Annotated in this window: 52 protein-coding genes and 7 pseudogenes; 35 read left to right on the top strand and 24 right to left on the bottom strand. The window is 60.8% G+C overall.

Annotation, left to right across the window (positions count from 1 at the left end):
* Window positions 1–225: 225 nt before the first annotated feature.
* From ACIO0C_RS24995 to edd, 4 genes are all read right to left on the bottom strand, one after another.
* Window positions 226–1,695 carry an ATP-binding protein gene (locus tag ACIO0C_RS24995; RefSeq protein WP_401316008.1) on the bottom strand — a complete coding sequence of 490 codons (1,470 nt, stop codon included), beginning with the start codon at window positions 1,693–1,695 and terminating at the stop codon, window positions 226–228.
* A complete protein-coding gene (locus ACIO0C_RS24990; protein WP_008056763.1) occupies window positions 1,685–2,416 on the bottom strand; it encodes a response regulator in 732 nt (243 codons plus the stop codon). The genes ACIO0C_RS24995 and ACIO0C_RS24990 overlap by 11 nt, the downstream gene beginning before the upstream one ends.
* A 174-nt stretch (window positions 2,417–2,590) precedes the next feature.
* Window positions 2,591–3,541 carry a glucokinase gene (locus tag ACIO0C_RS24985; protein ID WP_401316005.1) on the bottom strand — a complete coding sequence of 317 codons (951 nt, stop codon included), beginning with the start codon at window positions 3,539–3,541 and terminating at the stop codon, window positions 2,591–2,593.
* The gene (gene edd / locus ACIO0C_RS24980; protein ID WP_401316003.1) at window positions 3,538–5,364 is read right to left on the bottom strand and encodes a phosphogluconate dehydratase; all 1,827 of its coding nucleotides are present in this window, start codon (window positions 5,362–5,364) and stop codon (window positions 3,538–3,540) included. Before edd ends, ACIO0C_RS24985 begins: the two co-directional genes overlap by 4 nt.
* Window positions 5,365–5,584: 220 nt before the next feature.
* Between edd and gap the strand changes: the two genes are divergently transcribed.
* The 12 genes and pseudogenes from gap to ACIO0C_RS24920 all read left to right on the top strand — a co-directional run bounded on the left by gap (window position 5,585) and on the right by ACIO0C_RS24920 (window position 17,998).
* Complete coding sequence (gene gap, locus ACIO0C_RS24975; protein WP_401316000.1) at window positions 5,585–6,586, top strand: type I glyceraldehyde-3-phosphate dehydrogenase; 1,002 nt, start codon at window positions 5,585–5,587, stop codon at window positions 6,584–6,586.
* Window positions 6,587–6,752: 166 nt separating this feature from the next.
* Window positions 6,753–7,217 carry a methylglyoxal synthase gene (locus ACIO0C_RS24970; RefSeq protein ID WP_401315997.1) on the top strand — a complete coding sequence of 155 codons (465 nt, stop codon included), beginning with the start codon at window positions 6,753–6,755 and terminating at the stop codon, window positions 7,215–7,217.
* Between the two features lie 77 nt (window positions 7,218–7,294).
* A complete protein-coding gene (locus ACIO0C_RS24965) occupies window positions 7,295–7,813 on the top strand; it encodes an RNA polymerase sigma factor (RefSeq protein ID WP_401315994.1) in 519 nt (172 codons plus the stop codon).
* Between the two features lie 103 nt (window positions 7,814–7,916).
* Window positions 7,917–8,882 carry a FecR family protein gene (locus tag ACIO0C_RS24960; protein ID WP_401315992.1) on the top strand — a complete coding sequence of 322 codons (966 nt, stop codon included), beginning with the start codon at window positions 7,917–7,919 and terminating at the stop codon, window positions 8,880–8,882.
* A gap of 122 nt (window positions 8,883–9,004) precedes the next feature.
* Window positions 9,005–11,568 (top strand): annotated as a pseudogene (locus tag ACIO0C_RS24955) (TonB-dependent receptor).
* A 116-nt stretch (window positions 11,569–11,684) separates the two neighbouring features.
* Window positions 11,685–12,293, top strand: a complete 609-nt coding sequence (locus ACIO0C_RS24950) for a biliverdin-producing heme oxygenase (RefSeq protein WP_401315989.1) — start codon at window positions 11,685–11,687, stop codon at window positions 12,291–12,293.
* A 146-nt stretch (window positions 12,294–12,439) separates the two neighbouring features.
* The gene (locus tag ACIO0C_RS24945; protein ID WP_401315988.1) at window positions 12,440–12,823 is read left to right on the top strand and encodes a YbaN family protein; all 384 of its coding nucleotides are present in this window, start codon (window positions 12,440–12,442) and stop codon (window positions 12,821–12,823) included.
* A 130-nt stretch (window positions 12,824–12,953) separates the two neighbouring features.
* A pseudogene (locus ACIO0C_RS24940) lies at window positions 12,954–14,261 on the top strand (chemotaxis protein); the annotation flags it as partial.
* 150 nt (window positions 14,262–14,411) lie between these two features.
* Complete coding sequence (locus ACIO0C_RS24935; RefSeq protein WP_401316044.1) at window positions 14,412–15,167, top strand: methyl-accepting chemotaxis protein; 756 nt, start codon at window positions 14,412–14,414, stop codon at window positions 15,165–15,167.
* A 46-nt stretch (window positions 15,168–15,213) separates the two neighbouring features.
* Window positions 15,214–16,560, top strand: coding sequence for a CoA transferase (locus ACIO0C_RS24930; RefSeq protein WP_401315985.1), 1,347 nt, complete (start codon window positions 15,214–15,216; stop codon window positions 16,558–16,560).
* 4 nt (window positions 16,561–16,564) lie between these two features.
* Window positions 16,565–17,536 carry a hypothetical protein gene (locus ACIO0C_RS24925; RefSeq protein ID WP_401315982.1) on the top strand — a complete coding sequence of 324 codons (972 nt, stop codon included), beginning with the start codon at window positions 16,565–16,567 and terminating at the stop codon, window positions 17,534–17,536.
* 144 nt (window positions 17,537–17,680) lie between these two features.
* On the top strand, window positions 17,681–17,998 hold the full coding sequence (locus ACIO0C_RS24920) for a helix-turn-helix domain-containing protein (protein ID WP_401315980.1): 318 nt from the start codon (window positions 17,681–17,683) through the stop codon (window positions 17,996–17,998).
* 51 nt (window positions 17,999–18,049) lie between these two features.
* Here the strand turns inward: ACIO0C_RS24920 and ACIO0C_RS24915 are convergent, their stop codons facing one another.
* Entirely contained in the window at window positions 18,050–19,552 is a 1,503-nt protein-coding gene (locus tag ACIO0C_RS24915) for an amidase family protein (RefSeq protein ID WP_401315977.1), read from the bottom strand.
* 129 nt (window positions 19,553–19,681) lie between these two features.
* Entirely contained in the window at window positions 19,682–20,740 is a 1,059-nt protein-coding gene (locus ACIO0C_RS24910; protein ID WP_401315974.1) for an MBL fold metallo-hydrolase, read from the bottom strand.
* Window positions 20,741–20,954: 214 nt separating this feature from the next.
* On the opposite strand from ACIO0C_RS24910, the gene ACIO0C_RS24905 reads away from it, so the two are divergent.
* Window positions 20,955–21,566 carry a TetR/AcrR family transcriptional regulator gene (locus ACIO0C_RS24905; protein WP_401315971.1) on the top strand — a complete coding sequence of 204 codons (612 nt, stop codon included), beginning with the start codon at window positions 20,955–20,957 and terminating at the stop codon, window positions 21,564–21,566.
* Between the two features lie 103 nt (window positions 21,567–21,669).
* On the top strand, window positions 21,670–22,203 hold the full coding sequence (locus ACIO0C_RS24900) for a DUF1003 domain-containing protein (RefSeq protein WP_401315969.1): 534 nt from the start codon (window positions 21,670–21,672) through the stop codon (window positions 22,201–22,203).
* Window positions 22,204–22,209: 6 nt separating this feature from the next.
* Here the strand turns inward: ACIO0C_RS24900 and ACIO0C_RS24895 are convergent, their stop codons facing one another.
* Window positions 22,210–23,151 (bottom strand): LysR family transcriptional regulator, encoded by a 942-nt coding sequence (locus ACIO0C_RS24895; RefSeq protein WP_401315967.1) that lies wholly within the window; start codon window positions 23,149–23,151, stop codon window positions 22,210–22,212.
* 15 nt (window positions 23,152–23,166) lie between these two features.
* Between ACIO0C_RS24895 and ACIO0C_RS24890 the strand changes: the two genes are divergently transcribed.
* Entirely contained in the window at window positions 23,167–23,874 is a 708-nt protein-coding gene (locus tag ACIO0C_RS24890; protein ID WP_401315964.1) for a CTP synthase, read from the top strand.
* The gene (locus ACIO0C_RS24885) at window positions 23,871–24,200 is read left to right on the top strand and encodes an antibiotic biosynthesis monooxygenase family protein (RefSeq protein WP_401315960.1); all 330 of its coding nucleotides are present in this window, start codon (window positions 23,871–23,873) and stop codon (window positions 24,198–24,200) included. The genes ACIO0C_RS24890 and ACIO0C_RS24885 overlap by 4 nt, the downstream gene beginning before the upstream one ends.
* A 164-nt stretch (window positions 24,201–24,364) precedes the next feature.
* Here ACIO0C_RS24885 and ACIO0C_RS24880 read toward each other — a convergent pair whose 3' ends face one another.
* Complete coding sequence (locus ACIO0C_RS24880) at window positions 24,365–24,691, bottom strand: DUF2025 family protein (protein ID WP_401315958.1); 327 nt, start codon at window positions 24,689–24,691, stop codon at window positions 24,365–24,367.
* Between the two features lie 221 nt (window positions 24,692–24,912).
* Between ACIO0C_RS24880 and ACIO0C_RS24875 the strand changes: the two genes are divergently transcribed.
* The 4 genes and pseudogenes from ACIO0C_RS24875 to ACIO0C_RS24860 form a co-directional block, all read left to right on the top strand.
* A complete protein-coding gene (locus ACIO0C_RS24875) occupies window positions 24,913–26,037 on the top strand; it encodes a glycerophosphodiester phosphodiesterase (RefSeq protein ID WP_401315956.1) in 1,125 nt (374 codons plus the stop codon).
* An 88-nt stretch (window positions 26,038–26,125) separates the two neighbouring features.
* Window positions 26,126–26,434 carry a PepSY domain-containing protein gene (locus ACIO0C_RS24870; RefSeq protein WP_401315953.1) on the top strand — a complete coding sequence of 103 codons (309 nt, stop codon included), beginning with the start codon at window positions 26,126–26,128 and terminating at the stop codon, window positions 26,432–26,434.
* A 159-nt stretch (window positions 26,435–26,593) separates the two neighbouring features.
* Window positions 26,594–26,785, top strand: a pseudogene (locus ACIO0C_RS24865) (magnesium transporter CorA); the annotation flags it as partial.
* 201 nt (window positions 26,786–26,986) lie between these two features.
* Window positions 26,987–27,082, top strand: a pseudogene (locus tag ACIO0C_RS24860) (hypothetical protein); the annotation flags it as partial.
* A 110-nt stretch (window positions 27,083–27,192) separates the two neighbouring features.
* Here the strand turns inward: ACIO0C_RS24860 and ACIO0C_RS24855 are convergent.
* Window positions 27,193–27,630 carry a multidrug/biocide efflux PACE transporter gene (locus ACIO0C_RS24855; protein WP_401315951.1) on the bottom strand — a complete coding sequence of 146 codons (438 nt, stop codon included), beginning with the start codon at window positions 27,628–27,630 and terminating at the stop codon, window positions 27,193–27,195.
* 89 nt (window positions 27,631–27,719) lie between these two features.
* Between ACIO0C_RS24855 and ACIO0C_RS24850 the strand changes: the two genes are divergently transcribed.
* Window positions 27,720–28,574, top strand: coding sequence for a LysR family transcriptional regulator (locus ACIO0C_RS24850; protein ID WP_401315948.1), 855 nt, complete (start codon window positions 27,720–27,722; stop codon window positions 28,572–28,574).
* Window positions 28,575–28,702: 128 nt separating this feature from the next.
* Here ACIO0C_RS24850 and ACIO0C_RS24845 read toward each other — a convergent pair whose 3' ends face one another.
* The 3 genes from ACIO0C_RS24845 to ACIO0C_RS24835 form a co-directional block, all read right to left on the bottom strand.
* On the bottom strand, window positions 28,703–29,938 hold the full coding sequence (locus ACIO0C_RS24845) for an RNA polymerase sigma factor (protein ID WP_401315946.1): 1,236 nt from the start codon (window positions 29,936–29,938) through the stop codon (window positions 28,703–28,705).
* Between the two features lies 1 nt (window position 29,939).
* Entirely contained in the window at window positions 29,940–30,284 is a 345-nt protein-coding gene (locus tag ACIO0C_RS24840) for a YciI family protein (RefSeq protein ID WP_008060756.1), read from the bottom strand.
* Window positions 30,285–30,351: 67 nt separating this feature from the next.
* Complete coding sequence (locus ACIO0C_RS24835) at window positions 30,352–30,777, bottom strand: YybH family protein (protein ID WP_401315945.1); 426 nt, start codon at window positions 30,775–30,777, stop codon at window positions 30,352–30,354.
* Between the two features lie 140 nt (window positions 30,778–30,917).
* Here ACIO0C_RS24835 and ACIO0C_RS24830 point away from each other — a divergent pair, with 140 nt between their 5' ends.
* Window positions 30,918–31,403 carry a GNAT family N-acetyltransferase gene (locus ACIO0C_RS24830; RefSeq protein WP_401315942.1) on the top strand — a complete coding sequence of 162 codons (486 nt, stop codon included), beginning with the start codon at window positions 30,918–30,920 and terminating at the stop codon, window positions 31,401–31,403.
* Between the two features lie 63 nt (window positions 31,404–31,466).
* On the opposite strand, the gene ACIO0C_RS24825 is transcribed toward ACIO0C_RS24830, so the two are convergent.
* The 3 genes from ACIO0C_RS24825 to ACIO0C_RS24815 form a co-directional block, all read right to left on the bottom strand.
* Window positions 31,467–31,955, bottom strand: coding sequence for a GNAT family N-acetyltransferase (locus ACIO0C_RS24825; RefSeq protein WP_401315940.1), 489 nt, complete (start codon window positions 31,953–31,955; stop codon window positions 31,467–31,469).
* A gap of 98 nt (window positions 31,956–32,053) precedes the next feature.
* Complete coding sequence (locus ACIO0C_RS24820; RefSeq protein WP_401315938.1) at window positions 32,054–32,539, bottom strand: GyrI-like domain-containing protein; 486 nt, start codon at window positions 32,537–32,539, stop codon at window positions 32,054–32,056.
* A 67-nt stretch (window positions 32,540–32,606) separates the two neighbouring features.
* On the bottom strand, window positions 32,607–33,269 hold the full coding sequence (locus ACIO0C_RS24815; RefSeq protein WP_401315936.1) for a LysE family translocator: 663 nt from the start codon (window positions 33,267–33,269) through the stop codon (window positions 32,607–32,609).
* Window positions 33,270–33,408: 139 nt separating this feature from the next.
* Here ACIO0C_RS24815 and alaC point away from each other — a divergent pair, with 139 nt between their 5' ends.
* The gene (alaC, locus tag ACIO0C_RS24810; protein ID WP_401315933.1) at window positions 33,409–34,626 is read left to right on the top strand and encodes an alanine transaminase; all 1,218 of its coding nucleotides are present in this window, start codon (window positions 33,409–33,411) and stop codon (window positions 34,624–34,626) included.
* Between the two features lie 75 nt (window positions 34,627–34,701).
* On the opposite strand, the gene ACIO0C_RS24805 is transcribed toward alaC, so the two are convergent.
* Together ACIO0C_RS24805 and ACIO0C_RS24800 are read right to left on the bottom strand one after the other, a co-directional pair.
* A complete protein-coding gene (locus ACIO0C_RS24805; RefSeq protein ID WP_401315931.1) occupies window positions 34,702–36,054 on the bottom strand; it encodes a GntP family permease in 1,353 nt (450 codons plus the stop codon).
* Window positions 36,055–36,135: 81 nt separating this feature from the next.
* On the bottom strand, window positions 36,136–36,669 hold the full coding sequence (locus ACIO0C_RS24800; protein WP_401315930.1) for a gluconokinase: 534 nt from the start codon (window positions 36,667–36,669) through the stop codon (window positions 36,136–36,138).
* 215 nt (window positions 36,670–36,884) lie between these two features.
* Here ACIO0C_RS24800 and ACIO0C_RS24795 point away from each other — a divergent pair, with 215 nt between their 5' ends.
* Entirely contained in the window at window positions 36,885–37,916 is a 1,032-nt protein-coding gene (locus ACIO0C_RS24795; protein WP_401315927.1) for a LacI family DNA-binding transcriptional regulator, read from the top strand.
* An 80-nt stretch (window positions 37,917–37,996) separates the two neighbouring features.
* On the top strand, window positions 37,997–38,635 hold the full coding sequence (locus tag ACIO0C_RS24790) for a glutathione S-transferase family protein (protein WP_180203207.1): 639 nt from the start codon (window positions 37,997–37,999) through the stop codon (window positions 38,633–38,635).
* A gap of 339 nt (window positions 38,636–38,974) precedes the next feature.
* On the opposite strand, the pseudogene ACIO0C_RS24785 reads toward ACIO0C_RS24790, so the two are convergent.
* The 3 genes and pseudogenes from ACIO0C_RS24785 to ACIO0C_RS24775 all read right to left on the bottom strand — a co-directional run.
* Window positions 38,975–39,391: pseudogene (locus tag ACIO0C_RS24785) on the bottom strand (methyl-accepting chemotaxis protein); the annotation flags it as partial.
* A gap of 129 nt (window positions 39,392–39,520) precedes the next feature.
* Window positions 39,521–40,189 (bottom strand): annotated as a pseudogene (locus ACIO0C_RS24780) (PAS domain-containing protein); the annotation flags it as partial.
* A gap of 536 nt (window positions 40,190–40,725) precedes the next feature.
* Window positions 40,726–41,385 (bottom strand): peptidase inhibitor family I36 protein, encoded by a 660-nt coding sequence (locus tag ACIO0C_RS24775; protein WP_401315922.1) that lies wholly within the window; start codon window positions 41,383–41,385, stop codon window positions 40,726–40,728.
* Between the two features lie 228 nt (window positions 41,386–41,613).
* On the opposite strand from ACIO0C_RS24775, the gene ACIO0C_RS24770 reads away from it, so the two are divergent.
* From ACIO0C_RS24770 to ACIO0C_RS24735, 8 genes are all read left to right on the top strand, one after another.
* Window positions 41,614–44,064 carry a penicillin acylase family protein gene (locus tag ACIO0C_RS24770; protein WP_401315919.1) on the top strand — a complete coding sequence of 817 codons (2,451 nt, stop codon included), beginning with the start codon at window positions 41,614–41,616 and terminating at the stop codon, window positions 44,062–44,064.
* Between the two features lie 193 nt (window positions 44,065–44,257).
* Entirely contained in the window at window positions 44,258–45,289 is a 1,032-nt protein-coding gene (locus tag ACIO0C_RS24765) for a ligase-associated DNA damage response exonuclease (protein WP_401315918.1), read from the top strand.
* The gene (locus ACIO0C_RS24760; protein WP_401315917.1) at window positions 45,286–46,971 is read left to right on the top strand and encodes an ATP-dependent DNA ligase; all 1,686 of its coding nucleotides are present in this window, start codon (window positions 45,286–45,288) and stop codon (window positions 46,969–46,971) included. The genes ACIO0C_RS24765 and ACIO0C_RS24760 overlap by 4 nt, the downstream gene beginning before the upstream one ends.
* 217 nt (window positions 46,972–47,188) lie before the next feature.
* Entirely contained in the window at window positions 47,189–47,971 is a 783-nt protein-coding gene (locus tag ACIO0C_RS24755) for a transporter substrate-binding domain-containing protein (RefSeq protein ID WP_401315916.1), read from the top strand.
* A 56-nt stretch (window positions 47,972–48,027) separates the two neighbouring features.
* A complete protein-coding gene (locus tag ACIO0C_RS24750) occupies window positions 48,028–48,756 on the top strand; it encodes an ABC transporter permease (RefSeq protein ID WP_401315914.1) in 729 nt (242 codons plus the stop codon).
* Window positions 48,753–49,463 (top strand): ABC transporter permease, encoded by a 711-nt coding sequence (locus ACIO0C_RS24745; protein ID WP_401315912.1) that lies wholly within the window; start codon window positions 48,753–48,755, stop codon window positions 49,461–49,463. The genes ACIO0C_RS24750 and ACIO0C_RS24745 overlap by 4 nt, the downstream gene beginning before the upstream one ends.
* Window positions 49,464–49,487: 24 nt before the next feature.
* Window positions 49,488–50,606, top strand: a complete 1,119-nt coding sequence (locus ACIO0C_RS24740; RefSeq protein WP_401315910.1) for a succinylglutamate desuccinylase/aspartoacylase family protein — start codon at window positions 49,488–49,490, stop codon at window positions 50,604–50,606.
* A 13-nt stretch (window positions 50,607–50,619) separates the two neighbouring features.
* Entirely contained in the window at window positions 50,620–51,384 is a 765-nt protein-coding gene (locus ACIO0C_RS24735) for an ABC transporter ATP-binding protein (protein ID WP_401315909.1), read from the top strand.
* A 41-nt stretch (window positions 51,385–51,425) separates the two neighbouring features.
* Here ACIO0C_RS24735 and ACIO0C_RS24730 read toward each other — a convergent pair whose 3' ends face one another.
* The gene (locus tag ACIO0C_RS24730; protein WP_401315907.1) at window positions 51,426–51,929 is read right to left on the bottom strand and encodes a hypothetical protein; all 504 of its coding nucleotides are present in this window, start codon (window positions 51,927–51,929) and stop codon (window positions 51,426–51,428) included.
* A gap of 129 nt (window positions 51,930–52,058) precedes the next feature.
* Here ACIO0C_RS24730 and ACIO0C_RS24725 point away from each other — a divergent pair, with 129 nt between their 5' ends.
* Window positions 52,059–54,545 carry a ligase-associated DNA damage response DEXH box helicase gene (locus ACIO0C_RS24725; protein ID WP_401315905.1) on the top strand — a complete coding sequence of 829 codons (2,487 nt, stop codon included), beginning with the start codon at window positions 52,059–52,061 and terminating at the stop codon, window positions 54,543–54,545.
* On the top strand, window positions 54,545–55,198 hold the full coding sequence (pdeM, locus tag ACIO0C_RS24720) for a ligase-associated DNA damage response endonuclease PdeM (RefSeq protein ID WP_401315902.1): 654 nt from the start codon (window positions 54,545–54,547) through the stop codon (window positions 55,196–55,198). Before ACIO0C_RS24725 ends, pdeM begins: the two co-directional genes overlap by 1 nt.
* Before the next feature lie 107 nt (window positions 55,199–55,305).
* Here the strand turns inward: pdeM and ACIO0C_RS24715 are convergent, their stop codons facing one another.
* The 3 genes and pseudogenes from ACIO0C_RS24715 to ACIO0C_RS24705 form a co-directional block, all read right to left on the bottom strand.
* Complete coding sequence (locus ACIO0C_RS24715) at window positions 55,306–55,515, bottom strand: hypothetical protein (protein WP_008060697.1); 210 nt, start codon at window positions 55,513–55,515, stop codon at window positions 55,306–55,308.
* Between the two features lie 107 nt (window positions 55,516–55,622).
* Entirely contained in the window at window positions 55,623–56,189 is a 567-nt protein-coding gene (gene dcd, locus ACIO0C_RS24710) for a dCTP deaminase (protein ID WP_007940589.1), read from the bottom strand.
* Window positions 56,190–56,492: 303 nt separating this feature from the next.
* Window positions 56,493–56,584 (bottom strand): annotated as a pseudogene (locus ACIO0C_RS24705) (FAD-linked oxidase C-terminal domain-containing protein); the annotation flags it as partial.

Below are 56,584 nucleotides of genomic sequence, written 5' to 3'. Positions count from 1 at the left end.
TGTTATGACTGAGGGGCAGTCTAAACAACGGGCCGTGGCGGGCTTGTAACGAAGGGGGCGAGTTATGTCACCAAACTGTGACATTTATCTTTTGGAATTGTGTTGCATGGCCTGACGCCATCGCTGGCAAGCCAGCTCCCACAGGGTTTGGTGTTGATCGCAATATTGCGACCGGCTCAAAACCTGTGGGAGCTGGCTTGCCAGCGATGAACGATAACGCGGTCTCTAATCAACACTACGCGGCAACTGCAGGGTCACCCGCAACCCGCCCTCACGCAAATTCTGCAGGCTCACTTCACCGCCATGACTATGGGCAATGTTGCGCGCAATCCCCAACCCCAACCCATACCCCTGCTGCTGCCCGGCCAAACGAAAGTGCGGCTCGAACACCTGCTCCAGCCGCTGCTCGGGAACCCCCGGCCCTTCATCATCGACATGCAGGACAAACGCGCTGTCGTCATCATCGATGTGCAGGTGGGCGTACTGGCCGTACTTCAGGGCGTTGTCGATCAGGTTGCCGATGCAACGCTTGAGCGCCAGCGGTTTGCCCGGATAGGCCGCCAGGGCACGGCCTTGCTGGGTCACGCGACCGTTACCGGTGGGTGACAGGTACGGTTCCACCAGACACTCGAGCACATGATTGAGGTCCACCGGCTCGATGTTCTCGTGGATGTCGGTGTCTTTCACACATTGCAGCGCGCCCTTGACCAGCAGCTCCAACTCATCCAGATCGCGACCGAACTTGGCTTGCAGCTTCTCGTCTTCGAGCAACTCGACGCGCAGGCGCAAGCGGGTGATGGGTGTGCGCAGGTCGTGGGAAATCGCGCTGAACAACTGGCTGCGTTCTGTCAGGTAACGGCTGATGCGCTCGCGCATGGTGTTGAAGGCGCGGCCGACTTCGACCACTTCACTGCCGCCGCCTTCGGCCACCGGCTCGACGTCGGCGCCCAGTGACAGGTCCCGCGCCGCCCGCGCCAGGCGCTTGAGCGGCCGGCTTTGCCAGTGCACCAGCAGGCCGATGAACAGCAACAAAAAGCCGCTGGTGAGCACGATGAACCACACTTGCTGCGCCGGCAGGCCTTGCTCTTCAAGGCTGGTGTAGGGTTCGGGCAACAGCGAGGCGATGTACAGCCATTCGCCCGGCGCCATCTGGATCTGCGTAACCAGCACCGGCGGGTTCACCGGTTCCAGGGTCAACGCATAGTGCGCCCAGGAGCGCGGCAGTTCGTCGAGCTTGAGACCGCCATTGAAGATCCGCAGGTCTTCGGGGCTGACAAAGGTCACCGAGATGTCGGTGTCCTGCCCCAGGGACTGGCGCAGCACTTCGTCCACCGCCTTGATCACCGCCTCCTTGCGCGGCGTGATAGGCAGCACTTCCATGCCCAGGGGTTTGTCATTGAGCGTCACCACGAACCGCGTGCCGCCCATGCTGCGCAACTGATCGAGCACCAACGGGCGGTAGGCCACCGGCAACGAGCGCAGGTAACTGACACTGGCGTTCATCGAGTGCGCGAGGCTGCGCGCGCTGGTGACCAGGCCTTCGAGCTGGGTCGCCCGCAGTTGGGAGACCCAGATCACGCTCGACAATGCCTGGGCGAACAACACCGCGAGTAACGTCAGCAACAACATGCGCCCGAGCAGCGAGCGTGGCACCGGCACGCGGCCGGCCAGCTTGCGCACGAAATCAGTGACCATTGGCGGCAACCACACTGGCTGCCAACTGATAGCCGCTGCCCCGTACGGTGCGAATCAGTCGCGGCGGTTTTTCCGTATCACGCAGTCGCTGGCGCAAACGACTGACCGCCATGTCGACGATGCGATCGAGGGGCATCAAGTCGCGGCCACGGGTGGCGTTGCCGATCGTGTCGCGGTCGAGGATTTCCTGCGGGTGATCGAGAAACAGCTTCAACAGGGCGAAGTCGGCACCGGACAGAATCACCTCTTCGCCGTCGATGTGAAACAGGCGATGACTGACCATGTCCAGGCGCCAGTCATCGAAGGCCAGCACTTCGCTCCCGGAGCGCTCCTGACCGAATTGCGCCCGGCGCAGTAAGGCTTTGATGCGCGCCTGCAATTCCCGGGGGCTGAAGGGTTTGCCCAGGTAGTCGTCGGCGCCCAGTTCCAGGCCGATGACCCGGTCGGCCTCGTCGGAGCTGGCGGTGAGCATGATGATCGGCACCTGCGACTGGCGCGGATGCTGGCGAATCCAGCGACACAGGCTGAAACCGTCTTCGTCCGGCAGCATCACGTCAAGGATCACCAGGTCGCTGGGGGCCTCGTTGAGGGCCTGGCGAAAGCCTGCGCCATCGGGTGTGGTACGCACCTGGAACCCGGCGCGGGTCAGGTAGGTGTCCAGCAACTCGCGTATCTCTTGATCGTCATCGACCAACAAAATCGACTTGTTGACTGAGCTCACGGGCGGCGTCCTTGTTGTTTGAATTGGGCGGATTATGCCTGATGCACCATGAATATTTGTTGCCTGTTCTGGCCCCATCGCGGGCAAGCCCGCTCCCACAGGGTCATGTACACATTCTGAAAATGTCGGTAAACCTGTGGGAGCTGGCTTGCCAGCGATGAAGTCGAAGCGGTCTCAAGCCTGCTCCAGCGCCACTCCTGCGCCAACCAACCCCGAATACGGCGCCGTCACCAGCCACACCGGGATCCCCTTGAAGTAATCGCTCATGCACCCCTTGTCGGCAAAGCACCTGGCGAATCCACTTTCGAGGAAGAAATCGGCAAAGCGCGGAATCACCCCGCCAACGATGTACACACCACCGCGCGCACCGGTGGTCAGCACGTTGTTGCCCGCCACGCGACCGAGCCAGCAGCAGAATTGTTCGAGCACTTCCAGGGCAATCGGATCACCCGCCAGGCCCGCAGCGGTGATCGCTTCCGGCGTGTCGAGTACCGGCTCGTGGCCGTCCACCGCGCAGATCGCCCGATAGACTCGAGGCAAGCCACCGCCGCTCAACGCCGTTTCGGCGCTGACATGCCCGATCTCGTTGAAGATGTGCTGCCACAGTTGAGTCTCGCGCGGGCTGCTCAGCGGCAGATCGACGTGACCGCCCTCCCCCGGCAACGCGGCAAAACGCCCTTCACCGAGATCAAGCAACGTGCCGACACCCAAACCCGTGCCCGGACCGATCACCACCGCCGGGCGCAACGGCTCCGGCGTGCCTTCGCAGACCACGCGAAATTCGCCTGGCTGCAAACGCGTCATGCCCAGGGCCATGGCGGAAAAATCGTTGACCAGCAATAGCTGATCCACCTGCAAGGCCTGGCAGAAACCCCGGCGGCTCAGGCGCCAGTGATTGTTGGTGAACTTGAATTCATCGCCGCTCACGGGGCCTGCCACCGACAGGCACACCGAACCGATCGAGCCCGGCGCCAGGCCAAGCCCGCTCAGGTAGAGGCTGATCGCCTCTTCCGGGCTGGCATGGTCGGCCGTTGCCAGCACCTGGACCGATTCCAGCTGCTGGTTTTTCCACAACGCGAAACGTGCGTTGGTACCACCGATGTCACCGACCAAAGCCAGTTTCAATTAAGCGTCTCCAGGGCAGAAGTGAAGGCGCTGGCCCCCTGCTCTGCCGAGCTGAAGGCCATGCGCATGAAACCAAACAGTTCGCGACCGGTGCCGATGTTGTTGCCCAACAGGCCCTTGGCTGGCGTGCGCGCTGCGAATTCTTCGGCGTCCACCTTAAGCTCCAAGGTGCCTTTGACGCCATCGACGCGGATGATATCGCCCTCTTGCACCCGCGCCAAAGCGCCGCCCACGTACGCTTCGGGGCTGACGTGGATGGCCGCCGGGATTTTCCCCGACGCGCCGGACATGCGCCCGTCGGTGACCAGCGCCACCTTGAAGCCGCGATCCTGCAACACGCCGAGAAACGGCGTCATCTTGTGCAGTTCCGGCATACCGTTGGAACGCGGCCCCTGGAAGCGCATCACCGCGACGAAATCCTTCTCCAGCAAACCGGCCTTGAACGCATCGGCCAGGTCCTGCTGGTCCTGGAACACCATGGCCGGTGCTTCGACGATCTGGTTTTCCAGTGCCACGGCCGAAACCTTCATCACGCCGCGCCCCAGGTTGCCTTCCATCACACGCAGGCCGCCCTCCGGCGAGAACGCCCGGGCGACTGGGCGCAAGATACTTTCATCGAGGCTTTCGGTGATGCCTTCGCGCCAGACCAGCTCGCCGTTATCGAGGAACGGCTCCAGGGTGTAGCGGCGCAGCCCGTGGCCCAGCACGGTGTTGACGTTTTCGTGGAGCAACCCCGCATCCAGCAGTTCGCGGATCAGGAACGACATGCCGCCCGCAGCCTGGAAGTGGTTGATGTCGGCCTTGCCGTTCGGGTAGACGTGGCTCAGGGTCGGCACCACCTCGGAGAGGTCGGCCATGTCCTGCCAGGTCAACTGGATACCCGCCGCCATGGCGATCGCCGGCATGTGCAGGGTGTGGTTGGTCGAGCCGCCGGTGGCGTGCAGGGCGACGATGGAGTTGACCAGCGAACGCTCGTCGACGATTTCGCCGATCGGCAGGTAGTCGCCGTTCTGTTTGGTAATACGCGTCACCTGGTGCGCCGCTTCGCGGGTCAGGGCGTCGCGCAATGGCGTGTTCGGGTTGACGAAGGAAGCGCCCGGCAAATGCAGGCCCATGACTTCCATCAGTAACTGGTTGGTGTTGGCGGTGCCGTAGAAGGTGCAGGTGCCGGGGCTGTGGTAGGAGTTCATTTCCGACTCCAGCAGCTCCTCGCGGCTGGCCTTGCCTTCAGCGTAGCGCTGGCGCACGTCGGCTTTCTGCTTGTTGGAAATACCCGACACCATCGGCCCGCCCGGCACGAAGATCATCGGCAGATGGCCGAAGCGCAGCGCGCCCATCATCAGGCCCGGGACGATCTTGTCGCAGATGCCGAGCATCAGCGCGCCATCGAACATGTTGTGGGAAAGCGCCACGGCGGTGGACAGCGCGATCACTTCACGGCTCGGCAGGCTCAGTTCCATGCCTGGCTCGCCCTGGGTCACGCCATCGCACATGGCCGGGGTGCCGCCGGCGAACTGGCCGACGGAGCCGATTTCACGCAAGGCCTTCTTGATCAGCTCAGGAAAGACTTCATACGGCTGGTGCGCCGAGAGCATGTCGTTATATGACGAAACAATCGCGATGTTGGCGGAGTTCATCATCCGCAGGCTGTTCTTGTCGTCGCTGCCGCAACCGGCCACGCCGTGGGCGAAGTTGGCGCATTGCAGCTTGCCGCGCATCGGACCGTCGCTGGCGGCATCGCGGATCAGTGCAAGGTAAGCCTCACGCGTGGCGCGGCTGCGGGCGATAAGCCGTTCGGTGACCTCAAGGACGCGGGGATGCATGTGTAGAACTCCAGGCTAACGGATGTGGCGACCTGATTGTCTATGCTGATCAAACACCGGTGTCGATGGGATGACAGACGGTTTTCTTGACCACTCGGACCAGTTGATTCAGGTCACTCGTTGTAGATTGAACAAAATATTGCCATTAAAAAGGCTTGTTTTCTATTTTTTTGCGAATAATCTTGTAATTCCAACAACAAAACGACGGCGGCGCTGAAAAATGACTCTACGAATCGCAATCAATGGTTTTGGCCGAATCGGTCGTAACGTCCTCCGGGCACTCTATACCCAAGGCTATCGCCAGGATTTGCAGATCGTCGCCATCAACGACCTGGGTGACAGCGCGATCAATGCGCACTTGCTCAAGTACGACACGGTTCACGGCACGTTCGACGCCGATGTCCAGCATGACAAGGAAAGCCTGACCGTCAACGGCGACCGTATCGCGGTCAGCGCCATTCGCAATCCGGCCGACCTGCCCTGGGCCGCGGAAAAGATCGACGTGGTGTTCGAATGCACCGGTCTGTTCACCGACCGTGCCAAAGCCGCTGCGCATATTACGGCCGGTGCCCGCAAAGTGATTATCTCGGCCCCGGCCGCAGGTGCCGACGCCACCGTGGTATATGGGGTCAACCACGACATTCTGCGCCAGTCGCACCAGATTATTTCAAACGCTTCGTGCACCACCAACTGCCTGGCCCCGGTGGCCCAGGTGCTGCACCGCGAACTGGGCATCGAAAGCGGCCTGATGACCACCATCCACGCCTACACCAACGACCAGAACCTGACCGACGTCTACCACACCGACCCGTACCGCGCCCGCTCGGCCACCCAGAACATGATCCCGAGCAAGACCGGTGCAGCTGAAGCGGTCGGCCTGGTGCTGCCGGAACTGGCGGGCAAACTGACGGGCATGGCGGTACGCGTGCCGGTGATCAACGTATCCCTGGTCGACCTGACCGTTCAGCTGAAAAAAGAAGCCAGCGCACAAGAGGTGAACGAACTGCTCAGGCAAGCCGCCCAGCACTCGAAAATCCTCGGCTATAACACTCTGCCGCTGGTCTCCAGCGACTTCAACCACAACCCGCTGTCGTCGATCTTCGACGCCAACCACACCAAGTCCAGCGGCAAGCTGCTCAAGGTGCTGGCCTGGTACGACAACGAATGGGGCTTCTCCAACCGCATGCTCGATAACTGCCTGGCGCTGTGCAACGCCGAGTAATTGTGCACCTGTCGCACCACCATCATCCGTAGGAGCCAGGCTGCCGGCGAAGAACGATATCGCGGTATTACAGACGCACCGCAGCGTCTGGTTCGCCGGCAAGTCGGATCGCCGCACCGCAGGCTCCTACAGAGTAGTGGCGTCATCGAAATCGTTTGGAGCCCCCATGATCGGTATCACCTTTACCCAAAAGACCTTGGCAGCGCGCAAGCGTATCGCCCTGGTCGCCCATGACCATTGCAAAGTGTTTTTGCTGGACTGGGCCGAACGGCAGAAAGACCGGCTCGCGCAACATGAACTGGTCGCCACCGGCACCACGGGGTTGTTATTGCAACAACGCCTCGACCTGCCGGTGGAGAGCATGATCAGCGGCCCATTGGGTGGAGACCAACAGCTCGGCGCGCGAATCGCCGAACAACGGGTCGACATGCTGGTGTTCTTCTGGGACCCGTTCGAACCACAACCACACGACCCCGACATCAAGGCATTGCTACGGGTCGCGGCGGTCTGGAACATTGCGGTGGCGTGCAACGAATGCAGCGCCGACTACCTGCTCAGCAGCCCGCTGATGGATCAGGCACACGGGCATCGGATTCCAGATTACGCCACCTATTTGCAGGCTCGGGCGTAAACCTTCATAAATCAACACTTGACCACTCTAGCGGATGATAAGCATTATCATTCGCTCGAAATGGATCAGGTCCTCCCGTGAGTCAATCGCGCTTCAACGACGTCTTCATCAACCAGCGAATCTCTCTGCTGCGCACGCTGGAGCGGATGGTCAACAATCACAGCACCGCCGAAGACCTCTTGCAGGAGACCTACCTGCGCGTGAGCCGTGCACTCAGCGAGCGGGCCATCGATCACCTGGAACCCTTCGTTTTCCAGACCGCCCGCAACCTGGCACTGGACCATTTGCGCGCGCGGCGCATCCACTCGCGCACCATGCTCGACGACGTGCCACTGGACGTAGTGGAAAGCGTCGCCGCCCCCGCCAGCAGTGCCGAGGACGCCGCCCATGCCGAACAATTACTCGAGCGTTTGAACGTGCGCCTCAGCCAACTCAGCGCCCGCCAGCAGCAAATCTTCATCCTCAGCCGCCTGCACGGCCACAGCTATCTGGAGATCGCCGAGAAACTCGGCGTCTCACTCAGTACCGTGCAGAAGGAGCTGAAACTGATCATGACGATATGTATGGGCGTCGCGGGACGCAGCTCGAAGCTTTGAGCTGCAAGCCGCAAGTTAAAAACGGCAAGTCAATCGCCTAACCGAACTTGCAGCTCGCAGCCTGAAGCTTGAGACTGCTTTGCAAAAGCCTCGAGGAAACACCGTGACGGACACCCACCGCGCCCCTTCGCCTTCCCCGGCGCAGGCCACAGCCGAAGCGATGGACCAGGCCCTGGACTGGCTGATCGTGCTGGACAGCCCGAGCCAAGAGCAGACCCGACAGTTCCACCAATGGCTCGCAGCCGACCCGGCCCATGCCGAGGCGTTCGCCAAGGCCCAGGCGATCTGGAACGGTGCGCCAGTCACGCAATGCGCGCAAAACCTGGCGTCACGACCCGCCAAAGTCAGCGTGCTGTCGCGCCTGCGCCCGCACTGGAAACCCTTGGCCACTGCCGCCGTGCTGATCCTCGGTTTGTTCAGCTTCAGCAATCTGCCAATGCGCCTGCAAGCCGACCACCTGACCGTGGTCGGTGAACGCCAGCGCCTGCAACTGGAGGACGGCTCGAAAGTCCTGCTCAATACCAACTCGGCGTTTTCCAGCACCATCAACGACCAGAAGCGCGTGGCCCGGCTGTATCAGGGCGAGGCGTTTTTCGACGTGCAGCCGCATCTCGGCCTGCCGCTGGAAATCGACGCGGGTCGGGTCACGGCGAGTGTCCGTGATACGGCATTTGCCGTGCGTTACCTCGATGGCGTGACGCAGGTTCGGGTGCAGCGCGGGGATGTCGACTTGCGTGCTACCGGCGACGACGCCCGGGTTCGGCTGACGGCCGGGGAAAGCATCCGCATCGGCCCCAATGGTTTCGACCGCCCGGCCAAACTCGATGCCGCCACCGACCTGGCTTGGGTCCAGGGTCGCCTGGTGTTTGAAAACTGCCCGCTGAATCAGGTGCTGGCGGAGTTGCGTCGCTACTATCCGGGCTGGATCATCAACAACAACGAGCAATTGGCGAATGTTGCCGTGACCGGAAATTATCGCCTCGACCAACCGCTGGACGTGGTCCGCTCGCTGGCTCACATCACCTCGGCACAGCTCAAGGAATACCCTGCGCTGGTGATCTTGAACTAAATGAGAATTATTTTTACTCGATAGCCAAACCTCGTACGTCTCGTTATAGCCAATGCAATTGATTCGCATCTCTAAATGCCAATCAGCACCTATAAAGATTCGTGCGACACGGAGCGCTATCGATGTCCTCTCGCCTTACCCGCCCAGCCACTTCACCTTCGCGCGTACTGTCGCTGCTGACCGCCGCCATCCTGATGGCCGGTACTGCGCCGCTCATGGCCGCCACGCCTGCTGACGCACCGAGCCGCAACATGGGTGATTACTCGTTCGCCATTCCCCAGCAGTCACTGGTGTCGGCGCTCAATGCGTTCACTGCCGTGACCGGCTGGCAGGTTGGTTTCTCGGCCGAACTGGCGCAAGGCATCGACTCACCGGGCGTGCGCGGATCGCTGCCGCCGGAAAAAGCCCTGGAGCGCCTGTTGGCGGGGACCAACCTGAGCTATCGCAAACTCGGCAACCACAACATCGTGCTGGAGCGGCGCGCCGTCGCCGGGGCCCTCAACCTGGAACAGGTGACCATCAGCGCCACTCGCCAGGAACAAGACATCAACAGTGTGCCCAGCACCGTCACTGTCCAGACTCGCGAAGATCTCGACCGCAACAACGTCAACAACATCAAGGATCTGGTTCGCTATGAGCCGGGGGTTTCTGTGGGCGGCACTGGCACCCGCGCAGGTCTTTCCGGCTACAACATCCGCGGTATCGATGGTGACCGCGTATTGACCCAGGTCGACGGCGTGCAAGTACCCGACGGTTTCTTCAACGGCCCGTATGCCCAGACCAACCGCAACTATGTCGACCCGGAAATCGTCGGCGCGTGGAAATCCTGCGCGGCCCGGCTTCGGTGCTGTACGGCAGCAACGCCATTGGTGGCGCGGTCAGCTACTACACGCTGGACCCGGACGACATCATCAAGCCAGGCCAGGACGTCGGTGCTCGCCTGAAGACCGGCTACAGTTCGGCCGATGACAGCTGGCTCACCTCCGGCACCGTGGCCGGGCGCACCGGCGACTTCGACGGCTTGCTGCACCTGAGCCAGCGCAATGGCCATGAAACCGAGTCCTACGGCGAAACCGGTGGAACCGGCCTGGACCGCACCGAAGCCAACCCCGAGGACGTGCGCACCACCAACGTGCTGGCCAAACTGGGTTGGAACTACGCCGACGATGCGCGCTTCGGCTTGACGTACGAGCACTACAAGGACGATCGCGACACCAATCAGCTGAGCGCCGTGGGTGGCCCGTTCAACGCAGGACGCGGCTTCGGTTTCTACCAGTCGCGCACCGGCAACGACACCATCACCCGCGAGCGCTTCGGCCTGGATCACCGCTTCGCCGTGGACAGCCTCCTGGCGGACAACATCAAGTGGACGTTGAATTACCAGATCGCCAAGACAGACCAGAGCACCGAAGAAATCTACGCGCCGTCGCGCACGGTGCTGCGTAACCGCGATACCACCTACAAGGACCGCCAATGGGTCTTCGATGCCCAGGCTGACAAGGCGTTTGCCATCGCCGACACCGACCATGTCGTCACTTATGGCACCACCATCAAGCAGGACAAGGTCACTGGCCTGCGCACCGGTAGCGGCACCTGCCTGACCGTGGCCGGTGCGTGCCGTGTCATCGGCGCTGCCAGCGCTGCCGACACCCTGACCCCGGCCAGCGACTTTCCGGACCCGACCATCAACACCTACAGCCTGTTCGCCCAGGACCAGATCGCCTGGAACAATTGGACCTTCATGCCCGGCCTGCGCTACGACTACACCCAGCTCAAGCCGCACCTGACCGATGAGTTCCTGGCCACGGCCGATCAAAGCGGTAATGGCGAGGTCAACGAGGACAACAAGACCTGGCATCGCCTGTCGCCGAAATTCGGCACCACCTACCGCTTCAACGACAACTACACCTGGTATGGCCAGTACGCCGAAGGCTTCCGCACGCCGACTGCCAAAGCCCTTTATGGACGCTTCGAAAACGTGGCGGGCGGTTATCAGGTCGCACCCAATCCAGACCTCGAACCGGAAAAGAGCAAGAGCTATGAAACCGGCCTGCGCGGGCAGTTCGACGCCGGCACTTTCGATGTTGCGGTGTTCTACAACAAGTATCGCGACTTCATCGACGAGAACGCCATTACCCCCGGCTACACCGAGACCACTTTCCAGAGCAACAACATCCAGCACGCCACCATCAAGGGCCTGGAGCTCAAGGGGCGCTTGAACCTGGACGCCTTCGGTGCGCCAAACGGCCTCTACACCCAGGGCTCGGTGGCCTATTTGTATGGTCGCAACGATGACAGCGGCGAGCCACTCAACAGCATCAACCCGCTGACCGGCGTATTCGGCCTGGGTTACGACCAGGACCAGTACGGCGCATTGCTGAGCTGGACCCTGGTCAAACGCAAGACCCGGGTCGACAGCACCAGCTTCAACACCCCGGACGGCACCAGCACCCAATTCAAGACACCGGGTTACGGCGTGCTCGACCTGGCGGGCTTCTACAAGGTGACCGACGACCTGACCGTCAATGCCGGCCTGTACAACCTGACCGACAAGAAGTACTGGCAGTGGGATGACGTACGCGGCTACGACAGCGTCGGCGAAGCCTCGGTGACCCAGCCCGCCAACCTCGATCGCCTGACCCAGCCTGGCCGCAACTTCGCGATCAATCTGGTTTGGGACATCTGACCCCGTGCACCTCACCGCGCGCCGCTGGTAACAGCCGCCCGGTGAGGATTTTTTACTGTCATGCACCTGCTCATTCGTCTCGTTACCAAGCGCCTCTTCTTTCCCAAGGATTTGCCATGACCACCCAGGACACCGCTCAACGCCCCACCCTGCGTTCGCAACGCTTGAACCAGGTTACCAACGAGCCGCACAGCAAGCTCGATGCACTGGTCAAAACCCATGCCCCCTTTGAAACCCAGGCCAATTTCGCCCGCTTCGTGGTGGCGCAATACCTGTTCCAGTCGGAACTGGTGGATCTGTACAACGATGCCGAACTGACGGCCATCGTCCCGGACCTGCCAGCCCGTTGCCGTGCCGATGCGGCCAAGGCGGACCTGGCAGACCTCGACACCGAGGTGCCGGCGCTGGTCGCAGGCGCACTGCAAAACCCGACCAAGGCCCAGGCCCTGGGCTGGCTCTTCGTCTCCGAAGGCTCGAAGCTGGGCGCCGCGTTTCTGATCAAGCGTGCCGTGGGCCTTGGCCTGAGCGAAACCTTCGGTGCCCGCCACCTTGGCGAACCGGCCGGTGGCCGCACTGAAGGCTGGAAAAGCTTCGTCAAGACCCTGGACGGACTCGAGCTCAGTGCGCAGGAAGAAGCCGAGCTGGACAGAGGCGCCATCGATGCCTTCAACCGCTTCACGGTGTTGCTGGAACAGGCCTACGCCAGCACCCCCGAAATCGCCTGACACACCACCTCCCTTGTAGGAGCGAGCTTGCTCGCGAAGGCGTCGTGTCAGTGATATCAATGTCGCCTGACACACCGCTTTCGCGAGCAAGCTCGCTCCTGCAGGGGCCGAGTACGCCGCAAGATCGCCAGCTTTCCTTTGAGCTTATGCCTGCCTCCTCCAAACTCGCCCGCCTCCTCTTCGGCCTGCTGGCCTATGTCAGCCTCGCAATCGGCCTGGTCGCCATCGTCATACCCGGCCTGCCGACCACCGAATTCATTCTGCTGGCCGCCTGGGCTGCCACCCGAAGCTCGCCGCGCTTGAGTGCCTGGCTGGAAAATCATCGGCTGTTCGGCCCCATTCTCCGTAACTGGCGCAATGGCAAGATCATCGCGCGCCGGGCCAAGGTCAGCGCCACCGCCAGCATGCTGCTATGCGCCACATTGATGCTGGTGATGCTCGACCACGGCTGGCCGATCTACCTGGCGATTGTCGGCATGGGCCTGGGCAATCTGTGGATCTGGTCGCGACCGGAATCACTGGACCGATAACCTTCGACCCCCCGCGACTTTCCCCGTTTTTTAGCCACTTTTCAGCACATTTTTCCGCGCAAACGTTCAACCATGACCGTTCGTCGGCAGCCTTCTCATGCAATCTGTGCCCCAGGCCGATGTGCATTGAATGGCGCTAAATGGATTTGGCGTGTCGAGCCGCAATGGCTCACAGCCGCCCCTCATCCATTCGCGAGTTCGCCCTATGTTCGACTCTCTGTCCATCCGCCTGAAAATCGTCCTGTTGTCCGGTCTGTGCCTGCTTGGCGTGGTCGCCTCGATAGTGGGCATGAACCTCTATCAGACCAATCAGAACGATGAACTGGTCAGCACTTCCAGCAGCAAACTGCTTACCGACAGTGTGCAGAACCTGCTCCAGGCCAAAGCCGCCGAGCAAGGGGTGCGGGTGCAGAAGACGTTCGGTGAAACCCTGACGGTGGTGACCGCCCTGGCGGACCAGATCAAGGACCTGCGCAACATGGCCGCCAAGCGCTCGCTTGAGCCCGGCGCCCTGCGTGAAGAGTTGAACCAGAGCCTGAAAACCGCCTTCGAACGCAACGGCAAAGTGCTGGGCATCTGGCTGGCGTTCGAACCCAACGGCCTGGATGGCAAGGACAGCGAGTTCGTCAGTGACGCCGCCCGCCAATCCAACGAAATCGGCCGCTTCGCGACCTATTGGAGCCGTGCCGGGGGTGAAGCGTTGAACACGATCATGGTCGAAGAGGACATGACCAAAACCACCCTGAACCTCAGCGGCACGCCCTACAACGTCTGGTACACCTGCCCTCGGGACAGCAAGCGCACCTGCCTGCTCGACCCATACGCCGATACTGTCGGCGGCAAGGAAGTGTTGATGACCACCATTTCCGTGCCGCTGCTGGTGGATGGCAAGTCCATCGGCGTGGTGGGTATCGACATCGCCCTCGACGCGCTGCAAGCGGCGGCGGTCGACTCCCAGCGTGAGTTGTTCAACAACGCCGGCCACATGCTGATCGTTTCCGGCACCGGTGTGATGGCGGCGTACAGCGTCGACCCGACGAAGGTGGGCAAGAGCATCGGTGACACCCTGGGTGCGGACGGCAAGGACATCCTGCAATTGCTCGCCAGCGGTGCGCCGAAGATTCTCCAACAGGGCGACCTGATTCGGGCGGTGTACCCGGTCAGTCCGATTGCCGACGCCAAGGCGTGGGCCGTGGTGATCGACCTGCCCAAGCAAGTGTTGCTGGCCGACTCGGTGAAGCTGCAAACGGTACTCGATGACGCCCAGCAAAGCGGCACGATCAAAGCGGTGGGCGTGGCGATCATTGCCGGCATGATCGGCCTGCTGCTGATGTGGCTGACCGCGTCTGGCGTGACTCGGCCGATCAACAGCGTGGCCCAGATGCTCAAGGCGATTGCCAGCGGTGACGGCGACCTGACCCAGCGCCTGCACTACGGCAAGCGCGATGAACTGGGCGAACTGGTCAGCTGGTTCAATGGTTTCCTCGACAAGCTGCAGCCGACCATCGCGCAGATCAAGCAGAGCATTACCGATGCGCGCGGTACCGCCGACCAGTCTTCGGAAATCGCCCGCCAGACCAGCGAAGGCATGCAGGTGCAATTTCGCGAAATCGACCAGGTCGCCACCGCGTCCAATGAAATGAGCGCCACCGCCCATGACGTCGCCAACAGCGCGTCGAACGCCGCCAGCGCGGCCAAGGGTGCCGATCAGTCGGCCCGCGATGGCATGCAGATCATCGAGCGCAGCACCCGCGACATCAATCAACTGGCCGACGAAGTCAGCAAGGCCGTGACTGAAGTCGAGGCATTGGCGGTCAACAGCGAGCAGATCGGTTCGGTATTGGAAGTCATCCGCAGCATCGCCGAACAGACCAACCTGCTGGCGCTCAACGCGGCGATTGAGGCCGCCCGTGCCGGCGAGAGCGGTCGCGGTTTTGCGGTGGTCGCCGACGAAGTGCGCAACCTGGCCAAACGCACCCAGGACTCGGTGGAAGAAATTCGCCAAGTGATCGAACGCATCCAGAGCGGCACCCGCGGCGTGGTCGCCACCATGCACTCGAGCCAGACCCAGGCCCACAGCAACGCCGGGCAGATCCAGCAAGCGGTCCAGGCCTTGGGCAAAATCAGCGACGCGGTCACCGTGATCAGCGACATGAACCTGCAGATCGCCAGCGCCGCCGAACAGCAAAGCGCCGTGGCCGAAGAGGTCAACCGCAACGTTTCGGCCATCCGTACCGTCACCGAAACCCTCACCGGACAAGCCACCGAATCAGCGCAGATCAGCAGCCAGCTCAATGCCCTGACCACCCAGCAGATGAAACTGATGGATCAGTTCCGGGTGTGACCGGTTTTTGATTTATGCTCGGGCTCTCGCTCCGGAGGGCCCTTCGATGACTGATTTACTCACGTCCATTCAAGCCGAACTCGGCATGCCGCACACCCCAATCGCGTTCACCTCCAGCGGCGCCCTGCCCTCGGTGTTCGCCGTCACCGACCTGGCGTGCGCCAGCATCGCCGCCGCCGGCCAGGCTGTCAGCCAATTGCTGCACCAGCAAACCGGGCGTTTGCCCGGCCTCGAAGTCGACCGGCGCCTGGCCTCCTTCTGGTTTTCCGGTTCGATCCGCCCGCTAGGCTGGAGCGTACCGCCGCTGTGGGACCCGATCGCCGGTGACTACGCTGCCAAGGATGGCTGGATCCGCCTGCACACCAATGCGCCCCATCACCGCGCCGCCGTTGAATCCGTGCTGGGCGCTTGCGTCGACCGTAAGGCGGTGGCAAGCAAAGTGGCGCAATGGGCCAAGGGCGATCTGGAGCAGGCCGTGGTCGATGCCGGTGGCTGCGCCGCCGAAATGCGCAGCCGGGAACAGTGGCTGGTCCATCCGCAAGGGCTTGCGGTCAACGCCGAACCGCTGATTCAGTTCACCGCCGGCAACAACCGCCACAGCACGCCCTGGCAAGGTTCGGTGGCGCAACCACTGGCCGGGATCAAGGTACTGGACTTGACCCGCGTGCTCGCCGGTCCCGTCGCCAGCCGCTTTCTCGCGGGCCTGGGCGCTGATGTACTGCGCATCGACCCACCCACCTGGAACGAGCCGGGCGTGGTGCCGGAGATGACGCTGGGCAAGCGTTGTGCACGCCTGGACCTGCACGATAAAACCGATCGAGCGGTATTCGAAAACCTGCTCAAGGACGCTGACATCGTGCTCCATGGTTACCGCGCCGATGCCCTGGAGCGCCTAGGCTATGGTGCCGCCGAACGCCAGCAACGGATCCCTGGCCTGATCGACGTTTGCCTCAACGCCTACGGCTGGAGTGGCCCGTGGCAGAACCGTCGCGGCTTCGACAGCCTGGTGCAGATGAGCAGCGGCATCGCTGACGCGGGTATGCACCTCATGCATGCGGACAAACCGACGCCCTTGCCACTGCAAGCGCTCGATCACGCCACCGGGTACTTGATGGCGGCCAGTGCGATCAGGTTGTTGGCAGCACGCTTGAACAACGGACAAGGTGGCTCGGCGCGGTTGTCGTTGGCGCGTACGGCAAAGCTGTTGATCGACAACGGTCCCGGCAGCGACCAGCCGTTGCGGGCCGAAGATGAACACGATCAGGGGATGCTGGTCGAGCAAACCCCATGGGGCCCGGCGCATCGCTTGCACGTACCGCTAAAGATCACCGGGACGCCGCTGCAGTGGACGCTTGCGGCGTCTGAATTGGGTTCACATCGCGCACAGTGGTAACACAATGAAATTCGACCTCGCCTATTGCCTCGGCCTCGATGAAAAACTGTCAATCTACGACGTGCGCGACCTGAATTTCGACGAGACGATGGCGTTCGATTCCGCGAAGGAACATTTCCAGTGCCCCAACGATGCCTGTCGCCTGGCGTTCGATGGGACGAACGCGTTGGGCACGTTCAACGCCAAGAACGTGAACTACGTGCGCACGCCGCACTTCAAGAATCTGCCCAGCACGCGGCATGTCGCGGGCTGTCCTTATTTAAGCCTGAAGACCCCTGATTCGGCTGTGGAGGCGGACGGCGAGGAAACGGACGACAGTCGCGAAGAACATTTCCCCTCGGAACTGCTGCTGAATCGGCGTGAGTATGGGCGCAAGCCGTCACACCCGGCCGGGGCTGCCGATCTGCAAAGAGATACGCCAGCAGCGGCTTCGACGGTCAGCAGCGTCGAGCAGCCCAGCCGCGAGTCGACGCCGGACAAGACCCGTGTCTTCGCCCATCCGGTGGAATGCTTCGTGTCGAACTTCGAGGACAAGGCGCTGCTCAAGCGCATGCCGCTGAAGATTGGCGAGCACACGGCTACCTATGCCGCGTTTTTCAAGAAGATCGAGTACCTGCAAGACAACCAGGGGCTGATTTACTGGGGCAAGATCAAGCAGATCAAGGATTACACGCAGAGCTTTCGCATCGATTTCGAGAAGAAAGTCTGGTTCGAGAAGAAGCCGTACCCGGTCAACGTTTACCTGAGCAAGAAGCTGATCGACAGCTATCGCAAACGCAAGGCGTTCCTGCAGGAGATCAAGCACGCCATCGAGGGCGGGCGGCCATTGTATTGCTTCTTTTATGGCGTCCAGCCTACGTTGCAGCAGGTGCCCAGCAAGAAAAAACCCGAGCAGACGTTCGGGGTGTTCAGCGCCAACATTGAGAATCTGGATCATTTTATCGTGCGGGAGGCGCCGGGGTTGGAGGACGAGTAATACCCTGCACGCAGGCAGTGACCTTCCGTCTGGCCAAGGGGTAGGAAATAGCAAAAATCGAAAAATGCGTTTGATCCGGACCGAAAACAACTGTACAAAAACACAGTACATTTGAATTCAACACTCTCGAGCCCGGAGAACCCCATGGCCTCTCAAGCGATGAAAATCACCCTGGAACGTATCGCCCTCTTCCAGTTTACCCCGGCCCACTGCGCCCAGGCCCGAGCAATGTTGGGCTGGAGCGTGGAAGCGTTATCCCGCGAAGCCGGGGTTTCGGTGCAGGCCATTGAGCGTTTCGAGGCACGGCAGGAGGTGCTGGATGTCACTCGCCTGGCATTGGCGTATCGGCTTGAATCGGAGGGGCTGGTGTTCTTCCCGGGGTTTGCACCGGGTAGAGGGATGAACGTGCAAGGCGCTACGCCGAACCCGGTGGGGCGGGCGGATTTTGCGATGGTTGAGTGAAGTCGCAACTTCACTACTTGAGCTACGACCCCGACTTGCACTGATGAGAAACTACGGCCTGAATGCTGGCGTGGGCCGCGCATGGGAGGCTTGTTCATAGCCATAAGCCAATGCCAGGAGACTGGCTTCGCTCCAGCGTGCACCGAAGAACAATGCAGAGGTGGGCAACCCTTCTTCGTCCGCTCCAGTGGGCACCATGAGGCTGGGATAGCCAGCCAGTGGAACGACGTTCAACCCCGGGGAGCCGACATCCAGCACCACGGCATCCAGTTGATGCCGCGCCAGGACGTCATCGATGACAGCAGCGTTTTCACGCTGGATTGTCTGCCACAGTTCCTCGTAGGCGCGCTCGTCAAACGCCACATTGTTGGCCGCGATCAAGGCGCTTTGCCCATGGCCTTCGCCGCCTGGGGTTTGTTGGTTGAAACTCACCAGTTCTTCCAGGCTCTGGATGGCCAGGCCGGTCCGTTTCGCGAGGTATTCAGGCAGGTGTCGCTTGATTCCCATCGACAGGGCTTCGTCCACTTGGGCTGACTGCGGGTCCTTGAGTTCGATGGGAATCAACGTTGCGCCGGCGGCCTGCATGACTTCCAATGCGCGGGAAAACTGTGGATCGCTCTGCGCTGCCTCACCACTCAAATCGAACTTGAGGGGATAACCGAGGCGCCGCCCCACCAAAGAACCAGGATTCAACAAGGCCGTGTAGTCCACGCCATCGAGCGCGCTCGGTTTGCTGACCGGATCGGCAGCGTCATGAGCCGTCATGGCATTGAGCAGTATTGCCGCGTCGCGAACGGTGCGAGCCATCGGCCCCGGGGTGTCGAGTTTGTGCGTCACCGGAACAATGCCACTGCGACTCAGCAAACCTACTGTGGGCTTGAGCCCCACCACGCCGTTGAGCGATGCCGGACAGGCAATTGAGCCGACGGTTTCCGTCCCCACGCTCAAGGGTGCAAAACCTGCGGCCACTGCCGCGCCGGAACCTGAACTCGAACCGCAGGGCGTCTGGCTTAACAGATGCGGATTCCTGGTTTGCCCGCCTCGGCCACTCCAGCCGTCGGGAAGCGCGGAGTCACGGAAATTTGCCCACTCGCTGAGGTTGGTCTTGCCCAGAATGATCGCGCCAGCCGCCCTTAGCCGTTGCACGATAAAGGCATCACTGGCGGCGGGCTGCCCGATCATGGCCAATGATCCCGCGCTGGTCTGCATCTGGTCAGAGGTATCGATGTTGTCTTTCAACAACACGGCAATACCGTGCAGGGGGCCGCGAACATGCCCGCCTTCGCGCTCCCGATCCAGCGACCTGGCAATCTCCAGTGCATCGGGGTTCAGTTCAATGATCGCATTGATCGTTGGTCCGTTTTTATCGAGACTTTCAATGCGTTGTTGCAGGTGTTGCACCAGCGCTTCGGCACTCAGTTCGCCGCGCTGCATTTGCTTGGTGATTTCATCGACACTCAAGTATTCCAAGGGTTGCGCATTGGCGTAGCTTGCGATCGAAAGCAGAACAATCTGGGCCAGCCGCGTCATGCAGCCTTTCATCTTTACATCCATGTGAATGACATCCTTATGGTAGCGAGTGAATGAGTTCACTCGCTACCCAGCCTACAGATTCGGCCGGACAAGTCCGTCATCCCTTGCCCCCGGATCACATAGGAAAACTCCCCTCGTGCTGTAGTCGCTTTACCCGAGGCTTTGTTGATTCTCGTAGACCTGCTCTTCGACTTCATACCACCACGCAGTGCCACGCTGCGCAGCGATTACGTTGAATGCCTCGCCCATCCGTGGCGTGGTGATCGAGACATTGCGCTCCCAAGCCAGGGCCAGGATGCGGTCGAAGGGTTCGTACCAGGCATGCGTCGACAAATCGAAGGTGCCGTTGTGAATCGGTAGCAGCCAGCGCCCCTTGAGGTCGAGGTGAGCTTGCAGGGTTTGCTCAGGCTGCATGTGCACATGGGGCCAGTCGACGTTGTAGGCGCCGGTTTCCATGAGGGTCAGGTCGAAAGGGCCGTATTGTTCGCCGATGCGTTTGAAGCCGTCGAAGTAGCCGCTGTCGCCACTGAAGAAGATCCGCGTATCGCCATCGATCATCACCCACGAGGCCCAGAGCGTGCTGTTGCCGTCGAACAGGCCGCGACCGGAAAAGTGCTGCGAGGGGGTGGCGACGAACTCGATGCCCTCGACCTCGGTGCCCTGCCACCAGTCCAGCTGGCGGATTTTGCTGGCGTCGATACCCCACTTGATCAGGGTGTCGCCCACGCCCAGCGGGGTGAGGAAGTACCTGGCCTTGTCGGCAAGTTTGAGCACCGCCTGATAGTCCAGGTGGTCGTAGTGATCGTGAGACAGGATCACCGCTTCAATCGGCGGTAATTGGTCGAGGCTGATCGGTGGTTGGTGAAAACGCTTGGGGCCGGCCCATTGCACGGGCGAAGCGCGCTCGGCGAACACCGGGTCGGTGATCCAGAATCTGTCCCGCAGTTTGAGCAGTAGTGTGGAATGGCCCAGGCGATAGATGCTGTGGTTGGGCGCTGCCATCAACGCCGCTTGCGTCAGCGCTTGCACCGGCACAGGCGCCGCCGGGCGGGTGTTGTGCGGTTTGTGAAACATCGCGTTCCAGAGGATGCGCAGGGTTTTGCCAAGGCTCAAACGCTGTATCGGCCGATGGTTTTGAAACTGTCCTTGAACCTGTCGGGAAGCTTCAGGCCTGGAGGCCCTGTTCGTCGGGGGAGTTGATTTGGCCATGGGGAAATGACTCCAGAAAAAACGCACGCTTCACGGGTTTCCGTTTTGGGACGATAAATGGCCAAGGCACGCACGCATCAGCCGAACGCTCTATTCTTACCGGGCAGGATTAACAAAACATTACACTGCACAGTGTAGTTTCAAGGTTGCATCAAAGCCGTTCACAAGTAAACTGCTGAGTGTAATTTTCCTTTTTCCCTGCCGAAGCGTATTTATGACAGCTCCACAGCGCCTCACCGACCGTAAACGCGAAGCCATCATTCAGGCGGCGATCGTCGAATTCCGAGCCAATGGATTCGACATCACCAGCATGGACAAGATTGCCGCCACCGCCGGTGTGTCCAAGCGCACGGTGTACAACCACTTCCCCAGCAAGGAAGAATTGTTCGCCGAAATCCTCAATCAGTTGTGGGTCCGGGTCACGGCGGAACAGCAAGCGCCCTATCGCCCTGACCTGCCCTTGCGTGACCAGATGCGTCACCTGCTGACAGCCAAGCTGCAGATGTTGAGCGATGAGAATCTGCTCGATCTGGCGCGGGTGGCCATAGCCGCCACTATCCATTCTCCCGAGCGAGCTCAAAGCATGGTGGCCCGAATGGGTGAGCGCGAAGAAAACCTGACCGTATGGATTCGTGCGGCTCAGGCCGATGGACGCTTGAAAGCGGTCGCTCCGGAATTTGCTGCGCAACAGCTCCATGGCATGCTCAAGTCCTTTGCATTCTGGCCGCAGATTTCCATGGGGTTGCCGGCTTTGTCGGCCGAAATGCAGGGCACCGTGGTGGAGTCGGCGCTAGACATGTTTCTGGCCTGCTATCAATTGCAATAATTGACAATCTCGACGGCGGCGTCGAACGGGGCAATGTGTTTCAGAATGAAACTCGCGCTGAGGCTATAGTGAATCTCAGTCCCAGCGCCCTGCAGAGAGCATCATGACCCCCTCGAGCAACGAAGCCCCCGCCCCCGTCGATCACCTGCGGTTCCATCGCGCTCATGCCCATCTGGCGCCAACCTTTGGCAATGACAAGTTTGCGCTGCGTGCCGAGGCCTTTGCGCGGTTCTTCGGCACACCGACTTTTCTGGGTGCGCAAACGCTGATCGTGGTGATCTGGGTGTGCCTCAACGTCTCCGGTTTCACCCACTTCGATGTCTACCCGTTCATCCTGCTCAATCTGGCTTTCAGCTTGCAATCGGCCTATGCCGCACCCTTGATCCTGTTGGCCCAGACCCGTCAGGCCGCGCGGGACAAAGCCCAGTCCGATGCCGATGCGCAACATCGCGAAGCGCTGGCGATCGCCAACAGTGAACGGCAGGCAGAAGCGGCAAAAAATACCGCGCAACTGCTGGAGCTGCTGGAGCAAAACACCCGCCTCACGGAAATGACCAAGGCCCTCACCGAGCGCATCGAAAACCTGACCACGGAAATGCATCAGCACTTCGTGCGCAAGGACCAGCCAAAGGCCTGATCGGCCTCACGGCAACTTCAGCGCCCGCCCCAACTCGTCAAACAGCGTCACCACCGAGCGCAAGGCGCGACAATCCGGGCGGGTCAGCAACCACAGCGCGGTGTCGTAGCCATGCAACGGCTCGCCCAGCGGCTGCAATCGGTCACCGATCAGGAAGTCCGGCAACGCGGCCACGCCCAACCCCGCCCGCACCAGCTCGGTGACCGACAGCATGCTGTTGCAGCGATAACCCGGCATCACCCCCGGCAATGCCTGGCGGCGCCAGGCCACTGTCGGATGATCAGGCAAAAAGTCGTCGGGGGCGATCCAGGTCAGTGACGCCAGATCGGTCGCATCGACCGATTGCAGATAACCGGCACTGGCACACACTCGGTAGGAAATCCCCGCCAGACGTCGCCCCACCAGATGCTCCGGTGGTGCACGGGTCAGGCGCAGGGCGATGTCGGCATCGCGGCGGCTGAGGTTGGCAAAGTCGTTGGACGTGCTGAGCTCAAGGGTCAACGCCGGATAGTTCGGCATGAACCGGGCCAGTGCCGGCAACAGCAAACCTTGCAGGACCGAATCGGTGCAGGTCAGGCGTACGGTGCCGCTGACCACTTCACCGCCCTGCTCCACGCCGACCCTCGCCGCCTCCAATGCCTGTTCGGCACGCTCGGCCTGTTTCGCCAGGGCCTGCGCCAGGGTGGTGGGCAGGTAGCCAGCGCGGTTTTTTTCGAACAACGGTTGCCCCAGTGCGGCCTCCAGTCGACGCACGGCACGAAATGCCGTCGAGACATCCACCTTCATCAGCTGCGCGGCCCGGGCGAGAGAGCCACCGCGCACCACTGCAAGAACCAGGGTCAAGTCCGGGTAGTCCAGTCGATAGTGCGTTGCTGCATTGATCACTTGGGAAAACGCCAATATTGATTGCGTGAGCGCCAATCTATAGTGGCTACCAGGAATCGACAAGCGCCGAGGTCACCCATGGAAAACCGCGTCATTCGCATCGCCCTGATCGGCGATCACGACACGCAAGTCACCGCCCACCAAGCCATCCCAGTGGCGCTCGGCATGGCCGCCGAACACAGTGGCCGAAACGTGCAAGGACAGTGGCTGGCCACCGATAGCTTGCATGCCGACACGCCGCTCAGCGGGTTCGACGGTTTCTGGTGTGTGCCCGCCAGCCCTTATCGCAGCATGGACGGTGCGTTGCGGGCGATCCGCTTTGCCCGTGAACAGCGGCGACCTTTCCTCGGCACCTGCGGTGGCTTTCAACACGCCGTGCTGGAATATGCGCGCAACGTGCTCGGTTGGTCGGATGCCGAGCATGGCGAGACGGCACCCGATGCAACGCGGGCATTGCTTACGCCTCTGGCATGTTCACTGGTGGAGACGGTGGACACCATTCATTTGCTGGAAGACTCGATGATCGCCAAGGCCTATGAAACCTCGGAAATTCATGAGGGCTATCGCTGCCGCTACGGCGTGAACCCGGAATTCGAACGGGAACTGCTCAAGCACGCACTTCACGCTGTCGGCCATGATGCCGGGTACAGTTTGCGAGCGGTCGAGCTCAGCGATCATCCGTTCTATGTCGCCACGCTGTTCCAACCGGAGCGCGCTGCACTCAAGGGCACCCTGCCGCCGCTGGTGCGCGCTCTGGTCCAGGCCTGCGCGGAGCAGCCGTCATGATCGCCGATACGCCGTCGGCACCGTATTACGCGGTGATCTTCACTTCGCTGCGCACCGGGGGTGACCAAGGGTATGCCGCTGCTGCCGATCGGATGGTGGAGCTGGCGCGTGAGCAGCCTGGGTTCCTCGGAGTGGAGTCGGCGCGGGGCAATGACGGGCTGGGGATTACGGTGTCGTACTGGATCAGTGAAGAGGCGATCCTGGCGTGGAAGCAGCATCCCGAACATCGGGAGATTCGGGAGCGTGGGCGTTCGACCTGGTATGCGCAGTGTCATACCCGGGTATGTCGGGTTGACCGGGCGTACGGGTTCACCCAAAACCTGTAGGAGCGACCTTGCTCGCGATGGAGGTCAACGATGACGGGGGGAGCCTGGCCCCCCGCGGTGCTCTCAGGTGTTTCGCGAGCTCGCTCCTACAGGGCCCGCCGCGCTCGGCCTCGATGGGGCAAGAAAATCAAAAGTCAGAACAAAAGCCAAAGCGAGAAAGCCCACTAACCCCGCACCAAACTCCTCACCGCCGAAATCTCCGGCACTTCCCGTCTGTTCATGTATACCCGCAGCGGTTCAGTAATGTTGATTCGGTCGTCGATGTTCTGATCCAGTAACAGCTGGATCAACTCGCGTTTGAGGGTCATGGTTTGCTCAGGGCCGGCAGCCCAGACGAATTCGCTGGAGGGGATGATGCCGTCGTCAGCTACATCCATGCCGAACGCGTCTTCGCTGAAGCGGACGATGTAGTGGCCGGTCTTGCGATTGAGACCGACGAAGCCCTGGAGCTGGTCGGCGGCCTGGCAGATGAGCTGGGAAGTGATGCGCACGGAAACCTCACAAGAAGTGATCGATGGTTTACACGCGTGGCCAGCGAATGGTTTTCCCTCTGCCGGGGAAGTTGCCTGGGCCAAGAATAATGCAGACAAGCGCACAAAAGCGCTGACCAGCATCAGCTTTCAACACGTTAATGTCGGTCTCGCGATAGCGCTGGCAACGCTCAGTTGTTAAAAGAGACCTCTTTAAAACCCATCGCGAAAGGATCTCGACCATGCCGGCCACCTTCACCCAAAGCGCCCTGCTCCTGAGTTTGCTGCTTGTCCTGGGCCAGGCCCAGGCCGCCAGCGAATCCGGCCCTGCCGCACTGGCCACCCGCGTGGGTATTCCTCACCCGGCGGTGATCGCCCACCGTGGCGCGTCGTTCGATGCACCGGAGTCCACCGCTGCCGCCTACCGACTGGCCCGTGACCTGGGCGCCGATTACCTGGAGCTGGACCTGCAGCGCAGCAAGGACGGCGTGCTGTTCGCCCTGCATGACAATAACCTGCAACGCACCACCGACGTCGCCAGCAAGTACCCCGAGCGCAAGGACAGCCCGGCCAACGCCTTCACCATGGCCGAGCTGAAAACCCTGGATGCCGGCAGCTGGTTCAACGCGGCCTACCCGGATCGCGCGCAGCCTGCGTATGCCGGCCTGAAAATCCTCACCCTCGACGAAATCATCGACATCGCCCAGGGCAATCCGCTGCACAAGCCTGGCCTGTACATCGAGACCAAGGAGCCAAAGCAGTTCCCCGGCATCGAACGCGACCTCAAGGAAAAACTCCAGGATCGCGGCTGGCTGAGCCCCGCAGGGTCGAAGCTGGCCAAAAGCGCACTGGGCGTTGGCCAGGGCAAAGGCAAGGTGGTCCTGCAAACCTTCGAGAAGAGCAGCCTCGAACTGTTGCAAAAGGAAATGCCGCAGGTGCCGAAGATCCTGCTGCTGTGGGTCGGCGAAGGCAACATCGAACCAAAATCCACAGTGACCTTTGCCGAATCCGGCGACAAGGACAAAGCCACCTACTACGCCAAACAGCAACCGAAAGACCAGGCCGAGTTCCAGCGCTGGGTCGACTACGCCAAGGCCCAGGGCGCGATCGGCACCGGCCCGTCTGCGGCACTGACCCACGGTGGCGATCAGAGCTACGCCGATCTGGTGCAACCGTGGATGAACCAGTACACCCACGATCAGGGCCTGCTGGTGCACGTCTATACCATCGATGAGGCGGTGGACTTCCAGAAGGTCATGGATGCCGGGGTCGATGGTATTTTCACCAACCGCGCCAGCGAACTGCTCAAGTTCTACAAACGCCCGGCGACAAGTGTGGCGCAGGTACTGCGCAATAACGGGTACTGATCATTCGGTTCAAGGGAATTTAAGCGTGAATTAAGTTGCCACAATTAATCTGATCCCACTTAAACGGCTCCCCCAAGGAAAGAACCTCATGAAAACCCTGACTGCCCTGTTCACCGCTGCCGCCCTGACCTTCACCGCCGGCCTGGCCCAGGCCAAAGACGTGCCCGTCGACCAGATCCCTCAGTTGGTCAAGGATGGCAAGATCAAACCGCTGGAAGAGTTGAACCAGATCGTAATGAAGCTGCACCCGGGTGCCACGATTACCGACAGCGACCTGGACAACCACGCCAACATCTACGAGTACGAAGTCGAGTTGCTCGATGCCAGCAAAGTTGAATGGGACGTGGACCTGAATGCCGCCACCGGCGAAGTCCTGAAAAACAAAAAAGACGACTGATGAACACCGCAAAAAGCCGCACGATTTCCCCCTCGTGCGGCTTTTTTGCGTCTGAGCGACCGATCAGGCCGCAGTCACAAATCCGTCACCCAGACTTGCAATGATGCGGCGCACGTGAACCTGTAAAACACGCGACAGGCGCCTCCCATGCGAGCCCTCATGAACCACAGCATCGATCACAGCCATCGCGATCCGGATCTGTTCGGCCTGCTTTACGGCTTCAGTTTCCGCCCCGGCGAGCGCGGGCGGGAGATCGATTCGGCCAGGGCCTTGCAGTACCTGCAACACCCGCAGGACACCGAGCAATTTCTCTGGCTGCACCTGAACCTGGCCCATGCCGCGTGCGAACGGCCGGGAAAAAACCAACCCCTGATCCAGGGCAGTCTCCCTGTTACATTTTGCAATGATCATGGGCGACACTCCTTCCCTCCTCAGGAATGTCCGGATGGCCACCCCTCCTTTACCGCCGCCCCGGCGCCCGCCTGCAGCGCCAAACCGCAATTGGACAACAAACCCGGCGTGCTCACCCTCGTGGTGTTCTTTGCAGTGCTGAGTATCGGCAACCTGCAGATGGCCTGGGTGCTGACCTTGCCGTCAGCGATCCTGTTGTCGGGCAGTCTGTATTGGCTGTTCACCCAACTGTTTTGAAATCTCAATCTTGTAGGAGCGAGGCTTGCCCGCGAAGAACGGTAACGCGGTGCGGCAGGTACTCCGCAGCGTCTGGTTCGCCGGCAAGCCAGGCTCCTACGGGTTACGGGTTACGCGCTGGACGTGGCGCGAATGACCAACCGTTCGCGCACCACGTCATACACCCAGTGGTAAACATAGGTGTACGGCAGGAAAAACAGCAGCACGCCAATATCCAGCAGGAACGCTTGCCACAGGCTGACCTGCAGCCACCACGCAATCAACGGTACGCCAAGCGCCACCAACCCGCCTTCGAACAACAGCGCGTGCACCACGCGGACCCAGGCGTTGTGCGCAATGGCCAAACGCTTGAGCACGCGGTCGAACAGGCCGTTGAAGACCACGTTCCAGGCCAGGGCCAATACGGCAATGACCACCGTGACAGCGCCCATGTCCAGCATCGGTTTGTCCATGATCCACGCCAGCAACGGCGTACAAATCAGGATGGCCAGCAGTTCGAAACCGATGGCCTGGAAAATACGTTCGGTAATGGATTTATTGGCGCTCATGGCCTGACTCCTTGAGTGACGATGGTTGCCATCATCCAGCTTCAGACCGATACTTCATAACCAATAACCATCGATCAAGGCGATAGTTCATGGCGTCCCAGGAAGTGTTGCAGGCGTTCGTCCAGGCAGCGACCCAAGGCTCGTTTTCCGCGGCGGCGCGCAAGCTGGGCCGCAGTCAGTCGACCATCAGCGCCGCGGTGGCCAGCCTGGAAATCGATCTGAACCTGACGCTGTTCGACCGCAGCAGCCGCAAGCCCAGCCTGACCCCCGCCGGGCACGTCATGCTGCAACGGGCCGAAGAGATCCTGGCCGCCACCAGCCGCCTGGAAATGACCGCCAGCCAACTGTCCCAGGGCGTCGAGCCGAAGCTGACGGTAGCGATTTCCGACACTTACCAGTCCGACCGCTTCGAAGCTGCGCTCAGCGCATTCGAACCGCGCTATCCAGACCTGGAACTCGAATGCCTAATCGCCGAATGCGATGACCTGGTGGCCCTGGTGCAACGCGGTCGGGCCCACGTCGCCTTCGCCGAAACACAGGACAGCTACCCGCCTGACCTGGTCAGCTCGACCGTGGAGGAACGTACGGAATTTGCTCTGTTCGTGTCCCGCGAGCATCCGCTGGCCAACCAGAAAAATATCGACCAGGACACGCTGCGACAGCATCGCGAACTGCGCCTGGCGACCATCGTCAATCCTTATGAAAGCCGCGCCAAGGGGCGGGTCTGGTCGGCACCGAGTTACCTGATGCTGCTGGAAATGGCCCAGGGCGGGTTCGGTTGGGCGCCGCTGCCACGCTGGCTGGTAGCGCGTTTCGGCGCGGGGACATTGCAGGAACTGCAGGTGCGAGGCTGGCCGAAAACGGTGTCGGTGGATGCCTTGTGGTCGCGCTTGCATCCGCCTGGGCCGGCGGGCAGCTGGTTGCTGAGCAAGATGCTGGAATAGCGGTGTGGCTACTGCCGTCATCGCGAGCAAGCTCGCTCCCACAGTGATCAGTGCTGTACACAACATTTATGGTCGACTCATAACCCTGTGGGAGCGGGCTTGCCCGCGAAGAGGCCAGCGAGCACACCTCACTGCAATGCCTTGAGCCGAGCTTCAATAAACCGCCGCTCCGGCGCTTGCTGCGTCAACTCCAGCGCCCGCTCGTAGGCCGCCCGCGCCTGCTCCACCCTTCCCAACTGGCGACAGAACTCCGCCCGGGCCGAATGCGCCAGGTGGTAATCAAGCAGATCACCACGCGCCAGAATCGCCTCGACCAGCGTCAGCCCAGCCATCGGGCCATCGCGCCTGGAGATCGCCGCCGCCCGGTTCAATTCGATCACCGGCGAAGGCCAGGCCCGAAGCAATACGTCGTACAGCCCGACGATCTGCACCCAGTCAGTTTCCTCGATCGACGGCGCTTCAGCGTGCACCGCCGCAATCGCCGCCTGCAGACAATATGGACCAAATCGTCGGCTACCCAATGCCCGCTCCACCAGTGCACAGCCTTCGGCGATCATCTGCGCGTCCCACAGCGTGCGGTCCTGGTCATCCAGCAAAATCAGGTTGCCGTCCACGCAGGTCCTGGCCAGGCGCCGGGACTCGTGCAACAACATCAGGGCCAGCAAGCCCATGACCTCCGGCTCCGGCAACAACTCCATCAACAAACGCCCCAGGCGGATCGCTTCACGGGTCAAGTCTTCGCGGGTCACTTGCGCGCCGACGGACGCCGAATAACCTTCGTTGAACACCAGGTAAATCACCCGCAGCACGCTGTCGAGGCGCTCGGGCAGTTCTGCAAGGGACGGCACCTGATAGGGGATTTTCGCGTCACGAATTTTCGCCTTGGCGCGCACGATGCGCTGGGCGATGGTGGCCGGCGCCGAGAGAAAAGCCCGGGCGATTTCCTCCGTGGTCAGGTCGCAGACTTCGCGCAGCGTCAACGGCACCTGTGCGTCAGGCGCCAGAGCCGGGTGACAACAGGTGAAGATCAGGCGCAGGCGATCGTCTTCCACGTCTTCGTCACTCCAGTCGGCCTGCTCCAATGCCTCCAGTTGCGCGACCAGCAGCGGTCGGGACGCGGCAAAACGTGCGCGCCGGCGTAGCACATCGATGGCCTTGAACCGCCCGGTGGAGACCAGCCAGGTGCGCGGATTGTCTGGCACGCCGTCTTGCTGCCAGCGTTCGACCGCCACGAAAAACGCTTCGTGCAACGCTTCTTCGGCCAGGTCGAAATCGCCGAGCAGGCGAATCAGGGTCGCAAGAATGCGTCGCGACTCCTGGCGATAAACCTGCTCGACCCTGGCCTGTACCGTCAGCTCCGGCATCTTAAGGATTCAACTGCCGAACGGGGCGCACTTCGACACTGCCGACCCGCGCGGCCGGAATATTCCCGGCGACCTGAAGGGCTTCATTGAGGTCCTTGGCATCGATCAGGTAAAAGCCGGCCAACTGCTCCTTGGTTTCGGCGAACGGACCGTCGGTGATCGACATCTTGCCATTGCGCATGCGCACCGTGGTGGCGGTCTGCACCGATTCCAGCGCCTCGGCGGCGACCATCCGGCCGCTGCCCTGGATCGCCTCGGCATAGGCCATGCACTCCTCGTCCTTGGGGCTCTCGGGCAGCGAATGCAGCAAGTGCTCTTCGCTGTAGACCAGGCATAAATACTTCATCGCACTCTCCTGATTGAACGGAACAACTATGGCTGCAGATGGGCGGTTTAGCGCCGCGAACCGACGATCAGGGCTCCAGGTTGAACAAGGTCGTGCCGCTCATCATGTCGAACGGCGCCGACCAGTGTTCGTGAACGATGAGCCATTGCCCGCCCTCGCGCCGATAGCAGGCGGTCACGCGCATCCAGCAGGCCTGGGTTTCGCCCTGCTCGTTGGTGCCGCCGCAATGGGCCAGCCAATGGGCGAAGGCGATGTGCTCATCGGCCACGATGTTCATGTGGTCGAAGTCGAACGTGTGCGGGCCCTGGCACATTTCCATGCACTCCAGCCAATGTGCGCGGTAGGCGGCCTTGCCGCGAAATTGCAGGGCCTTGACGGCGTCGTAGGAGACGATGTCGTCGGCGTACAGGGCCATGATTTTATCGACGTTCTTCGAGATGACCGCCTCACGATAGGTGGCGATCAGGGTCTGGATTTCTTGGGTATCGCTCATGATGGTTCTCCGTGGTTTTTATTGGAAGACACCCTTAGTCGTCCGGTGATCCACCCAATCGACAGTCGAAATAAAAATAATCCATGTACGCAAACTCGCTAGAATCCGAAACTCATTTCTGTTGGAAAAAGGACACTCCAGTGACAGCCCGACTCGTGCCTTACGAAAGTCTGAACGCGCTGCAGCGCCAGCAGGTAGAGACCATCGAAGTGCATCCGCAACAGATCAGGTTTTGCGGCGATATTCATGGTGCGTTGCACACCCTGCTGTCCAGGCCCGGCCCCGGCGTCAAAGGCTTTGCCCTGCTGGCGGATGCGGTGCCCGTGGCCTTTCTGCTGCTCAAACGTCCACCGGTATTGCCCGCCTGGGCCGACGAACACAGCGCCACGCTGCACGCGTTGCAAGTCGATCAGCGCGCTCAGGGCAAAGGCTACGGCAAGGCTTGCCTGCAAGCCCTACCCGAGGTGGCGCGCCTGGCGTGGCCCGAAATCAGGGGGCTGGAATTGTCGGTGGATGCGGACAATGAATCGGCGATTGCGCTGTATGCCAGGTATGGATTTGTCGACAGCGGCGAGGCGTACAAGGGGCGGATCGGCTATGAGCGGCGGATGGGCCTAAGATTCTGATGTAACCCCCCAACCCCCTGTGGGAGCGAGCTTGCTCGCTCCCACAGGGGATCTGCGTCGAGATCAGAGATTGAGCATCATCTCATGCCAAGCCATCCCGCCATGGTCGGACGCCGATGGCTTGATGTAGGCAAAACCAAAGCCTGCATACAACGGAATATGCCGTTCCTTGCACATCAGGTTGATGCTGACCTTGCCCATCGCGCGCATGCGTTCGATGAACTCGCCCATCAAGCGTTTCGCCAGGCCCTGCCCCTGATAGTCCGGGTGCACGACCACCGACATGATCACCACGTGCGGGCCGGCCGGGTCGTGGCCGATCAGTTCCTTGAACGCCTCGTCGGACATTTCCACCTGGAACGCCGCGCCGGAATTGATGAACCCGGCGACCACGCCGTCCACTTCAGCGACGATGAAACCCTCGGGCCAGGTGGCGATGCGGGTGGCGATTTTCTCGCGGGTCGCGGCTTCATCGCCTTCATAGGCAACGGTTTCGATGGCGTAGCAGCGGTCCAGATCAGCAGGCGTGACGTGGCGGATGACGGTGTTCATGGCAGCTCGGAATCGGCGAGGGAAAGGCCAGGGATGATAAATCAGCCTCGGCGCGACATCGAGAGACGAATCGGCTGATCCGTCTCCCGCTGCACTGGTCAGCCCTTGAGCGGCAGCCAGAGTTCCAGTTTGCCGGTATTGAGCCTGGGGTTGAAGTCTTCGCTGTAGCGTTCGAATTCCGGGGCGTTCAACAGCTCGCGCCCGGACTGCGGCAGCCACGTGCCATGGATGTACTGGAAAGTCTGCGGCAAGGTCTCCAGGGGGCCTTTGTGTTCGAATACCACATATTGCTGAGGCTGAATCTCTACCCAGCGGTAGGTGTCCGGCAGATCGTCGAGCTTGGTGATCTCGACGCCGGCGATGTAATCGAAGCCACCCTTGCCGTCGAAATTGCAGCAGACGCCGTAGGTCACTTCGCCTTTTTGCCCCGGAATCTTGCCGATGTGGGGATTGAATTTTTCCCAGAGATCGGGAATGCCCTTTACCGTTTGCTGGGTAAATTGTCCGCCAAGCCCTGCAATCAGCAGGAAGTGTCCATGTTCGAAGCGGTATTCCATCACTTCAACGCTTGTTTGTTCATCCATGACTCGACTCCTGGAAGGTAAAAGTGGGTTCGGCTGGGAGTATAGAAGCCAAACCCGAATCGCCCACTTACAGGGCGTGCAACTGCTCGACGGCACCTGAACCGACAAACTCGTTGTAGCCCGATAAAATCACGTACACCGCGAAATAGCAGAAGATCGCCGCTGATGCCAGGTAGGAATAGCGCAGCAGTTTGTCGCCGAGCAACTTGCCGCCGTGGCTTGCCGCGAAACACAGGCCGGCGGACCACAGCAACCCGGCGCAGAGAAATCCACCGAGGAACAATGCCGAGCTGAGCGCCCCGCCACCACCGGAACGAGCGATCAACGTGCCGCCTACTGCGGCGAACCAGAGAATGGCACTGGGCGAGGACATGGCGAGAAAAATCCCACGGAAAAATTCCTTGCGATGGGAGTTGTGGCCGACCTCAGCGGTTTCGGCCAACAGCGCCTCATGGTGGATCGCCGAGTAAATCATCTTCGCCGCGAAGTACACCAGCAGCGCCGAACCGCCGATCCACAGCACCCAGCGCACGGTTTCGTACTGCAGCAGAACCGTCATGCCGGCCAGCGCCAGCACGGCGTAGATCAGGTCGCCGACGCAAGTGCCCAGGCCCAGGGCGAAGCCTTGAAAATAGCCGCGCTGCATCGCCAGGGTGATCATCGCGATGTTGGCGACGCCGATGTCCAGGCACAGTGAAAGGCTCAACAAGAAGCCACTGGTAAGTTCCATCCAATCCTTTCCTTCGGAAAAATTTGTTTACGTTGAGGCTGGACAGTCTGCCACAGCAGATCGTACATTCCGCCACAGGTCACCGCAGTGACCTGCGTCGCTCGGACGGTTCCGGGCGCTTACGTTATCCGAGGCAACAATGGCCGAACAAGGTTCGCCGCGCCGCTTTGCGCGCATCGATCGACTCCCCCCCTACGTTTTCAACATCACTGCCGAGCTGAAGATGGCCGCCCGTCGTCGTGGCGAAGACATCATCGACTTGAGCATGGGTAACCCAGACGGCGCCACGCCGCCGCACATCGTCGAGAAACTGGTTACCGTCGCCCAGCGCGAAGACACCCATGGCTACTCCACGTCCAAGGGTATTCCGCGCCTGCGCCGGGCAATTTCCAACTGGTACAAGGAGCGCTACGAGGTCGACATCGACCCGGAAAGCGAAGCCATTGTCACCATCGGTTCCAAGGAAGGCCTGGCACACCTGATGCTGGCTACCCTCGACCAGGGCGACACCGTGCTGGTGCCCAACCCGAGCTATCCGATCCATATCTACGGTGCCGTGATTGCCGGCGCCCAGGTGCGTTCGGTGCCACTGGTGCCGGGCGTCGATTTCTTCGCTGAACTGGAACGGGCCATTCGCGGTTCGATCCCGAAACCGAAGATGATGATCCTCGGCTTCCCGTCCAACCCCACCGCCCAGTGCGTGGAACTGGATTTCTTCGAACGGGTGATCGCCCTCGCCAAGCAGTACGATGTGCTGGTGGTGCATGACCTGGCCTATGCCGACATCGTCTACGACGGTTGGAAAGCCCCGTCGATCATGCAGGTGCCCGGCGCCAAGGACATCGCCGTCGAATTCTTCACCCTGTCCAAGAGCTACAACATGGCGGGCTGGCGCATTGGCTTCATGGTCGGCAATCCGGAACTGGTCAATGCCCTGGCGCGGATCAAGAGCTACCACGACTACGGCACCTTCACCCCGCTGCAGGTGGCGGCCATTGCGGCGCTGGAAGGCGATCAGCAATGCGTGAAAGACATCGCCGAGCAGTATCGGCAGCGCCGTAACGTGCTGGTCAAAGGCCTGCATGAACTGGGCTGGATGGTGGAAAATCCGAAAGCGTCGATGTACGTCTGGGCCAAGATTCCTGACGCCTACGCGCACCTGGGCTCGCTGGAGTTCGCCAAGAAACTGCTGGCCGAGGCCAAGGTCTGCGTCTCGCCGGGTGTCGGCTTTGGTGAGTATGGGGATGATCACGTGCGCTTCGCGCTGATCGAAAACCAGGACCGGATTCGCCAGGCCGTACGCGGGATTCGCGGGATGTTCCGGGCGGATGGTTTAGTCACCAAAACCAACGCCTGACACAAAGTCCGCTCCTGAGATCATCACCCACAAAAAAACCGCATCGCTGCGGTTTTTTTGTGTCTGGCGAATCGCTTAGACGAACAACGACAGCAACAGGATGAAGCCCAGGCCCACCACCGACAGAATGGTCTCCATCGCGGTCCAGGTCTTGAATGTCTCTGCCACGGTCATGTTGAAGTACTGCTTCACCAGCCAGAACCCGGCGTCGTTAACGTGAGACAGGATCAACGAACCGGCACCGGTGGCCAGTACCAGCAGTTCACGGTTAACCCCTGGAATCATCCCCACCACCGGCACCACGATGCCCGCGCCGGTAATGGTCGCCACGGTCGCCGAACCGGTCGCGATGCGGATCACCGCCGCCACCAGCCATGCCAGGAGGATTGGCGAGATTTGCGCAGCCACCGCCATGTTGCCGATGACATTACCCACGCCACTGGTCACCAGCATCTGCTTGAAGCCGCCACCTGCACCGATGATCAGGATGATCGCGGCGGTTGGCGCGAGGCTCGCGTCCAGCCATTTGAGCATCTGGTTGGAACCAATGCCCTGCTTGTAGCCGAAGGTGTACAGCGACAGCAGCAGCGACAGCAACAGCGCCGAGATCGGGTGACCGATCAGGTCCATGAAGGTGCGGAAGAAGTTGCCTTCCGGCAGCACCACATCGGCAAAGGTTTTCAGCAGCATCAGGAACACCGGCAGCAGCACGGTGACCAGGGTGATACCGAAGCTCGGCAGTTCGGCCGAGTCCGATTCGCGGGCCAGTTGGTCCACCAGCTCCTGGTTCGGATGACCGGGGATGTGCTTGGCGATGAAGGTACCGAAGATCGGGCCGGCAATGATGGCCGTCGGCAACGCAACGATCAGGCCATACAGAATGGTTTTACCGATGTCGGCACCGAACACGCCGATGGCCAGCAACGGACCCGGGTGCGGTGGCACCAGGCCGTGCACCGCGGAGAGGCCGGCCAGCAGCGGGATACCGATCTTGATGATCGACACGCCCGTGCGGCGGGCAACGATGAACACCAGTGGAATCAGCAGCACGAAGCCGATTTCGAAGAACAGCGGGATGCCCACCAGGAAGGCCGCGAACATCATCGCCCACTGCACCTTGTCCTTGCCGAAAGCGCGGATCAACGTCTGGGCGATCTGGTCCGCCCCGCCCGACTCGGCCATCATTTTGCCAAGCATGGTCCCCAGCGCAAGGATGATCCCGACAAAACCGAGCACGCCGCCAAAGCCATCCTGGAACGCCTTGATGATGGTGCCGATCGGCATGCCGGAGGTCAGCCCGAGGAAAGCGGCGGCGATGATCAGGGCAATGAAGGGGTGGAACTTGAACTTGGTGATCAGGACGATAAGCCCGATCACCGTGACCACTGCGTCGAGCAGCAGGAACGTCTCGTGGGACATGCCAAACATTAGGGGTGTCTCCTGTTTGTTGTTGTTATTAAAGCGGGTTAATCAGAAGTCGTGAGGACAGCGCTGTCTTTGAAAGCACGTTCATACCGCCTGCTTCAGGCCGTTGGCCTGCCACCAGGTGTGGGCCTGCGCGGCCAGTTCTTCAACGCTGTAGATAGAAGCATTGAGCGCCAGTGTCAGTGGCTCACCCTTGGGAGACTCGAGGGTGGCGAACTGACTTTCGATCAGGGTTGCCGGCATGAAATGGCCTGGCCGATGGGAGACGCGTTCGGCAGCAACTTCCGGGGTCAGTTCCAGGAACACGAAGCCCAGGCCCGGCAAGGCGCTGCGCAGGCGTTCGCGATAAACGTGCTTGAGCGCCGAGCAGGTCAGCACCGGGCGCTGGCCCAGGGCATCGATGCGGCGCAGCTCATCGCACAGGCTGTCGAGCCAGCCGGCACGGTCTTGATCGTTCAGGGGAATTCCCGCGCTCATCTTTTCGATATTGGCGGCAGGATGGAAAGAGTCGCCTTCAATGGCAGTGGCGCCGCTCAGTTGGCACAGGGCTTCGCTGACGCACGTCTTGCCGCAACCGGCAACGCCCATGATGACCAGGGCGGTGATGTGATGATTCATGTAACACCTCAGCGCGCAGACAGCGCTACCTTTGCAAGCTATGACGCTCGATCAAAAGCAGAAGTTGCCGACGCCTTTCTTGTCATTTTGTGGGTTGCAGCATGTGTGTTCCCAACGCCAAAAAGCGAGGATCAGGCGAACCCCCGCTCACGCATTTGCAGCTGCATCGAGACAGCGCTACCTTAGTGCCTTGAATTTTGTTTGGCAAGCCGTCGATGACTCCAACTAAAAACGATAAAAACACACGCACCACTGGCCGCCCCACCCTGAACGAAGTGGCACGCCTGGCCGGTGTCAGTCCGATTACCGCCTCCCGCGCCCTGCGCGGGGTCAGCACGGTGGCCACCGAACTGGTGGAAAAAGTCCAGAAAGCCGCGCAGGAACTCAACTACGTGGTCAACCCCGCGGCCCGTGCCCTGGCTTCGGCACAGAGCCATTCGGTGGTGGTGCTGGTGCCGTCCTTGTCCAACCTGCTGTTCATCGACACCCTGGAAGCCATTCATCAGGTGTTGCGCCCCAAGGGCTTCGAAGTGCTGATCGGCAACTTCCATTACTCGCGCGACGAAGAAGAAAACCTGCTGCGCAACTACATGGCCTATCAGCCCCGGGGCTTGCTGCTGACCGGTTTCGACCGCACGGAAAGTTCGCGGCGGATGATCGAAGCCAGCAACATCCCGTGCGTGTACATGATGGAGCTCGACAGCGCGGCCGGGCTCAATTGCGTCGGCTTCTCGCAACTGGCGGCCGGCGAAACGGCGGCCGAACATTTGCTCTCGCGCGGTCGCAAGCGCCTGGCCTACATCGGCGCGCAGCTGGACCAGCGCACCCTGCTGCGCGGTGAAGGTTTTCGCAAGGCACTGAAAAATGCCGGCCTGTATGACCCCGCTCTGGAAGTGCTGACCCCGCGCGCCTCCTCCGTCGGACTGGGCGGCGAACTGTTCCTGCAACTGCTGGCAAGTCATCCGGATGTCGATGCGATCTTCTTCGGCAACGACGACCTGGCCCAGGGCGCGCTGCTTGAGGCCATGCGTTGCGGGATCAAGATCCCCGAACAGGTGGCAATTCTGGGCTTCAATGATTTGCCGATGTCGGAACACATGGTCCCGCGCCTGAGCAGCATCAACACCCCGCGCGAAGCCATCGGCCGGCGCGCGGCGGAGCAGATGCTGACGCTGATGGCCGGCAACACCGTGGCCAAGCCGGTGCAGGACATGGGGTTCGAGTTGAAAGTGCGCGAGAGCACCTGAGGCTAAAATCAAGATCAAAAGATCGTAGCCTGCGGTAGCTCCTACACTTGCCTATACGCCACTCTCGTTGGAGTCGTTCCATGGAACACACACTGAAGATTCTGGGAAAAGCCTCGTCGATCAACGTCAGAAAGGTCCTGTGGACCTGCGACGAACTGGGCCTTTCCTACGAACGCGAGGATTGGGGCAGCGGTTTTGCCTCGACCCACAGCCCTGAGTTTCTCCGGTACAACCCCAACGCGCAGGTACCGGTGATCATCGATGAGGCCGGTGTGCTGTGGGAGTCCAACACCATCTGCCGCTACCTGAGCGCAAAACACCAGCATCACCACACGGAGCTGCTACCCAGCGAACCTGCCGCCCGCGCGCGGGTGGAGCAGTGGATGGATTGGCAAGCCACCGATCTCAATTCGTCCTGGAGCTATGCGTTCATGGCGCTGGTGCGCAAGGATCCGGAGTTCCAGGATGCACATCGCATCGACATCAGCGTGCGCGGCTGGAACCAGAAAATGGCCATTCTCGAACATCAGCTCGCGACCACCAAAGCCTATGTCGCCGGGGCGAAATTTACCGTGGCCGACATTGTCATCGGCCTCTCGGTCAATCGCTGGCTGATGACGCCCATCGAGCGCCCTGACTATTCGGCGGTGGACGAGTATTTCAAGCGCCTGGCGCAACACCCGGGCTTCCTCAAACACTGTTGCAATGGCCTGCCTTGAGCGAATTCCGATAGCGGTCGAGCACTGCGGTCGAGCACTGCCGCCGGGCGAATGCCCCGGTGAAGATCCGACCGCCGAAGCCGCCGCCGGCCTGCAAAGCGTCATGCCACGCAACAGGTGAGCGAAGCCTCGCGCATCAGCGATAACGTCGATGAAGCGTTCGCCAAGACCCTCGTAGGCCTGCAAGCAACCTCCGCGCCGCTGCCTGACGAGATGCTGTTTTTTTTGTAGGAGCCCGGCTTGCCGGCGAAGGCGTCCTTAAACATTGCGCTCGTCTTACGGGCGCCTTCGCCGGCAAGCATGGCTGCTACAAGAGCACATTCGAAATCAGGTGGGTGATCAGTTCAACTGCAACGTCGAGTTGAACTGGCTGATCGCGTCCACCACATGGCGCGATCCCTGCTGGATCTCCAGGATCACCTCCCCCGCCTCGTTCGCCAGTTCCACGCCCAGCCCGGTTCGACTCAGGCTCGACTGCATGCTCGAAACCGCACTCAATGACAGGTCGTGGTTCTTGCGCACCACCTCGACAATTTCCAGGGTGGCCTGGCTGGTGCGTGCGGCAAGGCTGCGCACCTCATCGGCCACCACGGCAAAGCCTCGCCCATGCTCGCCGGCCCGAGCCGCTTCGATGGCGGCGTTGAGCGCCAGCAAGTTGGTCTGATCGGCAATCCCGCGGATGGTCTGGACGATGGTACCGATGATGTCAGACTGTTTACTCACCGCATCGATGCTCAGCGCCGCCTGGTTCAGGTCCCTGGAGATGTCCTGGATGATCTGCACCGTCTGCTGCACCACCTCGGAGCCCTTGCGCGCGCAGGCGTCGTTTTGCACCGAGGTGCTGTGGGCCGAGTCCGCGGCGGTTTGCAGGGTGGTCATCTGCTGGGTGATGTCGCTGGCGAACTTGACCACTTTGTACAGGCGGCCCTTGGCGTCGAACAGCGGATTGTAGGAGGCTTCCAGGAAGATCGTCTGACCCTGCTTGTTCTTGCGCTCGAAACGATGGGAGTGATATTCGCCGCGGTTCAGCGAGGCCCAGAAATTCCTGTAGCCCTGGGATTCCGCTTCGGCGCGATGACAGAACAGGCTGTGATGCTGACCGACGATTTCATGGAGCGAGTACTGCGTGGTTTTCAGGAAGTTTTCGTTGGCCGTGATCACCCGACCTTCGGGGGTGAACTCGATTACCGCCATGGAGCGGCCAAGGGCGGCGAGCCTGCTTTGGTTTTCGTGTTCCTGGTGAACCCGGGCGGAAATGTCAGTGGCCACCTTGATCACGCTGCGCACCTGCCGGTCCGGGCCGAACACCGGCATGTAGCTGGCTTCGAGCCAGATCTCCTTGCCACTCTTGTTCAGGCGCAGGAAGGTTCCGCTGATCGGTTCGCCCCGAGCCAGATCACGCCACAACTTGGCGTACTCTTCACTACGGTAAAACGCCTCTTCACAGAATATCCGGTGGTGTTTGCCGCGCACTTCATCGGCGCTGTAACCCATGGCGCTACAAAAATTCTCGTTGGCTTCAAGGACAATGCCATCGGGGGTGAATTCAATCATCGCCATTGACCGGCTGACGGCAGCCAGCTTGGCGTTGGCTTCAGTCAGCGCGCAGCTGAAACGTTCGATTTCCAGCAGGTCAGCCTTGTGATGCAAGTTAAACATGGTCGTATCACCTATGCGCGTTTATGAAAGTTGCTGGTCTTTCAAATCCACCACTACGTTCAACAGAACAGGCACACGCGTTCCTCCAAGGAGGAGGAACCAATCAGGTGATAGGTGATGTTCGATCGGAGGGGTCCTTATCGCGACACTCTCATCAAGACATCCTTCTCTTGATAGCCCTGGGGGGCCGGCCCTAACGTGCTCATAAGCGAACTCCATTTCCGGACAGCTTCCTGCAAGTGTGTCGGTGCCTTGGGTTGCGCACTCTGGCAGCTTGGCTCGGTGATCCACACACGGCGATAACGGTCGGCATGGTTAGTTAGACGTCAGCATAGACAGCGGCCTCCGGCTTGCAAGGCCACTAGTCGGCCAGTATCGAGGACAAAATCGGTTCAGCGGGTGAAGGGCTGGTCTGGTCGTCAGCCTATTTTCTACCGGGCAAACAACATGAACATGGGCGCAAACGCGATACTCACGATCCGGTCGTTATTCTCGAACAGTCGGCTCTGGGAATTGATCTCCGTCCAGGTGTCGATGATGCGGGCATCCTCGGGAATACTGAACGGACAACAGCCCTTACCGAGGATCACTTCCCTGATATTGCTCATCACCATGGTGCCCCTGGCGCCAGGCCCATCCACGCCGAAGATCTTCACCGAGCCGGTCTTGTTGTTGTGTTGCCAGGAGGAGACCTCGGCGCTCATACCGTAGTCGGACAGGTCGACGGGCCGGCTTTTCGCAGAACTGAGCAATGACAATTTCCGGCCCGCAAAATCCGCGGCGCTCCAGAGACAGATGTAACCATAGTCACAAGTGCGGTCAGACGGCCCCGAGTCGCCGGGTACCGGGAAGGCCAGCACGACGGCACCCTCGTCGTAAGTCACTTGGGTAGGACTGACTTGCTTCCCACCGGACTTACGAATGAGCTGTCGGTCGATTTGCCGTTGCACCTCGGCTTTTTGCTCAACCGTCATGGGCGGCTCAAACAAGGCGTAGGGGCTGCGCTCGAGCGTCGCCTGTTTTGCCGAAAAGAACAGTGCGCCGATACCGAGGCAGATTGCCACGACACTGACCAGCCATTTGCGGTTCATGTAGAGACCCCGTACGCCAGGCACGCTGAGCCCATTCAGCGTGAGCAGGAAACCAGAGTCCCGTCAGCACCTTTGATTGTCTACTGTCAGAAATAACAGGCTCGACCGATGGCGCCATCCGGCCGATTCTTGAAATAACCCCGCGTCCCGCTTGCGCGCCCCCCTCCTGCTCACTAACGTAGCGCCTTTATTTCGCGCCGCCGCCTTTACCCCCGCAGGAGCTTTGCCATGGCCTCGCCAGCCCTTTCCCATTTTCTACCCCGGTTCGGCGTTGCCGCAGCAGTGGCGGGCGCCTTGAGCCTGACCGGTTGCCAGAGCTTCAATGCCCAGGACAGCCTCCTACCAACGACTGGCGTGGAGCCGATCAAAGGCTTGGCGCAGAACGTTTCGGTGCGACGCAATGCCATGGGCATGCCGTTGATCGAAAGCAGCACCTTCCACGACGCACTGTTTGCCTTGGGTTATGTGCACGCCAGTGACCGCATCACGCAAATGGTCACCCTGCGATTGCTTGCCCAGGGTCGATTGTCCGAGATGCAGGGGGCGGACCTGTTGGACGCTGACCGCTATATGCGCGCGGTCAACCTGAAGAAAAGCGCCGGCGAGTTGTACAAGGCCTCTTCACCCCGGCTCAAGCGCTTCTTCGAAGTCTATGCCCGCGGGGTCAACGCCTATCTGTTCCGCTACCGCGACAAGCTGCCTGCCGACCTCGTCGCCACTGGCTACAAGCCCGAGTACTGGAAGCCGGAAGATTCGGCGCTGATTTTCTGCCTGCTCAACTTCAGCCAGTCAGCCAACCTGCCCGAGGAAATTGCCTCGCTGGTGCTGGCCCAGACCGTCACCAGCGAAAAACTGCCGTGGCTGACCCCGTCCGCCCCGGATGAAAAATTGCCGCTGGGCGAAAGTGAAAAGCTGCAAGGCATCAAGCTCAACGGACAGGTACCCGGCCTGGCGGACATCAGCAAGGCCACCGGCCAGCTGTCCGAGCTGAATCTGCTGGGCGCCACCTCCTCGAACAACTGGGCCATTGCCCCGCAACGCAGCCGCAGCGGTAAAAGCCTGCTGGCCAGCGACAGCCATGGCCCGATGGGGGTGCCGACGCTGTTCAGCTACGTGCAGATCCGCGCACCGAAGTATCAGGCTTCCGGCGTGACCGTCGCCGGCCTGCCGATGATCCTGGGCGGCTTCAACGGCAAAGTGGCCTGGAGCATGACGAGCGTCATGGGCGATAACCAGGACCTGTTCCTGGAAAAAATCAAACGCCAGGGTAACGGGCTGTCCTACGAAACCGCTGGCAAGTGGCAGCCGGTGATCGTGCGCAACGAAACTTACTTCGTCAAAGGCCAGCGGCCGATACGCGAAGCCGTGTTCGAAACCCGTCACGGCCCCCTGCTCAACAGTGCCCAGGGCCTGGCCCAGGGCAGCGGTTTCGGCCTGGCTTTGCAAACACCGAGCTTTACCGACGACAAGAGCCTCGACGCCTTCTTTGATTTATCCCGGGCGCAGAACGTCGAGAAAGCCTCGGACGCCAGCCGCGAGATTCGCGCCATTGCCCTGAACCTGGTGTTTGCCGATGCCAGCAACATTGGCTGGCAAGTCACCGGCCGCTATCCGAACCGCCGCGAAGGCGAAGGCCTGCTGCCATCGCCTGGCTGGGAGGGACGTTACGATTGGGACGGTTACGCCGACCCGATGCTGCACCCCTACGATCAGGACCCGGCCCAGGGCTGGCTCGGCACCGCCAACCAGCGGGTCATTCCCCATGGCTATGGCATGCAGCTGTCCAATTCCTGGTCGGCACCGGAACGTGGCGAGCGCCTGGCCGAACTGGCTGGCGTGGGCAAACACGACACCCGTAGCCTGATCGCCATGCAATACGACCAGACCACGACATTCGCCGCCAAACTGAAGAAAATGTTCGAAGCACCGGGCATGTCACAGCCGCTCAAGCAGGCCATCGAGGCCTTGCCGGTGGCAGATCGTGGCAAGGCCCGCGAGACCCTGACCCGCTTGATGGCGTTTGACGGCAAACTCGCCTCGACCTCCGCCGACGCAGCGATTTACCAGTTGTTCCTTCAGGAAAGCACTCGGCAGATTTTCCTCGATGAACTGGGACCGCAGGGCAGCCCGGCGTGGCAGGCCTTCATCAGCAATGGCGCCTTGTCTTACGCGGCGCAGGCCGATCACTTGCTGGGGCGTGAAGACAGTCCGTTCTGGGATGATGTGCACACCGCGCAGAAGGAAGACAAACCGGCGATCCTCGCCCGCAGCCTGGCCGCGGCGATCACCGCAGGCGAGAGTCAATTGGGCGGCGATCGTAGAGCCTGGCAGTGGGGCAAACTTCACCGCTATGAGTGGAAGAACGCCAGTGGCCAGATTGTGCGCGGTCCGCAGCCGGCCGGCGGCGACCACACCACCCTCAACACCGCCGCGTACGCCGTGGGCCAGGACTTCAACACGACGCGGGTACCGGCCATGCGCCTGATCGTGGACTTCGGCCAGCCGGAACCGCTGATGGGCCAGATCGCCACCGGCCAGTCCGGCAACCCGGCCAGCCCGAACTACCTCAACGGTATCGAGCCGTGGCTGAAGGGGCAGTACCAGAGCCTGCCGATGCAGCCGGAGAACTTTGACAGGGTGTATGGGACCAAGCGGTTGACCCTGACGCCAGGCAAATAACGCGGGACCAAAATGTGGGAGCGGGCTTGCTCGCGAAGGCGGTGTACCAGTCAACATACCTGTTGAATGTGCAGCCGCTTTCGCGAGCAAGCTCGCTCCTACAGGGGTAGGTTGTTTACCCCTTGAATCCCGATAGAACTTCTCCCCCCGCGCCAGCCTCCTAGCTAACAAGCCCCTCCACATGGATTGCACCGTGGATCTTGTCATCGCGCGTCCTGAAGGTTTGTACTGCCCCGCGGGCGATTTCTACATCGACCCGTGGCGGCCGGTCGAGCGTTGCGTCATTACTCACGCCCATGGCGACCACGCCCGTACCGGCAACCAGCATTATCTGGCTGCGGCGCCCGGTGAAGGGATACTGCGCGCGCGACTGGGCCAGGACATCAACCTGCAAACCCTGGTATATGGCGAGCGGTTGCTGCATCACGGCGTCACCCTGAGTTTCCACCCTGCCGGTCACGTCCTTGGCTCGGCCCAGGTGCGCCTGGAATATGGCGGGGAAGTCTGGGTGGCGTCAGGGGACTACAAGATCGAACCCGACGGCACCTGCGCGCCGTTCGAACCGGTGCGCTGTCACACCTTCATCACCGAGTCGACATTCGGCCTGCCGATCTATCGCTGGCAGCCGCAGGCGCAGGTCTTTGCCGAGATCAATCAGTGGTGGCAAGCGAATGCCGCACAAGATAAAGCCAGCGTGCTGTTCTGCTATTCCTTCGGCAAGGCCCAGCGCATTCTCCACGGCATTGATGCCAGTCTCGGGCCGATCCTGACTCATGGCGCGGTCGAGCCGCTAAACCGTGTCTACCGTGAGGCTGGCATAGACCTGCCACCGACGCTCTACGCCGGCGACTTCCAGAAGAGCGATCCGCTGCTGCGCACAGCACTGGTCATCGCCCCACCTTCCGCCGGTGGCAGCACCTGGATGCGCCGCTTCGGTGACTACAGCGACGGCTTCGCCAGCGGCTGGATGCGTTTACGCGGAGCACGTCGGCGACGCGGTGTGGATCGCGGGTTCGTGTTGTCCGATCACGCTGACTGGCCGGGCTTGCTTTGGGCCATCGAACAGACTGGCGCTGAACGGGTGATGGTCACTCACGGTTCTGTCGCGGTCCTGGTGCGCCACCTGCGTGAACAAGGCCTCGATGCCCAGGGCTTTCGCACCGAGTACGGTGACGACGAGGAGGCATCAACGGTCGAAACCGAGAGCGTCGAGGCGCTGCCATGAAGGCTTTCGCCCAGTTGTACGCCGAGCTCGACGCCACCACGTCGAGCAACGCCAAGCTGGCGGCGATGCAAGACTATTTTGCCCGGGCCGCACCGGAAGATGCGGCGTGGGCGGTGTACTTTCTGTCCGGAGGCCGCCCCAGGCAGTTGGTGCCGGTACGCGTCCTGCGTGAGTTGGCCGTCGCGTATTCCGGGCTTTCAGCCTGGCTGTTCGAAGAAAGCTACCAGGCGGTGGGCGATCTGGCGGAAACCATTTCCCTGGTGCTGCCCGAGATGCCCTACCGTTCCAGCGACGGCCTGGCGGTGTGGATCGAGGACAAACTGTTGCCCTTGCGCGGCGAATCCCCACAGGTGCTCGCCGAACGCCTGCCCGTTCTCTGGTCGCAGCTGGACCGTCCCAGCCTGATGCTGTGCATCAAATTGATCACCGGCAGCTTTCGTGTCGGTGTCTCCAAGTTGCTGGTGACCCGGGCGCTGGCCTCCATGGCTGGCCTGGACAGCAAGCGCGTGGCGCAGCGAATGGTCGGCTACACCGACCTGTCCCACCGGCCGAGTGCCGCCAGCTACTTGAAGTTAATCGCCGCGCAATCCCCCGACGAGCATGCGCAACGCGGCGGTCAACCGTATCCGTTTTTTCTCGCCCATGCCCTGGCACAACCGGTCGAACAATTCGAAGCGCTGCTCGGCACCACCAGCCAGTGGCAGGTGGAATGGAAGTGGGACGGCATCCGCGCCCAAATCGTCAAGCGCGAGGGGCGCCTGTGGATCTGGTCCCGGGGTGAAGAGTTGCTCACCGATCGCTTTCCTGAATTTGACAGCCTGATCCACTGCTTGCCCGACGGCACCGTGATCGACGGCGAGATCGTCGCCTGGAAAGCCGCTCACGCAGGGACCGAAGATGCCTTCGATCCGCCCCCGGATTCCCCTGCCGTACAACCTTTCGCCCTGCTACAGCAGCGCATCGGCCGGAAAAACCTCACCCGTAAGATTCTCAATGACGTACCGGTGGTCATCCTCGCGTACGACTTGCTGGAATGGCAAGGCGAGGACTGGCGCAATCAGCCGCAAAACCGGCGGCGCAGTCAACTGGAGGAGCTAATCACCCAGGCCAACAATCCACTGCTGCTCGCCTCGCCCCTGTTGACCGGCGAAGACTGGTTCGACCTCGCCGGGCAGCGGGAAGCATCGCGCAGGCTTGGGGTCGAAGGCATGATGCTCAAGGCAAGGGACGCGCTCTACGGCGTCGGTCGCACCAAGGACATGGGGGTCTGGTGGAAATGGAAAGTCGACCCCTTCAGTGTCGACGCGGTGCTGATCTATGCCCAGCGCGGCCATGGCCGGCGGGCCAATCTCTACAGCGATTACACCTTCGCCGTCTGGGACGCGCCACCCGACGCCAGCGAGCGCGCGCTGGTGCCGTTTGCCAAGGCCTATTCAGGGTTGACCGATGAACAAATGCGCCAGGTCGACAACATCGTGCGCAGGACCACGGTGGAAAAATTCGGCCCGGTGATCAGCGTCAAGCCCAGCCTCGTGTTTGAACTGGGTTTCGAGGGCATTGCCTTGTCCAAGCGGCACAAAAGCGGGATTGCGGTGCGGTTTCCGCGGATGCTGCGCTGGCGCCAGGACAAATCGGTTGAAGAGGCGGATCACCTGGGCACATTGCAGGATTTGCTCGGCTGAATGCCTCTTTGCCAGCGCTGTGCGGATCCAGAAAAGTGCGGGCTTTTCATGACGCCCATTTTCGTGCACTAATCCCCTCCGGCAATTTCTCGAAAAACCTTTTAAACGCTTGTTCGGCACTATGGTTCGGAAATTGCTACTTTCATTAGGGCTTACGCTTACCAGTAACAATAATTCTGCGCCACAAGCGCTCATATTGGTTCTTAGGGATTGAATAATGAAAAAAGCATTGCTGACCCTTTCTGCACTGGCGTTGTGCGTGGCAGCCGGTTCCGCGCTGGCAAAGGAATACAAGGAACTGCGTTTTGGTGTTGACCCTTCCTACGCACCGTTCGAGTCGAAAGCGGCCGACGGCAACCTGGTGGGCTTCGACATCGACCTGGGAAACGCGATCTGCGCCGAGCTGAAGGTCAAGTGCAAATGGGTCGAAAGCGACTTCGACGGCATGATTCCTGGCCTCAAGGCCAATAAATTCGACGGTGTAATCTCTTCGATGACCGTCACCCCGGCCCGCGAAAAAGTCATCGACTTCTCCAATGAGCTGTTCTCCGGCCCAACCGCCTACGTGTTCAAGAAAGGTTCCGGCCTGACCGAAGACGTTGCTTCGCTCAAAGGCAAGACCGTCGGCTACGAACAAGGCACCATCCAGGAAGCCTATGCCAAGGCCGTCCTGGACAAGGCGGGGGTAAAAACCCAGGCCTATCAGAACCAGGACCAGGTGTATTCCGACCTGACTTCCGGCCGTCTCGACGCCGCGATCCAGGACATGCTGCAAGCTGAACTGGGCTTCCTGAAGTCGCCAAACGGTGCCGGTTACGAAATTAGCAAGCCGGTCGACAGCGAACTGCTGCCAGCCAAGACGGCAATTGGTATTAAGAAAGGTAACACCGAGCTGAAAGCACTTTTGGATAAAGGTATCAAAGCGTTACACGATGATGGCACCTACGCCACCATTCAAAAGAAACACTTTGGCGATCTGAACCTGTACAGCGGCAAGTAATGCCCGGCGCCCATCTCGCGATGGGCGCTTTTTTCATTCGATCAGGTTGCTGATTTATGTTCGAAAACCTCCTGCAAAATCTGGGGCTCTCCGCCTTCAGCCTCAAGGGCTTTGGCCCGCTGCTGATGGAAGGCACCTGGATGACCATCAAGTTATCGGCGATGTCGCTGCTGGTGGCCGTATTGCTCGGCCTGCTCGGCGCCAGTGCCAAGCTGTCAAAAGTCAAACTGCTGCGCCTGCTCGCCCAGTGCTACACCACGCTGATTCGCGGGGTGCCGGACCTGGTGCTGATGCTGCTGATCTTCTACAGCCTGCAAACCTGGCTGACGTCGCTCACCGATTACATGGAATGGGAATACATCGAAATCAACCCGTTCAGCGCCGGGGTACTGACCCTGGGCTTCATTTACGGCGCCTACTTCACCGAAACCTTCCGCGGCGCGATTCTCGCCGTGCCTCGCGGCCAGGTCGAAGCGGCCGTCGCCTACGGGCTCAAGCGCGGGCAGCGGTTTCGCATCGTGGTGTTCCCGCAAATGATGCGCTATGCCTTGCCGGGTATCGGCAACAACTGGATGGTCATGCTCAAGGCCACTGCACTGGTGTCGATCATCGGCCTCGCCGACCTGGTCAAGGCAGCCCAGGATGCGGGTAAAAGCAGCTATCAACTGTTCTACTTCCTGGTGCTCGCCGCCCTGATCTACCTGCTGATCACCAGTGCGTCCAACATCATTCTGCGCTGGCTCGAACGCCGCTACGCCGCCGGTACCCGGGAGGCCGTACGATGATCGAACTCTTGCAGGAATACTGGAAACCCTTCCTCTACAGCGACGGCAACAACATCACTGGCCTGGCCATGACCCTGTGGTTGCTCAGTGCATCGATTTTCATCGGCTTCATCGTCTCGATTCCGCTGTCGATCGCCCGGGTTTCACCGCACTTCTACATTCGCTGGCCGGTGCAGTTCTACACCTACCTGTTCCGCGGCACGCCTTTGTATATCCAGCTGCTGATCTGCTACACCGGGATCTACAGCCTGGCCGCCGTGCGCGCGCAACCGCTGCTCGACAGCTTCTTTCGCGATGCGATGAACTGCACCATCCTGGCGTTCGCCCTGAACACCTGCGCCTACACCACGGAGATCTTCGCCGGGGCGATCCGCAGCATGGCCCACGGTGAAGTCGAAGCCGCCAAGGCCTACGGCCTGACAGGCTGGAAGCTGTATGCCTACGTGATCATGCCTTCGGCCCTGCGTCGCTCGCTGCCTTACTACAGCAACGAAGTGATCCTGATGCTGCACTCGACCACCGTGGCGTTCACCGCGACCATCCCGGACATCCTGAAAGTCGCTCGGGACGCCAACTCGGCGACCTTCCTGACCTTCCAGTCGTTTGGCATCGCCGCCCTGATCTACCTGACCGTCACCTTTGCGCTGGTCGGCATGTTCCGCCTCGCCGAACGCCGATGGCTGGCCTTCCTCGGGCCAACTCACTAGGACCCGCTTCGGGATACACGACAAATGCGCCACCAGATACATGATTTGCTCACCCCACTGCCGGGGACCACACGACAGATCCACAGTTTTCACTTCGGCCCTCAACCGGCCAGCGGCAAGATCTACATCCAGTCGTCCCTGCACGCCGATGAAATGCCCGGCATGCTGGTGGCGTGGCACCTCAAGCAACGCCTGGCGGAGCTGGAAGCCGCCGGCCGGCTGCGCAGCGAAATCGTCCTGGTACCCGTGGCCAACCCGGCGGGCCTGGAACAGGTACTGATGGATGTACCGCTGGGCCGCTATGAGCTCGAAAGCGGACAGAACTTCAACCGCTGGTTCGTCGATTTGAGCGAAGAAGTGGGCAACGCGATCGAAGGCCAGCTCGGCGACGACCCGCAGCGCAACCTCGAACTGATCCGCGACAGCCTGCGCCAGGCATTGGCGCGGCAGACCGCCAGCACCCAGCTGCAATCCCAGCGCCTGACCCTGCAACGGCTGGCCTGCGATGCCGACATGGTGCTGGACCTGCATTGCGATTTCGAGGCTGTCGCCCACCTGTACACCACGCCCGAGGCCTGGCCGCAGGTCGAGCCGCTGGCCCGCTACATCGGTGCCCAAGCCAGCCTGCTGGCTACCGATTCCGGCGGTCAGTCGTTCGATGAGTGCTTCACCCTGCTCTGGTGGCAGTTGAAAGAGCGCTTTGGAGAGCAGTTCGACATTCCCCTGGGCAGTTTCTCGGTCACCGTCGAACTGCGCGGTCAGGGCGACGTCAACCACCCACTGGCGAGTCTCGACAGTCAGGCGCTGATTGATTACCTGATTGGTTTCGGCGCGATTGCCGGTGAGTCGGCGCCATTGCCCGACCTGCCCTACCCGGCCACCCCCCTGGCCGGAGTGGAACCTGTGGCGACGCCGGTCGGCGGCTTGCTGGTGTTCAGTGCGCTGCCGGGGCAATACCTGGAAGCCGGGCAACTGATCGCCGACATCATCGACCCGATCAGCGACCGTGTCACACCCGTCCATTGCACGGTTGCCGGCCTGATGTACGCCCGCTCACTGCGCCGCATGGCCACGGCCGGCATGGTGATCGCCCACGTCGCGGGCGTCGAAGCCTATCGCAGCGGCTACCTACTTTCGCCTTGAGGATGCATGTTCCATGTACAAACTGACCATTGAAGGCCTGCATAAAAGCTATGGCGATCATGAGGTGCTCAAGGGCGTTTCGCTCAAGGCCAACACGGGCGATGTCATCAGCCTGATCGGTGCCAGCGGCTCCGGAAAAAGTACTTTCCTGCGCTGCATCAACTTCCTCGAACAGCCCAACGACGGTGCCATGAGCCTCGACGGCCAGGCCATCCGCATGATCAAGGATCGTCACGGCATGCACGTGGCCGATCCCGATGAACTGCAGCGAATTCGCACCCGCCTGGCCATGGTGTTCCAGCATTTCAACCTGTGGAGCCACATGACGGTGCTGGAAAACATCACCATGGCCCCGCGCCGGGTGTTGGGCTGCAGCAAGCAGGAAGCCGAAGACCGTGCCCGACGTTACCTCGACAAGGTCGGGCTGCCAGCGCGCGTAGCAGATCAATACCCGGCATTCCTTTCCGGAGGCCAGCAACAACGGGTGGCGATTGCCCGTGCGTTGGCCATGGAGCCGGAAGTGATGCTGTTCGACGAACCGACCTCGGCACTGGACCCGGAACTGGTGGGTGAAGTGCTCAAGGTGATCCAGGGCCTGGCCGAAGAAGGCCGGACCATGATCATGGTCACCCACGAAATGAGCTTCGCGCGCAAAGTGTCGAGCCAGGTGTTGTTCCTGCACCAGGGCCTGGTGGAGGAGGAAGGCGCGCCGGAGGACGTGCTGGGCAACCCGAAGAGCGAGCGTCTGAAACAGTTCCTCAGCGGCAACCTGAAGTAACAGCCCTTGAAACGGGAGCCAGGCGGACTGGCTTCCGTGACTCAACTGGCTTCGTACTCCAACCTGAAACTGCCGTTTTCCACCTCGATACCTTCGGCATCCAGCCCACGAAAGCTACCGGCAAACTGCGCGTCGCCCCCTACGGTCAATTCAAGCGCTCCTCGATACAACTCCGCTTCCGAATCACCCGTCACATGAATGATCATCGGTGAGCGTTCACTCAACCCCAGATGAAACCTGCCACTCTCGATACCCAGCGGCAGATAGACATAAAACGCCTTGTCCTGACCATTGGTCGCGCCAAGGCAGTGCAAGCCGGCCTGCTCGAAATAATCGAGCGTCGGCGCTGCCCGAAACGCGAGGAGCTTCCCGCTCTCCGTGATCAAATCGGCGCGCAAATGCCCCGCACGAACTGACTTCATCTGAATGTTCCTTTTCATATTCATGGTCGACGGCTCGCTGCCTGCCTCGGCAAGACGCGGCAGGGCGAACAGCGCAGCGATAAAACCACGGCCCATCGCCCAATAGGTTTCAACGACAAACACAGTTATTTCCGAATATGAGAAATGCTCGGCGAAGACCATCTACCTTGGCAGGAGCTACGTTCAGTCATTAAACCTTTCGGGTTACACCGTGGTCAGTCAAAGAACACTCTTAGAGCGCACGCCGCCGGTATGGGAACCACCACCGACTTCGCCAAACGCTGGTTCACCGCTCGCGACTGGAAGCCGTTCACCTTTCAGAAACAGGTATGGGCAGCCGTCCAACAAGGGCAATCCGGTCTGTTGCACGCCAGCACCGGCACCGGCAAAACCTATGCGCTCTGGTTCGGCGTGCTCAATCGCTTCGCCCCCTCTGCGCCTGCGGTTGAAACACCACGCAAACGAAAACCCGTGGCCGATCCCCTGACCGTATTGTGGATAACCCCGATGCGCGCCCTGGCTGCCGACACCGCCCGCGCGCTGCAAGGGCCGCTGCTCGATTTGCAGATCCCGTGGAGCGTCGGCCTGCGTACAGGCGACACCAGCAGCAGCGAACGAGCGCGCCAGAGCCGGCGCCTGCCCACCGCACTGATCACCACCCCGGAAAGCCTGACGTTGATGCTCGCCCGAGCCGACGCGCAAACAGCACTGTCGACCTTACGCATGGTCGTGGTCGACGAATGGCACGAATTGCTCGGTAACAAGCGCGGCGTGCAGCTGCAACTGGCCCTGGCGCGTCTGCGCCGATGGAGTCCGCAATTGATCGTGTGGGGCGTTTCCGCGACGCTGGGCAATCAGGACCACGCCGAGCAGGTATTGATCCCACAGGGCGGCGGCATCAGCGTTCAAGGCAGTGACCATAAAAAACTGCAGGTTGATACGCTGCTGCCGCCCGGGATCGAACGCTTTCCATGGGCCGGACATATCGGCCTGAAAATGTTGCCGCAGGTTGTCGCGCAACTGAATGACAGCACCAGCAGCCTGGTCTTCACCAATACTCGGGCGCAATCGGAAATCTGGTATCAGGCCTTGCTTGAAGCAAGGCCGGACTGGGCCGGGCTGATCGCACTGCATCACAGTTCGTTGTCGCGTGAAACCCGCGACTGGGTGGAGCGCGCGCTCAAGGAAGGTCAACTCAAAGCGGTGGTCTGCACCTCCAGCCTGGATCTGGGGGTGGATTTCCTGCCGGTGGAACGGGTGTTGCAAATTGGCTCGGCCAAAGGTGTGGCGCGGCTGATGCAGCGTGCGGGTCGTTCCGGGCACGCACCGGGGCGAATTTCACGGGTAACGCTGGTGCCGACGCACAGCCTGGAGCTGATCGAAGCCGCAGCGGCACAGGACGCCGTGGCGCAGCGACGCATCGAACCTCGAAAGTCACCTCATAAACCCTTGGATGTGCTGGTCCAGCATCTGGTCAGCATGGCGCTGGGCGGCGGGTTCGTACCCGATGAGTTGTACGAAGAGGTCCGAGGAGCCTGGGCTTATCGCGATCTCAGCATGGCGGACTGGACCTGGGCACTGGCTTTCGTACGCCATGGCGGACTTTCCCTGACAGCCTATCCGGATTACCGCCGGGTCGAACCGGATGAACAGGGAATCTGGCGCGTACCCGATGCGCGGTTGGCCCGACGTCACCGCATGAGCATTGGCACGATCGTCAGCGATGCGAGCATTCAATTGAAGTTCTGGAGCAAGGGCGGTGGTGGCAAACAACTGGGCAGTGTTGAAGAAGCTTTCATCGCACGGCTCAAACCGGGTGACGGCTTTCTGTTCGCCGGACGCCTGCTGGAGTTGGTGCGCGTGGAAAACATGACCGCCTATGTCAAACGTAGCACCGTGAACAAAGCCGCGGTACCGCGCTGGAATGGCGGGCGAATGCCACTTTCCAATGAACTGGCGCAAGCGGTGGTCGCGAGGTTCAGCGCGGCGGCGCTCGGCGAATTCAGCGGCCCGCAGATGCAGGCACTGCGTCCGCTGCTGGAGCTGCAACAACGCTGGTCTGGCTTGCCGACGACGCAATCGTTGCTGGCTGAGGCGCTGAAGTCCCGTGAGGGCTGGCATCTTTTCCTTTATCCCTTCGCCGGTCGCCAGGTGCATCTTGGCCTGGGAAGTTTGCTGGCGTGGCGAGTCAGTCAGCAGCAGGCTGTGACGTTTTCCATCGCGGTCAATGATTACGGGCTGGAACTGCTGAGCGCCACCCCTGTGGACTGGACGCAAGCGTTGAACCCGGGGTTGTTGAGTCCGGAGCATTTGCTCAGGGACGTACTCGCCAGCTTAAATGCCGGAGAACTGGCCTTGCGGCGCTTTCGGGAAATCGCCCGGATCGCCGGGCTGGTGTTCGCCGGTTACCCCGGCGCTCCGAAAAGCACTCGTCAGGTTCAAGCCTCGAGTGGGTTGTTTTTCGAGGTGTTCAAACAGTACGACGCGGAAAATCTGCTATTGGCCCAGGCCGGCGAAGAAGTTTTGCGAGAAGAACTGGATATTCATCGTCTGGAGCAGACGTTGGCTCACATCAGTAATCTGCGTCTCGACCTGCATCAGGTCAAACGTCCTACGCCCCTCGGGTTTCCACTGTTGGTGGAACGTATGCGAGAGAGCATGAGTTCGGAAAAACTCGCCGACCGCATCAGGCGCATGGTCAGCGACCTCGAGAAAACCGCCACGACTGGGAAAGCCTGATGAGAACACCCTACCCCGTGCAACTGGCCGGCGAGGAACTTTGGCTGCTACCGGAGAAAGCCCTCTACTGGCCTGCCCAGCAAGCCTTGTTGATCGCCGACGTGCATTTCGGCAAGGCCGCCGCCTACCGAAGCCTTGGCCAACCGGTCCCCCAAGGCACTACTAGCCACAATATCGCCGTGCTCGACGGACTGCTGGCCACCCTGCCCTGCCGCCAGCTGATTTTCCTCGGTGACTTTCTTCACGGACCGGGCTCCCATGCCGCCGCCACGCTCAAAACCTTGGCTGACTGGCGAACACGCAACGCCGAGTTGCCCGTGACATTGATTCGCGGCAACCACGACAAGCGTGCAGGGGATCCGCCGGCCTCGTTGAACATTGGCGTAGTGCCGGAGCCATTGCTGCTGGGGCCGTTCGCTTTGCAGCACGAACCGCAACCGCATCCGGATCTACATGTGCTCGCCGGTCACATACATCCGATCTACCGGCTCAACGGTCGGGGGCGGCAAAGCCTGCGGCTGGCCTGTTTCAGACTTGGCGAGGACATCAGCCTGCTACCGGCCTTCGGCGCGTTTACCGGGGGCTATCCGGTGGAACGGGACGACCACTGCAGGATTTTTGTCATCGGTGATAACGAAATATGGCCCCTGTAGGAGCGAAGCTTGCTCGCGATGGACGTTAACGGTGACGAGGACTGTCTGGAAAACTCGTTGCCCTCACGTTCATCGCGAGCAAGCTTAGCTCCTGCAGAAAGGCTATCTCATGCCACCGGCGCAGGAGGCGGCTCGTCGGGCAAGGTTGGCTCACCGGGCTCGGTCGGTTGTTCGTTGGGGGTATCGGGATCAGGCTGGCCGGGGATGCCCCCTGCCATGCTGACGGGCGGGTGTGCCAACAAGGACCAGGCCAAAACGCCAACCTGATTGGGCTCAAGCCTTGCCAGTTCGGCACTTATTCTGGGATCGATCTTCATAAAGCACTCCTGGGCGATGGCCCGATCCGCCTTGCGCGAATCGGAACAGTACACCCCATAGAGTGTACGCTCGCCCAGGAATTCCCAAGGTCCGTCGGACGGCTGACTCAGGTGCGTGGCAAGGTGACGCCACGCTGGCCCTGATACTTGCCGCCACGGTCCTTGTAGGAGACTTCGCACTCTTCGTCGGATTCGAGGAACAGCATCTGCGCCACGCCTTCGTTCGCGTAGATTTTCGCCGGCAAGTTGGTGGTGTTGGAGAATTCCAGGGTCACGTGACCTTCCCACTCAGGCTCGAGCGGCGTGACGTTGACGATGATGCCGCAGCGCGCGTAGGTGCTTTTGCCCAGGCAAATGGTCAATACATTACGCGGAATGCGGAAGTATTCGACGGTGCTGGCCAGAGCGAAGGAGTTTGGCGGAATGATGCACACGTCGCTGTGGATGTCGACGAAGCTGCCGGCATCGAAGTTTTTCGGGTCGACAATGGCCGAGTTGATGTTGGTGAACACCTTGAAGTGATTGGTGCAACGCACATCGTAGCCGTAGCTCGAAACGCCGTAGGAGATCACACGGCTATCGTCGCTACCGCGCATCTGGCGCTCGACGAAAGGCTCGATCATGCCGTGTTCCTGCGCCATGCGGCGAATCCACTTGTCCGATTTGATGCTCATGGCGGGTGTCCTGAATAGCGAGGTCGAAAAATTCTGTCCGGCATCTTACCGGGCGCGCCGCCGGGTTCAAAGTCCGCGCTGCAATTCCGGCCGAACAGGCAGGAATTAGCTGCGTTGGCGACGAACCGTCACACCGTCGATCCTTAAAAGAGAGAAACCTTCGCAAGAAACATTGGCACGTTCCGGAAAAAGGGTTAAGGTGGCGTCACTGTGTTGCTTGTGTCACTGAGAATCTCTACACGATATGTTGAATTTCGATCCAACCATCTACAAGAATTTTTCCTGCTCTTTGCACTCAGTCTCGATCTCAACCGGGGAACGGCTGTAGGTCAGGTAATCACGCTTGGTCATGCCCACGCCGTGTTCCGCGGAAATCGAGCCGTTGTACTTCTCGA

The sequence above is a fragment of the Pseudomonas sp. NPDC087336 genome (assembly GCF_044744285.1).
GTDB lineage: Bacteria > Pseudomonadota > Gammaproteobacteria > Pseudomonadales > Pseudomonadaceae > Aquipseudomonas.
Note: the sequence above shows the minus strand (reverse complement) of the source record. Positions and strands in the feature narration are given on the sequence as shown.

Coding starts and splice junctions, on each gene's coding strand:
- ACIO0C_RS24995 (WP_401316008.1), bottom strand. CDS start 1,695: ATGGTCACTGATTTCGTGCGCAAGCTGGCCGGCCGCGTGCCGGTGCCA.
- edd (WP_401316003.1), bottom strand. CDS start 5,364: ATGCATCCCCGCGTCCTTGAGGTCACCGAACGGCTTATCGCCCGCAGC.
- gap (WP_401316000.1), top strand. CDS start 5,585: ATGACTCTACGAATCGCAATCAATGGTTTTGGCCGAATCGGTCGTAAC.
- ACIO0C_RS24970 (WP_401315997.1), top strand. CDS start 6,753: ATGATCGGTATCACCTTTACCCAAAAGACCTTGGCAGCGCGCAAGCGT.
- ACIO0C_RS24950 (WP_401315989.1), top strand. CDS start 11,685: ATGACCACCCAGGACACCGCTCAACGCCCCACCCTGCGTTCGCAACGC.
- ACIO0C_RS24945 (WP_401315988.1), top strand. CDS start 12,440: ATGCCTGCCTCCTCCAAACTCGCCCGCCTCCTCTTCGGCCTGCTGGCC.
- ACIO0C_RS24935 (WP_401316044.1), top strand. CDS start 14,412: ATGCAGGTGCAATTTCGCGAAATCGACCAGGTCGCCACCGCGTCCAAT.
- ACIO0C_RS24930 (WP_401315985.1), top strand. CDS start 15,214: ATGACTGATTTACTCACGTCCATTCAAGCCGAACTCGGCATGCCGCAC.
- ACIO0C_RS24925 (WP_401315982.1), top strand. CDS start 16,565: ATGAAATTCGACCTCGCCTATTGCCTCGGCCTCGATGAAAAACTGTCA.
- ACIO0C_RS24920 (WP_401315980.1), top strand. CDS start 17,681: ATGGCCTCTCAAGCGATGAAAATCACCCTGGAACGTATCGCCCTCTTC.
- ACIO0C_RS24915 (WP_401315977.1), bottom strand. CDS start 19,552: ATGGATGTAAAGATGAAAGGCTGCATGACGCGGCTGGCCCAGATTGTT.
- ACIO0C_RS24910 (WP_401315974.1), bottom strand. CDS start 20,740: ATGGCCAAATCAACTCCCCCGACGAACAGGGCCTCCAGGCCTGAAGCT.
- ACIO0C_RS24905 (WP_401315971.1), top strand. CDS start 20,955: ATGACAGCTCCACAGCGCCTCACCGACCGTAAACGCGAAGCCATCATT.
- ACIO0C_RS24900 (WP_401315969.1), top strand. CDS start 21,670: ATGACCCCCTCGAGCAACGAAGCCCCCGCCCCCGTCGATCACCTGCGG.
- ACIO0C_RS24890 (WP_401315964.1), top strand. CDS start 23,167: ATGGAAAACCGCGTCATTCGCATCGCCCTGATCGGCGATCACGACACG.
- ACIO0C_RS24885 (WP_401315960.1), top strand. CDS start 23,871: ATGATCGCCGATACGCCGTCGGCACCGTATTACGCGGTGATCTTCACT.
- ACIO0C_RS24875 (WP_401315956.1), top strand. CDS start 24,913: ATGCCGGCCACCTTCACCCAAAGCGCCCTGCTCCTGAGTTTGCTGCTT.
- ACIO0C_RS24870 (WP_401315953.1), top strand. CDS start 26,126: ATGAAAACCCTGACTGCCCTGTTCACCGCTGCCGCCCTGACCTTCACC.
- ACIO0C_RS24855 (WP_401315951.1), bottom strand. CDS start 27,630: ATGAGCGCCAATAAATCCATTACCGAACGTATTTTCCAGGCCATCGGT.
- ACIO0C_RS24850 (WP_401315948.1), top strand. CDS start 27,720: ATGGCGTCCCAGGAAGTGTTGCAGGCGTTCGTCCAGGCAGCGACCCAA.
- ACIO0C_RS24845 (WP_401315946.1), bottom strand. CDS start 29,938: ATGCCGGAGCTGACGGTACAGGCCAGGGTCGAGCAGGTTTATCGCCAG.
- ACIO0C_RS24840 (WP_008060756.1), bottom strand. CDS start 30,284: ATGAAGTATTTATGCCTGGTCTACAGCGAAGAGCACTTGCTGCATTCG.
- ACIO0C_RS24835 (WP_401315945.1), bottom strand. CDS start 30,777: ATGAGCGATACCCAAGAAATCCAGACCCTGATCGCCACCTATCGTGAG.
- ACIO0C_RS24825 (WP_401315940.1), bottom strand. CDS start 31,955: ATGAACACCGTCATCCGCCACGTCACGCCTGCTGATCTGGACCGCTGC.
- ACIO0C_RS24820 (WP_401315938.1), bottom strand. CDS start 32,539: ATGGATGAACAAACAAGCGTTGAAGTGATGGAATACCGCTTCGAACAT.
- ACIO0C_RS24815 (WP_401315936.1), bottom strand. CDS start 33,269: ATGGAACTTACCAGTGGCTTCTTGTTGAGCCTTTCACTGTGCCTGGAC.
- alaC (WP_401315933.1), top strand. CDS start 33,409: ATGGCCGAACAAGGTTCGCCGCGCCGCTTTGCGCGCATCGATCGACTC.
- ACIO0C_RS24805 (WP_401315931.1), bottom strand. CDS start 36,054: ATGTTTGGCATGTCCCACGAGACGTTCCTGCTGCTCGACGCAGTGGTC.
- ACIO0C_RS24800 (WP_401315930.1), bottom strand. CDS start 36,669: ATGAATCATCACATCACCGCCCTGGTCATCATGGGCGTTGCCGGTTGC.
- ACIO0C_RS24795 (WP_401315927.1), top strand. CDS start 36,885: ATGACTCCAACTAAAAACGATAAAAACACACGCACCACTGGCCGCCCC.
- ACIO0C_RS24790 (WP_180203207.1), top strand. CDS start 37,997: ATGGAACACACACTGAAGATTCTGGGAAAAGCCTCGTCGATCAACGTC.
- ACIO0C_RS24775 (WP_401315922.1), bottom strand. CDS start 41,385: ATGAACCGCAAATGGCTGGTCAGTGTCGTGGCAATCTGCCTCGGTATC.
- ACIO0C_RS24770 (WP_401315919.1), top strand. CDS start 41,614: ATGGCCTCGCCAGCCCTTTCCCATTTTCTACCCCGGTTCGGCGTTGCC.
- ACIO0C_RS24760 (WP_401315917.1), top strand. CDS start 45,286: ATGAAGGCTTTCGCCCAGTTGTACGCCGAGCTCGACGCCACCACGTCG.
- ACIO0C_RS24755 (WP_401315916.1), top strand. CDS start 47,189: ATGAAAAAAGCATTGCTGACCCTTTCTGCACTGGCGTTGTGCGTGGCA.
- ACIO0C_RS24750 (WP_401315914.1), top strand. CDS start 48,028: ATGTTCGAAAACCTCCTGCAAAATCTGGGGCTCTCCGCCTTCAGCCTC.
- ACIO0C_RS24745 (WP_401315912.1), top strand. CDS start 48,753: ATGATCGAACTCTTGCAGGAATACTGGAAACCCTTCCTCTACAGCGAC.
- ACIO0C_RS24740 (WP_401315910.1), top strand. CDS start 49,488: ATGCGCCACCAGATACATGATTTGCTCACCCCACTGCCGGGGACCACA.
- ACIO0C_RS24735 (WP_401315909.1), top strand. CDS start 50,620: ATGTACAAACTGACCATTGAAGGCCTGCATAAAAGCTATGGCGATCAT.
- ACIO0C_RS24725 (WP_401315905.1), top strand. CDS start 52,059: ATGGGAACCACCACCGACTTCGCCAAACGCTGGTTCACCGCTCGCGAC.
- pdeM (WP_401315902.1), top strand. CDS start 54,545: ATGAGAACACCCTACCCCGTGCAACTGGCCGGCGAGGAACTTTGGCTG.
- ACIO0C_RS24715 (WP_008060697.1), bottom strand. CDS start 55,515: ATGAAGATCGATCCCAGAATAAGTGCCGAACTGGCAAGGCTTGAGCCC.
- dcd (WP_007940589.1), bottom strand. CDS start 56,189: ATGAGCATCAAATCGGACAAGTGGATTCGCCGCATGGCGCAGGAACAC.